The 51275-nt window shown below is 62.6% G+C and carries 45 protein-coding genes and 1 pseudogene (1 of these 46 running past the window's edge); 18 read left to right on the forward strand and 28 right to left on the reverse strand.

Features of this window, described 5'->3' with window-relative positions:
• Positions 1 to 1631, forward strand: partial view of an NADP-dependent malic enzyme gene (locus NKI59_RS18240; RefSeq protein WP_352705794.1) — the 3' portion only. Its footprint begins 694 nt before the window's first position; 1631 of the gene's 2325 nt are visible here — the last part of the coding sequence; the start codon falls outside the window, past its left edge; it ends in the stop codon at positions 1629 to 1631.
• A gap of 12 nt (positions 1632 to 1643) precedes the next feature.
• On the opposite strand, the gene NKI59_RS18245 is transcribed toward NKI59_RS18240, so the two are convergent.
• Positions 1644 to 2264 (reverse strand): DUF1287 domain-containing protein, encoded by a 621-nt coding sequence (locus tag NKI59_RS18245; RefSeq protein ID WP_352705796.1) that lies wholly within the window; start codon positions 2262 to 2264, stop codon positions 1644 to 1646.
• Between the two features lie 267 nt (positions 2265 to 2531).
• Between NKI59_RS18245 and NKI59_RS18250 the strand changes: the two genes are divergently transcribed.
• On the forward strand, positions 2532 to 3740 hold the full coding sequence (locus tag NKI59_RS18250; protein WP_352705798.1) for a DUF2865 domain-containing protein: 1209 nt from the start codon (positions 2532 to 2534) through the stop codon (positions 3738 to 3740).
• On the opposite strand, the gene NKI59_RS18255 is transcribed toward NKI59_RS18250, so the two are convergent.
• The 5 genes and pseudogenes from NKI59_RS18255 to NKI59_RS18275 all read right to left on the reverse strand — a co-directional run bounded on the left by NKI59_RS18255 (position 3658) and on the right by NKI59_RS18275 (position 10254).
• A complete protein-coding gene (locus tag NKI59_RS18255) occupies positions 3658 to 5031 on the reverse strand; it encodes a glutamate--tRNA ligase (protein WP_352705803.1) in 1374 nt (457 codons plus the stop codon). The two genes, NKI59_RS18250 and NKI59_RS18255, sit on opposite strands and share 83 nt — an antisense overlap.
• Before the next feature lie 133 nt (positions 5032 to 5164).
• A pseudogene (locus tag NKI59_RS18260) lies at positions 5165 to 6969 on the reverse strand (ABC transporter ATP-binding protein).
• Positions 6970 to 7351: 382 nt separating this feature from the next.
• Positions 7352 to 7765 (reverse strand): GNAT family N-acetyltransferase, encoded by a 414-nt coding sequence (locus tag NKI59_RS18265; RefSeq protein WP_352705805.1) that lies wholly within the window; start codon positions 7763 to 7765, stop codon positions 7352 to 7354.
• Between the two features lie 27 nt (positions 7766 to 7792).
• Positions 7793 to 9475 carry an NAD+ synthase gene (locus NKI59_RS18270; protein ID WP_352705807.1) on the reverse strand — a complete coding sequence of 561 codons (1683 nt, stop codon included), beginning with the start codon at positions 9473 to 9475 and terminating at the stop codon, positions 7793 to 7795.
• A 65-nt stretch (positions 9476 to 9540) separates the two neighbouring features.
• Positions 9541 to 10254: a DNA-3-methyladenine glycosylase I gene (locus tag NKI59_RS18275; RefSeq protein WP_352705809.1), complete on the reverse strand. Its 714-nt coding sequence runs from the start codon at positions 10252 to 10254 to the stop codon at positions 9541 to 9543.
• Between the two features lie 84 nt (positions 10255 to 10338).
• Here NKI59_RS18275 and NKI59_RS18280 point away from each other — a divergent pair, with 84 nt between their 5' ends.
• Together NKI59_RS18280 and NKI59_RS18285 are read left to right on the forward strand one after the other, a co-directional pair.
• Positions 10339 to 10902 (forward strand): DUF1003 domain-containing protein, encoded by a 564-nt coding sequence (locus NKI59_RS18280; protein WP_023680015.1) that lies wholly within the window; start codon positions 10339 to 10341, stop codon positions 10900 to 10902.
• On the forward strand, positions 10899 to 11486 hold the full coding sequence (locus tag NKI59_RS18285; protein WP_352448714.1) for a DedA family protein: 588 nt from the start codon (positions 10899 to 10901) through the stop codon (positions 11484 to 11486). The genes NKI59_RS18280 and NKI59_RS18285 overlap by 4 nt, the downstream gene beginning before the upstream one ends.
• Before the next feature lie 3 nt (positions 11487 to 11489).
• Here the strand turns inward: NKI59_RS18285 and NKI59_RS18290 are convergent, their stop codons facing one another.
• The 6 genes from NKI59_RS18290 to NKI59_RS18315 form a co-directional block, all read right to left on the reverse strand.
• Positions 11490 to 12077: a hemerythrin domain-containing protein gene (locus tag NKI59_RS18290; RefSeq protein WP_352705811.1), complete on the reverse strand. Its 588-nt coding sequence runs from the start codon at positions 12075 to 12077 to the stop codon at positions 11490 to 11492.
• Between the two features lie 100 nt (positions 12078 to 12177).
• On the reverse strand, positions 12178 to 12537 hold the full coding sequence (locus NKI59_RS18295) for a diacylglycerol kinase (protein ID WP_352705814.1): 360 nt from the start codon (positions 12535 to 12537) through the stop codon (positions 12178 to 12180).
• 77 nt (positions 12538 to 12614) lie between these two features.
• Positions 12615 to 13034, reverse strand: coding sequence for a GFA family protein (locus NKI59_RS18300; RefSeq protein WP_352705816.1), 420 nt, complete (start codon positions 13032 to 13034; stop codon positions 12615 to 12617).
• A gap of 149 nt (positions 13035 to 13183) precedes the next feature.
• Positions 13184 to 14557, reverse strand: coding sequence for a class II 3-deoxy-7-phosphoheptulonate synthase (locus NKI59_RS18305; RefSeq protein WP_352705818.1), 1374 nt, complete (start codon positions 14555 to 14557; stop codon positions 13184 to 13186).
• A gap of 179 nt (positions 14558 to 14736) precedes the next feature.
• Positions 14737 to 18234 (reverse strand): transcription-repair coupling factor, encoded by a 3498-nt coding sequence (mfd, locus tag NKI59_RS18310; RefSeq protein WP_352705820.1) that lies wholly within the window; start codon positions 18232 to 18234, stop codon positions 14737 to 14739.
• Positions 18235 to 18247: 13 nt separating this feature from the next.
• Entirely contained in the window at positions 18248 to 18535 is a 288-nt protein-coding gene (locus NKI59_RS18315; RefSeq protein WP_023680023.1) for an FAD assembly factor SdhE, read from the reverse strand.
• A 91-nt stretch (positions 18536 to 18626) separates the two neighbouring features.
• Between NKI59_RS18315 and recG the strand changes: the two genes are divergently transcribed.
• Complete coding sequence (gene recG / locus NKI59_RS18320; RefSeq protein ID WP_352705823.1) at positions 18627 to 20735, forward strand: ATP-dependent DNA helicase RecG; 2109 nt, start codon at positions 18627 to 18629, stop codon at positions 20733 to 20735.
• Here the strand turns inward: recG and NKI59_RS18325 are convergent.
• Both NKI59_RS18325 and glmS read right to left on the reverse strand, forming a co-directional pair.
• Positions 20687 to 21439 carry a DUF502 domain-containing protein gene (locus NKI59_RS18325; RefSeq protein ID WP_023680026.1) on the reverse strand — a complete coding sequence of 251 codons (753 nt, stop codon included), beginning with the start codon at positions 21437 to 21439 and terminating at the stop codon, positions 20687 to 20689. The two genes, recG and NKI59_RS18325, sit on opposite strands and share 49 nt — an antisense overlap.
• Positions 21440 to 21519: 80 nt before the next feature.
• On the reverse strand, positions 21520 to 23343 hold the full coding sequence (gene glmS / locus NKI59_RS18330; RefSeq protein ID WP_352705826.1) for a glutamine--fructose-6-phosphate transaminase (isomerizing): 1824 nt from the start codon (positions 23341 to 23343) through the stop codon (positions 21520 to 21522).
• 226 nt (positions 23344 to 23569) lie between these two features.
• Between glmS and NKI59_RS18335 the strand changes: the two genes are divergently transcribed.
• On the forward strand, positions 23570 to 23923 hold the full coding sequence (locus tag NKI59_RS18335) for an ADP-ribosylation/crystallin J1 (protein WP_352705828.1): 354 nt from the start codon (positions 23570 to 23572) through the stop codon (positions 23921 to 23923).
• A 1-nt stretch (position 23924) separates the two neighbouring features.
• Here the strand turns inward: NKI59_RS18335 and glmU are convergent, their stop codons facing one another.
• The 3 genes from glmU to NKI59_RS18350 all read right to left on the reverse strand — a co-directional run bounded on the left by glmU (position 23925) and on the right by NKI59_RS18350 (position 26567).
• Entirely contained in the window at positions 23925 to 25286 is a 1362-nt protein-coding gene (gene glmU / locus NKI59_RS18340; protein WP_352705829.1) for a bifunctional UDP-N-acetylglucosamine diphosphorylase/glucosamine-1-phosphate N-acetyltransferase GlmU, read from the reverse strand.
• 129 nt (positions 25287 to 25415) lie between these two features.
• Positions 25416 to 26363, reverse strand: coding sequence for an AraC family transcriptional regulator (locus NKI59_RS18345; protein WP_352705831.1), 948 nt, complete (start codon positions 26361 to 26363; stop codon positions 25416 to 25418).
• Positions 26364 to 26432: 69 nt separating this feature from the next.
• Positions 26433 to 26567, reverse strand: a complete 135-nt coding sequence (locus NKI59_RS18350) for a hypothetical protein (protein ID WP_352705876.1) — start codon at positions 26565 to 26567, stop codon at positions 26433 to 26435.
• Here NKI59_RS18350 and NKI59_RS18355 point away from each other — a divergent pair.
• Positions 26553 to 27398, forward strand: coding sequence for an SDR family oxidoreductase (locus NKI59_RS18355; RefSeq protein ID WP_352705872.1), 846 nt, complete (start codon positions 26553 to 26555; stop codon positions 27396 to 27398). The two genes, NKI59_RS18350 and NKI59_RS18355, sit on opposite strands and share 15 nt — an antisense overlap.
• Before the next feature lie 53 nt (positions 27399 to 27451).
• On the opposite strand, the gene NKI59_RS18360 is transcribed toward NKI59_RS18355, so the two are convergent.
• Positions 27452 to 28198 carry a cytochrome c biogenesis CcdA family protein gene (locus NKI59_RS18360; RefSeq protein WP_031212847.1) on the reverse strand — a complete coding sequence of 249 codons (747 nt, stop codon included), beginning with the start codon at positions 28196 to 28198 and terminating at the stop codon, positions 27452 to 27454.
• Positions 28199 to 28385: 187 nt separating this feature from the next.
• Between NKI59_RS18360 and NKI59_RS18365 the strand changes: the two genes are divergently transcribed.
• The 8 genes from NKI59_RS18365 (at position 28386) to rpmG (ending at position 37399) form a co-directional block, all read left to right on the forward strand.
• Positions 28386 to 28763 carry a COG4315 family predicted lipoprotein gene (locus NKI59_RS18365; RefSeq protein ID WP_352705834.1) on the forward strand — a complete coding sequence of 126 codons (378 nt, stop codon included), beginning with the start codon at positions 28386 to 28388 and terminating at the stop codon, positions 28761 to 28763.
• Positions 28764 to 29147: 384 nt separating this feature from the next.
• Positions 29148 to 31763, forward strand: a complete 2616-nt coding sequence (gene topA, locus NKI59_RS18370; protein ID WP_352705836.1) for a type I DNA topoisomerase — start codon at positions 29148 to 29150, stop codon at positions 31761 to 31763.
• Between the two features lie 6 nt (positions 31764 to 31769).
• Entirely contained in the window at positions 31770 to 34076 is a 2307-nt protein-coding gene (gene rnr, locus NKI59_RS18375; RefSeq protein ID WP_502901077.1) for a ribonuclease R, read from the forward strand.
• Complete coding sequence (locus NKI59_RS18380; protein ID WP_023679976.1) at positions 34076 to 34528, forward strand: DUF983 domain-containing protein; 453 nt, start codon at positions 34076 to 34078, stop codon at positions 34526 to 34528. The genes rnr and NKI59_RS18380 overlap by 1 nt, the downstream gene beginning before the upstream one ends.
• 72 nt (positions 34529 to 34600) lie before the next feature.
• On the forward strand, positions 34601 to 35335 hold the full coding sequence (locus NKI59_RS18385) for an NUDIX hydrolase (RefSeq protein ID WP_352705839.1): 735 nt from the start codon (positions 34601 to 34603) through the stop codon (positions 35333 to 35335).
• Positions 35336 to 35351: 16 nt separating this feature from the next.
• Entirely contained in the window at positions 35352 to 36527 is a 1176-nt protein-coding gene (locus tag NKI59_RS18390) for an MFS transporter (protein ID WP_023679978.1), read from the forward strand.
• Positions 36528 to 36638: 111 nt separating this feature from the next.
• A complete protein-coding gene (locus tag NKI59_RS18395) occupies positions 36639 to 37094 on the forward strand; it encodes a YqfO family protein (protein ID WP_352705841.1) in 456 nt (151 codons plus the stop codon).
• A 137-nt stretch (positions 37095 to 37231) separates the two neighbouring features.
• A complete protein-coding gene (gene rpmG, locus NKI59_RS18400) occupies positions 37232 to 37399 on the forward strand; it encodes a 50S ribosomal protein L33 (RefSeq protein ID WP_006201775.1) in 168 nt (55 codons plus the stop codon).
• A 67-nt stretch (positions 37400 to 37466) separates the two neighbouring features.
• On the opposite strand, the gene NKI59_RS18405 is transcribed toward rpmG, so the two are convergent.
• The 8 genes from NKI59_RS18405 to NKI59_RS18440 form a co-directional block, all read right to left on the reverse strand.
• Positions 37467 to 38534 (reverse strand): ABC transporter ATP-binding protein, encoded by a 1068-nt coding sequence (locus NKI59_RS18405; protein WP_352705843.1) that lies wholly within the window; start codon positions 38532 to 38534, stop codon positions 37467 to 37469.
• Between the two features lie 4 nt (positions 38535 to 38538).
• Positions 38539 to 39387, reverse strand: coding sequence for a carbohydrate ABC transporter permease (locus NKI59_RS18410; RefSeq protein ID WP_352705845.1), 849 nt, complete (start codon positions 39385 to 39387; stop codon positions 38539 to 38541).
• The gene (locus NKI59_RS18415) at positions 39387 to 40310 is read right to left on the reverse strand and encodes a carbohydrate ABC transporter permease (RefSeq protein WP_352705847.1); all 924 of its coding nucleotides are present in this window, start codon (positions 40308 to 40310) and stop codon (positions 39387 to 39389) included. The genes NKI59_RS18410 and NKI59_RS18415 overlap by 1 nt, the downstream gene beginning before the upstream one ends.
• A gap of 203 nt (positions 40311 to 40513) precedes the next feature.
• Positions 40514 to 41791, reverse strand: coding sequence for an ABC transporter substrate-binding protein (locus NKI59_RS18420; protein WP_031212851.1), 1278 nt, complete (start codon positions 41789 to 41791; stop codon positions 40514 to 40516).
• 29 nt (positions 41792 to 41820) lie between these two features.
• Positions 41821 to 43008 (reverse strand): PLP-dependent transferase, encoded by a 1188-nt coding sequence (locus NKI59_RS18425; RefSeq protein ID WP_352705849.1) that lies wholly within the window; start codon positions 43006 to 43008, stop codon positions 41821 to 41823.
• Positions 43005 to 43739, reverse strand: a complete 735-nt coding sequence (locus NKI59_RS18430) for a FadR/GntR family transcriptional regulator (RefSeq protein WP_352705852.1) — start codon at positions 43737 to 43739, stop codon at positions 43005 to 43007. Before NKI59_RS18430 ends, NKI59_RS18425 begins: the two co-directional genes overlap by 4 nt.
• Positions 43740 to 44200: 461 nt before the next feature.
• The gene (locus tag NKI59_RS18435; protein WP_352692320.1) at positions 44201 to 45574 is read right to left on the reverse strand and encodes a PleD family two-component system response regulator; all 1374 of its coding nucleotides are present in this window, start codon (positions 45572 to 45574) and stop codon (positions 44201 to 44203) included.
• 33 nt (positions 45575 to 45607) lie between these two features.
• Positions 45608 to 46024, reverse strand: a complete 417-nt coding sequence (locus tag NKI59_RS18440; RefSeq protein ID WP_348625950.1) for a response regulator — start codon at positions 46022 to 46024, stop codon at positions 45608 to 45610.
• 172 nt (positions 46025 to 46196) lie between these two features.
• On the opposite strand from NKI59_RS18440, the gene NKI59_RS18445 reads away from it, so the two are divergent.
• Positions 46197 to 46496, forward strand: coding sequence for a DUF3572 domain-containing protein (locus NKI59_RS18445; RefSeq protein ID WP_352705854.1), 300 nt, complete (start codon positions 46197 to 46199; stop codon positions 46494 to 46496).
• A gap of 183 nt (positions 46497 to 46679) precedes the next feature.
• On the opposite strand, the gene NKI59_RS18450 is transcribed toward NKI59_RS18445, so the two are convergent.
• Positions 46680 to 48227 carry a hypothetical protein gene (locus tag NKI59_RS18450; protein ID WP_352705857.1) on the reverse strand — a complete coding sequence of 516 codons (1548 nt, stop codon included), beginning with the start codon at positions 48225 to 48227 and terminating at the stop codon, positions 46680 to 46682.
• A 97-nt stretch (positions 48228 to 48324) separates the two neighbouring features.
• The gene (locus NKI59_RS18455; protein ID WP_352705859.1) at positions 48325 to 48900 is read right to left on the reverse strand and encodes a GNAT family N-acetyltransferase; all 576 of its coding nucleotides are present in this window, start codon (positions 48898 to 48900) and stop codon (positions 48325 to 48327) included.
• A gap of 68 nt (positions 48901 to 48968) precedes the next feature.
• On the opposite strand from NKI59_RS18455, the gene NKI59_RS18460 reads away from it, so the two are divergent.
• Together NKI59_RS18460 and NKI59_RS18465 are read left to right on the forward strand one after the other, a co-directional pair.
• Positions 48969 to 50297: a DNA polymerase IV gene (locus tag NKI59_RS18460; RefSeq protein ID WP_352705861.1), complete on the forward strand. Its 1329-nt coding sequence runs from the start codon at positions 48969 to 48971 to the stop codon at positions 50295 to 50297.
• Between the two features lie 248 nt (positions 50298 to 50545).
• Positions 50546 to 50833 carry a GIY-YIG nuclease family protein gene (locus tag NKI59_RS18465; RefSeq protein WP_352705863.1) on the forward strand — a complete coding sequence of 96 codons (288 nt, stop codon included), beginning with the start codon at positions 50546 to 50548 and terminating at the stop codon, positions 50831 to 50833.
• The last annotated feature ends 442 nt before the right edge of the window (positions 50834 to 51275 follow it).

Here is a 51275-nt window from a genome sequence, read left to right on the forward strand (position 1 = left end):
TCGCCCATAAGGGCCGCGTCGAGGAGATGGACCGCTGGAAAGACCCCTATGTGAAGGATACCGAGGCGCGCGCGCTGGCTGACGTTCTGCCCGGCGCCGACGTGTTTCTCGGCCTGTCTGCCGCCGGCGTACTGAAACCGGAACTGCTCCACCACATGGCGCCCAAGCCGTTGATCCTGGCGCTGGCCAACCCCAATCCCGAGATCATGCCGGAAGTGGCGCGGGCAGCACGGCCCGACGCGATGATCTGCACGGGCCGCTCCGATTTCCCCAATCAAGTCAATAACGTACTCTGTTTTCCTTATATCTTCCGTGGCGCGCTGGATTGCGGCGCAAGCGCCATCAACGAAGAGATGAAAATGGCCGCGGTGCGGGCGATTGCAGCGCTTGCCCGCGAAGAGCCGTCCGACGTTGCCGCCCGCGCCTATTCCGGCGAGACGCCGATCTTCGGCCCGGAGTTCCTGATCCCCTCGCCTTTCGATCCGCGGCTGATCCTGCGCATTGCCCCTGCCGTTGCCAAGGCAGCCTGCGAGACCGGCGTCGCGACCCGGCCGATCACCGATTTCGCCGCCTATATCGACAAGCTGAACCGCTTCGTCTTCCGCTCCGGCCTGGTCATGAAGCCGGTATTCTCGATGGCCAAGACGTCGAGCGCCAAGCGCGTCATTTATGCCGACGGCGAGGACGAGCGTGTGCTTCGCGCCGCGCAGGTCGTGCTCGAGGAAGGCATTGCCGAACCGATCCTGATCGGCCGCCCGCATGTCATCGAGGTGCGGCTGAAGCGCTACGGGCTGCGCATCAAGCCGGGCGTCGATTTCGGTTTGATTAACCCGGAAGACGATCCGCGTTACCGCCACTATGTCGACCTTTTGATCGAGCTTGCCGGCCGGCGTGGGGTGACGACGGAAGCCGCGCGCACCATGGTGCGCACCGACAATACGGTGATCGCGGCCCTTGCCCTGAAGCGCGGCGACGCCGACGCCATGGTCTGCGGCCTTGAAGGCCGTTTCGAGCGCCATTTGCGCAACGTGACGCTGATCATCGGGCCACGCGCCGGCATTAGGGATCGCGACCTGTCGACGCTTTCCATGCTGATTTCGCAGCGCGGCATCATCTTCCTCACCGATACCCATGTCTCGGTCGACCCGACCGCCGAGGAGATTGCGGAAATGACCGTTCTGGCGGCCGAGGAGATTCAGCGTTTCGGCATCGAGCCCAAGGCAGCGCTACTGTCGCATTCTGATTTCGGCTCCCGCGATTCGCCAAGCGCCATGAAGATGCGGCAGGCGGCGGCGATCCTGGCGCGCATCGCGCCAGACCTGCAATGCGACGGCGAGATGCATGCCGACTCGGCATTGTCGGAGCAGCTGCGCCAACGCGTCTATCCGCATTCGCGACTGAAAGGCGAAGCCAATCTGCTGGTGTTCCCCAATCTCGATTCGGCGAACATCACACTGACGGCGCTGCGCACAATGATGGACGCGCTGCATGTCGGCCCGATCCTGCTCGGCACCGACAGCCCGGCGCACATATTGACGCCGTCGGTCACCTCGCGCGGCGTCGTCAACATGACGGCGCTGGCCGTGGTGGAAGCCGCGCACAAGGCGCAAGCCATCGTCGATCTGGGGTAGCCGCGGGCTTTCTCAGATTGGCCTGAACCGAAAATGCCCTGTCTGCCTGAAGGCAAACAAAGTGTCCTCTTCCCTGGCGCCGCCGCCGATATTGTGGATGACCAGTCTTCTTGTCGGTACCAAAGTGGAGCGATTGGACGACACGATGGCAATATGCGACAGATTGCCGGGCAGCATCTGGGCGATGAGATCCCCTGGCCGATAGTCGGCCGGGTCTTGGCTGACGGGCAAGGCAGCACCGCGCCGCTCGAAATAGACCGCAAGGTTGGGCACACGGCGGTGGTCGATGTTGTGGTCGGGCGCTTTCAGGCCCCAAGCCTTCGGATAGGCGGCAAAATTGGCCCGCATATCCTCGTGCACCAGCTCTTGCAGATCGAGATCGAAGGCGCGGCGATAGGCGCGGATCACGACATCCGTGCACACACCCCGCTCGGGCTCAACGTCCCCGCCCGGATAGGCCAAGCGTGTATAGGTCGGATCGTAGAGTGTGGTGACGCCGATCTGCTCACGGGCGGCTTCGACCAATTTGGTGCCCCAATCCGGCGTGATGGGCTTTTGCTGCGCCCTGGCAACCGGCATCGCCAGGCACAAAAGACCAAACTGCACTGCGGCTCGACGGGTAATCGCGGTCATGCCAAGCCTCCGGGCATTGCTGGATCCGGGCATTCTTCTGGGCGAATACGCCTTTTTTCGTGCAACGCCAGGATGTCGCGGTTCTGGCTCTGTCCGAATATGCCGTGTGGCGTAGTCGATATGACAGCACCGGTCGTGATCGAAGCCGCGCACAGGCGCAAGCCATCGCGCATTTGGGCTGAAGCCGGAATCGGCGGTATGCTAAACAAACGGTTAACCGCAAGCGTGGTAGCTTTCAGAACGACAGACAGGCGGAGTTTCGGAGGGATGACGGGCGCATGTTGGAAGCTGACGCGGGCCGCCGCGCTGCTCGGTGCCCTGCTACTGTGCGACATTGCCGTCACTCAGGCGCAGGCCGCTTCCCGCCTCTGCCGCCAGCTTGAAGCCGATCTTGCCGCCGCTTCTCGTGGTGACGGCGGCAAACCGGCCTTGCTCAGGAAATATGACGACGCAATCGTCCGGCAGCGCCAGCAGATTTCAAAGGCCGTCAGCCAGGCCAGCAGCGCCGGCTGCGGCTTTTCGCTGTCTCGCCGCAACGCCAACGCATGCGCGGCGCTCGACGCCACCATCGATCGCATGGCAGCCAATCTCGACGCCCTGCAGGCCAAGCGCGCCGACCTTGCCGGCGGTGGTTCGCGACGCGATCGCGCGCGCATATTGACGTTGCTTGACGCCAATGGCTGCCGCGATGATGCGGCGCGGACGCCCGCGCCGGTCCGCGAAGCCAGCCGTGAAAACGGCAAGCGAAACCTGCTCGACCAGCTTTTGGGCAGTGACACAACTGAACCCGGTGCGCCCGATCAGCCTGAAGGGCCCGACCAGGCTGAAGAACTAAGTCAGCCGCGCAACATCCGCACCATGCTCAACAACGCCGACATGGGCCAGCCCCAAGGCGAATTCCGCACCATGTGCGTGCGCACCTGCGACGGTTATTTCTTCCCGATGTCGAATGCCGCCTCGCTGGGCGATTTCGAGCGCGACCAGACGAATTGCGAATCGAGCTGCCCCGGCACCGAAATGCAGGTTTTCTACACGCGCGGCATGAATGGCGATTCGGCGTCCATGACGTCTTCGGTGACGGGCAGGCCTTATATCGAACTGCCGACGGCCTACCTCTACAAGCAGTCCGACATGCCGCGGCCGCCGGCCTGCGGCTGCAATGCCGCGCAGAATTTCGTGATCATCGCCGGCAACCCGCCAACCCGGAAACAATCTGAGGCGAATGTAGAGAGTACCCCGTTCATTCCGCTGCCGGTTGCCAGGCCTGATCCGGGCGCCGACCCGGAGTCCTTGGCCAATGCGCAAGACGGCCTCGACCGTGAGGCGATCAGACGCCTTGCCGTCAAGCCCGTGCCCTCGCCGACGTCGCTGCCGCCGCCGGAGCAGCGCAAGGTCAGGGTCGTCGGGCCAACGTTCCTTCCCGACCCAGCAGCGGCAACAGATCTGCAAGCTCCGGACCCGAAGGCTGTCCCGTAAGCGCCAGCCTGAGCGGCATGAACAGCGCCTTGCCCTTACGGCCGCTCGCCGCTCGGATCTTGCCGGTCCAGTCTTTCCAGACGGTGCCGTTCCAAGGCTCTTCCGGCAGCAGTTCGAACGCCTGGCGAAGAAAGTCGCGGTCCTCGTCGGAAAACTCCGCCGGCTCCTCTGGACCGTCTCGAAGCGTACGCCACCAGATCGCCGCATCGGCCAGCCTGTCGAGATTGCCGCGCACCGCCAGCCAGAAAGGCTCGGCCTGTTCGCCAGAGATGCCGAGCACGATCAGCCGGTCGCGCGCCTCGGAAAAGGGCATGTGGTGCAGCAACGTGCGGTTGAGCACGAAGAGCTCGTCCGGATCGAATTTGGCGGCGGATTTCGATGTTGCCGCCGGATCGAAGCGCTCGGCAAGTTCAGCCATCGTCGGCACCGCCACGACGTTTTCCGAGGTACCGACGAGCACCGCCAGCGAGGCGACCGCCATCGGCTCGATGCCGCTCTCACGCAGGCTCTGGATGGACAGCGCGCCGGTGCGCTTGGAAAGCCCCTCGCCTGATGCTGTTGTCAGAAGATTGTGGTGGCCGAACACCGGCGGCTCGGCGCTGAGCGCCCGGAACAGGGCTATCTGGACGCCGGTATTGGTGACGTGGTCGTCGCCGCGAATGACATGGCTGACGCCCATTTCGATGTCGTCGATCACCGAAGGCAGCGTGTAGAGATAGGTGCCGTCCTCGCGCCGCAAAACCGGGTCTGAAATCGAGGCGAGGTCGACGGTCTCTTCGCCGCGCACCAGGTCGTTCCAGTGGATTTCGGTGCGCTCCGGCTGCAGCGGATCGCTGCTGAAGTTGGGCAGCAGAAAGCGCCAGTGCGGCCGCCGGCCATCGGCCTCATATTCCGCCACCTGCTCGGGTGCCAGCGTCAGCGCCTCGCGGCCATAGACTGGCGGCAGGCCACGCGTGCGGCGCACCTTGCGCCTCAGGTCGAGCTCTTCAGGCGTCTCATAGCACGCATAGACGAGGCGGGCCTCCTTCAGCCTCTCCAGTGCGGCATCGTAGATTTCGACCCGCCCCGACTGATACTCCGTGGCATCGGGGAAGATGCCCAGCCAATGCAGGTCGTAAAGGATGGCGTCGGAAAATTCCTGCGTCGAACGGGCGACGTCGGTATCGTCGAAGCGCTGGATGAAGCGGCCCTTGTTCTTGATGGCAAACAGCCAATTGAACAAAGCAGTGCGCGCATTGCCGATATGGATGCGGCCGGTCGGTGACGGGGCGAAACGGACGGTAACTGTCATGAGCGGGGCGTACCGGATGGTTTTGCTGTTGACAAGACGCGCCCCCGCGCTCGGCGGCAGACATAGAACATGACGAAGGCGAAGAAAAGACTGCAGCACCACGCGCCCATCAGGACGCGCGGCGCCGTACTCGTCAGATCACCAGGCCTTTGGTCAGCTCAAGCGCCTGGCGTTCGAACAGCCTACGGTAGATGCCGCCTTGCAGCCGGATCAGCTGGTCATGCGAGCCCTCCTCGACGATGCGGCCGCGATCGAACACCAGAAGCCTGTCCAGCGCGCGCACCGTCGACAGCCGGTGGGCAATAACCAGCGTCGTGCGGCCGACCATCAACCGCTCCATCGCCTGCTGGATCAGCACCTCCGATTCCGAATCGAGGCTCGACGTTGCCTCATCCAGGATGAGAATGCGCGCATCGGCGAGGAAGGCGCGTGCGATTGCAACGCGCTGACGCTCACCACCCGATAGCTTTACGCCACGCTCGCCGACCAGCGTGCCATAGCCTTTCGGCAAATTGGCGATGAAGTCATGCGCGCTGGCCAATCGCGCCGCGTGCTCGATCTCGGCCTGCGTGGCGGCCGGCCGGGCATAGGCGATGTTTTCGGCCAGCGACCGGTGAAACAGGATCGGCTCCTGCTGGACAATCGCGATCTGTGCGCGCAGCGACGCCTGCGCGACACCGGCAATGTCCTGGCCGTCGATCAGGATATTTCCCGCGGTCACGTCATAGAGGCGCTGGATCAGTTTGACGAATGTCGTTTTGCCGGAGCCCGAATGGCCAACCAGCCCGACCCGCTCGCCCGGCGCGATGTCCACCGAAAAGTCGCGATAGAGCGGCAGGCGTGGCTGCCATAATGGAACGTGACATTGTCGAAGGTGATACGGCCATCGGTGATCCGGATCGGTTTGGCGCCGGGCCGATCCTCAATGCCGAGTGGTTCGGACTGGAAGTCGACCAGTTCCTCCATGTCGTTGATCGAGCGCTGCAGATTGCGGATATGCGTGCCGATGTCGCGCAAATAGCCTTGCAGCACGAAGAATGAGGTCAGCACGAAGGCGACGTCGCCGGCGCTCGCCTGCCCCCACGACCACAACAGCAGGGAGAACCCGATGACCGCTGCCCTCAAAAGCAGCAGCATCGTCCCTTGCGTGGTGCCGTTGACAGTGCCGCGCATCCAGGTGCGGCGCGTGCGGCCGCGCCATTTAGCGACGACCTCGGCAAGCCGTGTCTCCTCGCGTTCCTCGGCGCCAAAACCCTTGACCACGCCGTTGCAGCTCACCGCGTCGGCCAGCGAGCCGCCGAGCCGTGTATCCCACGCATTGGCAAGCCTTGCCGCGGGCGCGACATAGCCAAGCGACAGCATCGTCGTCACCGCGATGAACAGAACCGAACCGGTGGCGACGACAGCACCCATCAGCGGCCAGAACCAGCCAAGCAGCAGCGTCGAGCCGACGAGTATGACGACCGATGGCAGCAGCGCGATCAGGATCGTGTCGTTGAGCAGGTCGAGCGCCCACATGCCGCGCGTTATCTTGCGCACCGTCGATCCGGCGAAGCTGTTGGCATGCCAGTCGGTGGAGAAGCGCTGGACGCGGTGGAAGGCGTCGGCGGCGATATCCGCCATCATCTTCAACGTCAGCTCGACAATGGCCATGAAGGCGAGATTGCGCAGCACGACACCGGTGAGCGCCAGGGCCACCAGCATCGAAAAGGCCGCTGTCGCCGCGTTCCACGCAACATCGTCGGCCGCAGCACTGCTGGCGACGGCATCCACCAGCCGGCCGGAATAGAGCGGCGTCAGCACGTCGGCCAAGGTCGACAGCAGGAACGTGCCCATAATGCCGGCAAGCCGCCACGGCTGACGCCGCCAATGGCTGAGCGTGAAGCCAAGAACGCTGCGAAAGGCGCCCGCGCGCAAATCTATTCGAAAACGAGTCATGATGTCATTCGGGCGCAAACGAGCCCGATCCCACGAAAGTAGAAATTGAAAAACCGCGTCGGCGCCGTTTGGCGCCCGGAGATGCGGAGGTTTGGCGTATTTGGCGGCCCTGTAGAGGGGCGGCGACCGGCAGCGGCGAAATACCTGCCTCGGTTCAGCCTTGCCGCGAGGCTATCTCGCGGCGCACTGACCAAGACCTAGGCTTCGCGGCCTCGCATAACGATGTCAAATCCTGGCATTCGGTTCCTCCTGAAGGGGAATCGCGGAGAGGTGTTTATAGAGACGCCTCAACGCCGCGCCAAGTCAGTAGATAGCCAAAAGCGCATCTGGTCCAAGCAGTGAGACGATTTTGCAACAATCGCGGGTTGTGCGCTGCCTCTGTTCAGGTTGCCGGGATACGGTCGAAGCGCATATAGCGGCCGTCGGTGGAAGGCCTGAAGCCGAGCTTTTCGTAAACCGCATGGGCGTCGTTGGTCGACAGGCTCCAATGCGTGACCGTCTTGACGTCCGAGTGGTCGATAAGCGCCTGGACAAGCCGGGTTCCGATGCCTTGTCCGCGATACCCGGGCCAGACAATTATGTCTGCGAGATAGGCAAATACCGTACGGTCGGTGATCGCCCGGCCGAAGCCGACCTGATTGCCGCCGACATAGGCGCCGACGCACAGTGAGTTGGCGAAGGCGCAGCGGTGCAGTTCATCGCTGCGGCCGCTGCCCCAATAGCTCTCCTTCAAAATGTCGGACGTCGCCCGGAAGTCGATCCGCGACGGGTCGAAGCTGATTTCAAGGTTGGCCATGGCTAAACTGTTAAACAGGCCAATCGCCTACCCGCCATCCCTGAACCGGTTGGTGATGGGATAACGGCGGTCGCGGCCGAAATTCTTCCTGGTGATCTTCACACCGGGCGCCGCCTGCCGGCGCTTGTATTCTGCGACGTAAAGCAGGTGCTCGACGCGCGTCACCGTCCCCCGGTCATGGCCGCGCGCGACGATGTCGTCGACACCCATCTCGTTTTCGATCAGGCACTCCAATATGTCGTCGAGCACCGGATAGGGCGGCAGCGAATCCTGGTCCGTCTGGTTCTCTCGCAGTTCCGCCGAGGGCGCCTTGTCGATGATGTTGGTCGGGATCACCTCGCCGGACGGACCGAGCGCACCCGGCGGCACATGCGCGTTGCGCCAGCGCGACAGCGCATAGACCTGCATCTTGTAGAGGTCCTTGATCGGATTGAAGCCGCCATTCATGTCGCCATAGAGCGTCGCGTAGCCGACCGACATCTCGCTTTTGTTGCCGGTGGTGACCACCATCGAGCCGAACTTGTTGGAAATCGCCATCAGGATGGTGCCGCGGGCCCGGCTCTGCAGGTTTTCCTCGGTGATGCCTTCCTTGGTGCCCTCGAAAAGCTGTGTCAACGTGTGCAGGAAACCCTCGACCGGCTCGAAGATCGGCACGATGTCGTAGCGGCAGCCGAGCGCGCGGGCGCAGTCCTCGGCATCCTTGAGCGAGTCCTTCGAAGTGTAGCGGTAAGGCATCATCACGGCGCGCAGCCGTTCCTCGCCCAGCGCATCGACGGCAAGTGCCGCGCAGATCGCCGAATCGATGCCGCCGGAGAGGCCGAGCACGACATTCTTGAAGCCGTTCTTGTTGACGTAATCGCGCAGGCCCAACATGCAGGCGCGGTAGTCGGCCTCCTCCTTCTCCGGGATTTTCGACATCGGTCCGTCAGAGCAGACCCAGATGTCATTCTTTCGCTTCCAGGTGGTGACGTTGACCGTCTCCTCGAACTGGCTCATCTGGAAGGCCAGCGTCTTGTCAGAACCTATGGCAAACGATGCGCCATCGAAAACCAGCTCGTCCTGGCCGCCAAGCTGGTTGGCATAGATAATCGGCAGTCCGCATTCGATGACCTGGCGGATGACGATCTGGTGGCGGACGTCGACCTTGCCGCGGTAATAGGGCGAGCCGTTCGGGACCAGCAGGATTTCCGCGCCGCTTTCGGCCAGCGTCTCGCAGACGGCAACCTCGCCCCAGATATCTTCGCAGATCGGCACTCCCACGCGCACGCCGCGGAAATTGACCGGCCCCTGGATCTCGGGGCCGGCCTGGAAGACGCGCTTCTCGTCGAACTCACCGTAATTCGGCAGATCGAGCTTGTAGCGTTCGGCAAGGATCTTGCCGCCATCGGCAAAGATGATTGAATTGTGCGTGCCGGTCTTGCGCTTCAACGGCGTGCCGATGACGAAACCCGGGCCGCCGTCGGCGGTATCGCCGGCGAAATCCTCCGCCGCCCGCTCGCAGGCCTTCAGGAAGGCGGGCTTCAGCACCAGATCCTCAGGCGGATAGCCGGCAAGGAAAAGCTCGGTAAACAGCACGAGGTCGGCGCCTTGGCGGGCGGCATCCGCCCTCGCCTCGCGTGCCTTGGCAAGATTCCCGGCGACGTCGCCGACCGTCGGATTGAGCTGGGCGACGGCGATGCGCAATATGTCTGGAGCGGTCTTGTCTGTCATGCCCGTGGGTTTAGCGCGGCAAAATTCGTCGGGCAATGGCGTTCGTTTGGACCAAACAGTCGATCCTATTCGCCCATATATTCGCGCAAGGCTTCCGGCGGATGGTTCTCGCCGATCGACATTGCCAGAATGCGCGAAATGTGCAGGCGCGGCAGCCCGGTTTCCGCCGCCCAGGCGTTTATCTGCACTTGGATCTTGCCCAGGTCCTTCTTCGATGTCGGGCTCTGCGCGAGGTCGAGCCCGGCGTCGCGCAGCGCTGCCGCCATGTCGGCCGAGACGATGAAGGCGTCCCACTCCAGCCAGCGCAGAAAATACTGGCCGGTATTGCCGCCGAGCCGGCTGCCGTGCTTGCCGAGATAGGCCATCAATCCGACCTGGTCATCCGCCGGCCAGTTGGCCAGGAACTTGCCGAAGCTGCCATGCTCCTTCGACACGCGCTCGACGAAGGCTGCGTTGTCGCGTACGGATTTGATCTTCTGCGGATTGCGGACGATGCGCTTGTCGGCTGTGAGATCGTGCCAGAAATCGTCAGGCTGGAACAGCAGCCGCTTCGGCTCGAAGCCAAGAAATGCTTCCTCGAAACCCGGCCATTTCTGCTCGATGACCTGCCAGACAAAGCCGGCGGCAAAAACCCGCTCGGCCATGGTCGACAGGATCCGGTCGTCCGCAATCTTTGCCACCGCGGCATTGTCGGGCATAGGACCCAGCAGCGACGTCAGCGCTGCCTCACCGCCTTTGCGCTTCGCTGCACGGGCGCGAATTTTCTGAAAATCCACCATTTGTTTCCTGACCCCATCGCGTCAATCTACCACTTCCCGTATGAACCGGCAGCTTCTACCTCATCGCTGACGACGGAGGCGACGATGAACAAAACGATCGAGGACCTGGCAAGCCGCTGGCTGAAGCGAAAGCCGGACGGCCTCAGCGCGCTCGAAAGCCGGGTACTGCAATCTACGCTCGAGCGCACCACGATCTCCAAGGACACCAACAAGGCCGTCGCCTTTCACCAGACGTTTGGAGATCGCCTGGCCGACACCATCGCCCGGATCGGCGGCTCGTGGTCCTTCATCCTGGCATTCATTGGCTTCCTGATCCTGTGGACGGCAGGCAATGTCTGGCTCTTGTCGCGCGCCGCCTTCGATCCCTATCCCTTCATCTTCCTCAATCTCGTGCTTTCCATGGTTGCCGCCCTGCAGGCGCCAGTGATCATGATGGCGCAGAACCGCCAGACTGAGCGCGATCGTATCGACGCCGCCCACGACTATGAGGTCAATCTCAAGGCCGAGATCGAGATCATGGCGTTACACGAAAAGCTCGACGAACTGCGCCACAGCCAGATCATCGGCATGCGAGACGAGATCGCCCGGCTGGCCGAGCAGGTGAAGCGCATCGACGACATTCTGTCGAAGCAGCGAACGTCTTCATGACGGAAGTCATCCATCGTCTCATTGAGCAATATGGGCTGGTCGCGGTTTTTCTGGGCTGCGTCGCCGAGGGCGAAAGCGCCGCCATTCTCGGCGGTTTTTTCGCGCATCAGCATGTCTTCGTCCCGTGGCAGGCCTTCCTCGCGGCGGCGCTCGGCGCCTTCGGTGGCGACACGTTCTTCTTCATCTTGGGACGGAGCTTCGCCGACCATAAATTCGTGATCAGGCTCCGAGCCCGGCCGGGCTTCAGCCACGCCTACCGCCTTGTCACCTCTCATCCCAACATTTTCGTGCTGTCGAACCGTTACATCTATGGCCTGCGACTGGTCGGCGGAATCGCGGCCGGGCTGTCGGGCATCGCCGCGGCGCATTTCATCATCCTCAACGCCATCTCGTCGGTAGTCTGGGCGGCACTGTTCTGCACTGTCGGTTATGTCTTCGGGCTGGGCGCGGAGCACATCGTCGGCCAGGCGCTGGCCCGCCACGAGCGGTTGCTGATCGCTCTGGCAATCGGCCTCGTTGTGGCCATCCTCGGCTGGCTCGCGGCCCATATCGTCGCCAAGAAGGAACTCCACAAGGGAAGCTGATCGTCAATCAATGCCGAGCGCACGATCACCCTTCTCGAGGATCAGCGGAATGATCAGGTCTTCCTCGTCGGCAAGATGCCGGGTCAACATGGCGATCAGCCGGCTGTTCTCGTCAGCATAGGCATCGGCGGCGAAACGCTGTTTGTCTTCGCTCTCCTGAAGCGTGCGGATGAAGGCATTTGCCGCCTGGGCATTGCGCTCCAGTCCCTCATGGATTGTGTGGTGATCGGCATCCAGGATTTCGAAGCCGCGCTTCAGACGGGTCTCGGCCCTGGCGAAGACCGGGAAATAATGATGGTCCTCGACATTGTGGTGGCCGTCGAGATTGCCGAGGAAATGGTTGAGGCGCGGCGCGAACCAGCGCGCGAATTCCTGCGCGTTCAGCCTGCCATCCCGATAATCGCCAATACCACTGGCGAGCATGCCGCCAAGCTCGCGGAACATGTCGTGCCGCTGCAGCCACATATTGGCCATGCCGTGGATGTTGGCATGCGCCTGCCAGACCTCGCGCGGAAATTTTTCAACCAGCCAGCGAAGATCGTCCGGCAGGCCCTCACGTTCGAGCAGCAGAAATCCGGCGGTATCGGCCATATCGGTTTCCTCAGACCATGATCCCGAAAGTGGTACCGGTCTTCGGAAAAGATCATGGTCAAAACGAGAGATGCAGTGGCGGCATGTAGTGTCTGAAACCTCAGATCGGTACCCCGAGGATCCGCTCGATGACGGCGACGCCCCAGACGCCGGCAGCGATCACCACCGAAATCAGCACCGCCAGCGAACCGCAATCCTTGGCCAGTTGGATATCGATGTTGAATTCGCGGCTGAACGCGTCGCATGCCGCCTCGATGCCGGTATTCAACACCTCGATCATGATCATGAGCAGCACCGCGCCGATCAGCAACGCATAGCCGCGCCACGATTCCGAAAGGAACCAGCCGAGCGGCAAGGCAAGCACGAGCAGTGTCAGCTCCAACTGGAAAGCCTCCTCGCTGGCCGCCAGTTTGCGAAACGCCCGCACCGAATTGTAAAAAGCGTCGATCAGCCGCTGCATGCCAAAACCCTTCGGAATCACCGGCAGGGGATTAGCGCAATGGCTGGACCAAGGGAATAAGGCGACCCCTTCAAAAATCAGTCGCCTGCCACCTTGATCGACGGTGTCGACTTCTCGAACTGCGGCAGCCCGTCATCGATGGCGTAATAATCGCCCTTGTCGCCGACGAAGATATGGCATTCTCCTTGAAGCCCGGTTGGCGCGTCGAACAGGCCTGCCATGACCGAAACATAGCCATCATCGCTCGGCTTCCAGAACAGCAGAGAGCCGCATGTCTTGCAGAAGCCGCGTCTGGCGAACGGAGAAGCCTCGTACCAGGTGATGCTCTCCGCGCCGGTGATTGTGATGTCGCGGTCGGCAACATTGGTCGCCGCATAAAAATGCCCGCTCTGCTTCCGGCACTGCGAGCAATGGCAGTAGACGACACCGCGTAGCGGTCCTCGTGTCTGGAACCGCACTGCTCCGCACAAGCATGATCCGGTGTGACTGTCAGCCATGTCGGCCTCCCGATGCAATTGCCATCGCCTGGCAGAATTCCAGTTTTGCGCCCGTTAAGCACGAGCAAATGCGACACCGGCGGGATTGAATAGAAAAAGCGCCGGTTTTCGCCCGGCGCTTCTTCAATGACATCACAGTTCAGATCGTATCAGCCATTGACGGCCTGCTTGTGCTGCACCGGATGGGTCTTCTTGAGCAGATCGGAGACCAGGAACGCCAACTCGATCGCCTGGTCAGCGTTGAGGCGCGGATCGCAATGGGTGTGGTAGCGATCCTGCAGCTCTTCGGCGGTGATGGCGCGGGCGCCACCGGTGCATTCCGTGACGTTCTTGCCGGTCATCTCGACATGGATGCCGCCCGGATGCGTGCCTTCGGCGCGATGCACCTCGAAGAAGGTCTGCACCTCCTTCAGGATGCGGTCGAACGGCCGTGTCTTGTAGCCGGCGGCCTCGATGGTGTTGCCATGCATCGGGTCGGACGACCACACCACGCTGCGGCCTTCCTTCTGCACCGCGCGCACCAGCTTCGGCAGGTGGTCAGCAACCTTGTCGGAACCGAAACGCGCGATCAGCGTCAGCCGGCCGGGCTCGTTCTCCCGATTGAGCAGGTCGATGAGCTGCAACAGGCCATCCGGCGTCAGCGACGGGCCACATTTCAGGCCGAGCGGGTTCTTGATGCCACGGCAGTATTCGACATGGGCATGGTCGGGCTGGCGCGTGCGATCGCCGATCCAGATCATGTGGCCGGAGGTGGCGTACCAGTCGCCGGAGGTCGAATCGACGCGGGTCAGCGCCTCCTCATAGCCGAGCAGCAACGCTTCGTGGCTGGTGTAAAAATCGGTCTCGCGCAGCGCGTAATTGGTCTCCGAGGTGATGCCGACGGCCTTCATGAAGTCCATCGTCTCGGTGATGCGGTTGGCGAGCGACTCGTACTTCTCCCCCTGCGGGCTGTCGGACACGAAGCCGAGCATCCATTGATGCACGTTCTCCAGACTGGCGTAGCCGCCCTGGGCGAAGGCGCGCAACAGGTTGAGCGTTGCCGCCGACTGGCGGTACGCCATCTCCTGTCTTGCAGGATCGGGAATGCGCGACTTGGCATCGAACTCGATGCCATTGATGATGTCGCCGCGATAGCTGGGCAGCGTCACACCGCCCTTGGTCTCATTGTCGGACGAGCGCGGCTTGGCAAACTGGCCGGCGACACGGCCGACCTTCACCACCGGCTGCGCGCCGGCGAAGGTCAGCACCACCGACATCTGCAAGAAGACGCGGAAGAAGTCGCGGATATTGTCGGCGCCATGCTCGGCGAAGCTCTCGGCGCAATCGCCGCCCTGCAGAAGGAATGCGTCACCGGCAGCGACGGCTGCAAGCTGCTTCTTCAGCTTGCGTGCCTCACCTGCAAAAACCAACGGCGGAAACGTGGCAAGCTGGGCTTCCGTGTTCCTCAGCGCGGCAAGATCCGGATAGGCAGGAACCTGCTGGATCGGCTTAGCTCTCCACGAATTCGGCGACCATTTCGTCATCGAAGCACCTAACGCTCTTTCACACGGACGCCATCGCCCGCCAATCCGCCCCATATGGGGTCGCGGCTCCATACACGAAGCCGATTTCCTATTCTAGACCGGAAGTGGTCGCGTGGCGAATGAGCACGGCACGGCGAAAGTGCCGGTGCGGCTGTGCCCAGAGCACCAGCGACGCGCTGCTACACCGCTTTCTCCACCAGCCGCGCCAGCTGCGTCATGACAACCGCTGAGCCAGCCAGCCGCTTCTCGGGCGTCGCCCAGTCACGGCTGAAGACGACGCTCTGGTCGGGCCGGATCTTGGCCAGCGAGCCCTGTTCGCCGATGAGCTTGACCAGCCCGACCGGATTGGCGAATTCCCGCTTGCGGAAATGGATGACGACGCCCTTCGGCCCGGCGTCGAGTTTTTCGACATTGGCCTTGCGGCAAAGCGCCTTGATGAAGACGATCTTCAAAAGATGTTCAACCTCTTCCGGCAACGGCCCGAACCGGTCGATCAGCTCGGCGCCGAAAGCATCGATCTCTTCCGTATTTTCGAGATCGCCAAGACGGCGATAGAGCGCCAGCCTGAGCTGCAGATCCGGGACGTAGCTTTCCGGGATCATCACCGCCGTGCCGACGGCGATCTGCGGCGACCAGCCGCCGTCCTGCACCTCGCCGGAATCCTTCACTTCGGCCACCGCCTCCTCCAGCATCTGCTGGTAGAGCTCGAAGCCGACCTCCTTGATGTGGCCCGACTGCTCTTCGCCAAGCAGATTGCCTGCGCCGCGGATATCGAGGTCGTGGCTGGCCAGCTGGAAACCGGCGCCTAGCGTATCGAGCGACTGCAGCACTTTCAGCCGACGCTCGGCTGTATCGGTTAGCTTGCGGTTGGCGGGCAGAGTGAACAGCGCATAGGCGCGTACCTTCGAACGGCCGACGCGGCCACGCAACTGATAGAGCTGCGACAGGCCGAACATGTCGGCGCGATGCACAATCAGCGTGTTGGCAGTCGGAATATCGAGGCCAGATTCGACGATGGTGGTCGACAGCAGCACGTCGTACTGGCCGTCATAAAAGGCATTCATGATATCGTCGAGCTCGCCCGGCGGCATCTGGCCATGGGCCACCGCCACTTTCAGCTCAGGTACAGATTCGCGCATAAAATCATGGATTTCCGCGAGATCGCTGATGCGCGGTACGACGTAGAAGGAATGGCCGCCGCGGTAGCGTTCTCTGAGCAGCGTCTCGCGGATGACCAGCGGATCGAAGGGCGAGATGAAGGTGCGCACCGCCAGGCGGTCGACCGGCGGCGTAGCGATCAGCGACAACTCGCGCACGCCGGTCAAGGCAAGCTGCAGCGTGCGTGGGATCGGCGTCGCCGACAAAGTCAGAACGTGGACGTCGGTCTTGAGATCCTTCAGCCGCTCCTTGTGCTTGACGCCGAAATGCTGCTCCTCATCGATGATCAGCAGACCAAGATTCTTGAACGAGATCGAGGAGCCGAGCAGTGCATGCGTGCCGACGACGATGTCGATCTGGCCTTCGGCGACGCCCCTCTTGGTCTCGGCCAGTTCCTTGGCGCCGACCAGCCGCGAGGCCTGGGCGACGCGGATCGGCAGGCCGGAGAAGCGCTGCGAGAAAGTCTTGAAATGCTGGCGCGACAACAATGTCGTCGGCACCACTATGGCCACCTGAAAGCCTTCCATCGCCCCAATGAAGGCGGCGCGAAGTGCAACTTCGGTCTTGCCGAAGCCGACGTCACCGCAGATCAGCCGGTCCATCGGCTTTCCGGCGCCTAGATCATCCATGACTGAATCGATCGCGGTCTGCTGGTCATCGGTCTCCTCATAGGGAAAACGCGCTGCAAACTCGCCATAGAGGCCTTCCGCCGGCACCAGCGCCGGTGCTGCCCGCATTTGCCGCTCGGCGGCAATGCGGATCAGCTGCCCGGCCATGTCGAGCAGGCGCTTCTTCAGCCGCGCCTTGCGCGATTGCCAGGCGCCACCGCCAAGCTTGTCGAGCGTCGCCTCGGCCGAATCCGAGCCATAGCGCGACAGCAGCTCGATGTTTTCCACCGGCAAGAATAGCCGATCGTCGCCGGCATAGTGGATCTCGAGGCAATCGTGCGGCGCACCAACCGCCTCGATGGTACGCAACCCGATGAAACGGCCAATGCCATGGTCGGCATGGACGACGATATCGCCTGAAGACAATGCCGAAGCCTCGGCGATGAAGTCGGACGCGCGCTTCTTGCGCTTCGAGCGCCGGATCAGCCGGTCGCCGAGAATGTCCTGCTCGGCGACGACGACCAGTTTCTCGGTCTCGAAGCCGGATTCGAGCGGCAGCACGGCCAGCGCCGCCTGCCCTGGCTCAAGCCTTTCGGCTTCGGCAAGGGTCGCCACCGGTTTCAGGTTGCCAAGGTGATGCTCGACCAGGATCTGGCCGAGCCGGTCGAGCGAACCTTCAGTCCAGCCGGCGACGATGACGCGGCGGCGTCCAGCGCGCTCGTCGGAAATGTGTTTTACGACGACGTCGAAAACGTTGGCGTTAGGATCGGCGCGTTCCTCGACGAAGCTGCGGCCGTGGCGCGAGCCGGCATGGAACACCTTTTTCGCGCCGGCATCGGGCGCGTCGAAGGCCGTGAAATCTATCGCCTCGCGCGGGCCAAGCGAGGCAATCAGGTTCTCGGGCGACAGATAGAGCAGATCCGGCGGCACCGGCTTGTAGGGCACCGCGTCCTTCAAGGCGCCGTCGGCCTGCTTCTTGCGCGCTTCGTAGTGGTCGAGGATCAGAGTGTGGCGCTCGGCCAGTGCCTCATGCGCCAGATGGTCGAAAACCACAGGCGCATCGGGCAGGTAGTCGAAGACGGTTTCCAGCCGCTCATAGAAGAACGGCAGCCAGTGCTCCATGCCGGCAAACCGCCTGCCCTCGCTGACCGCCGCATAGAGCCCATCGTCGCGGGAGGGCGCGCCAAAGGCTTCGATGTAGGCGCGGCGGAAGCGGCTGATGGTTTCCGGCGTCAGCGCCACCTCGCTCATCGCCTGCAGCGCCATCGATTTGCGTTGGCCGATGGTGCGCTGGGTTGCGGTGTCGAAGACGCGGATCGATTCCAGCGTATCGCCGAAGAAATCGAGGCGCAGTGCCTCCGTCCAGCCGGGCGCGAAGAGATCGAGAATGCCGCCGCGCACCGCAAATTCGCCGATGCCGCGCACCGTCGGCACTCGCTCGAAGCCGGAATTCTCCAGCCGCGACACCAGCACGTTCATGTCTATCTGGTTGCCGGGTTTGGCGTGGAAGGTCTGCGCCTCGACGAGTTCAGCCGGCGGAATGCGTTGCAACAGCGCGTTCGCAGTGGTGAGGACGACGGCGCGGTGCGGCTTCTTCGCCAGCGCAATCATTGCGGCCAGTGCATCGAGCCGCCTTGCGGCGGCGTCGGCGCCGGGCGAGACGCGGTCGTAAGGCAGGCAGTCCCAGGCCGGCAGTTCCAGCACCGGCAGGCCCGGCGCGGCAAAGGCAAGCGCCTCGACGATCGCCGGCAGGCGCTGGCCGTCGCGCGCCACGAACAACACCGGCTTGTCAGGGGCGATCTCGTGCGCAGCCTGCACCAGCGCAAAAGCTTCGTAGCCGTCGGCGACGCCATCGACGATGAACTGGCCGGCGCGGCCTTTCGGCAGACCGATCGTAGGGATAAGGCTCATGGCTACACGTTGTTCAGAAGGTCATCTCCCGGCGCGAAGCCAGGATTTTTTGCAGGACGGCACAGTCGATATCCGCCGGAACCGGGCGTTCGCCAGTGACGAGAGGCAGGAATTCGGTGTCGGGAATGTCGAGGAGCCTCTCATATTGGTCGATTTCGTCGCCGGTCAAGGCGCCGATCTCGGCATCGGCGAAGCTGCCGAGTATAAGGTCCATCTCGCGCATGCCGCGGTGCCACGAACGAAACAGAAGCTTGCGGCGGCGGGCATCGAGCCCCTCGCTTGATCGTTTCGTTCCGGTCATCTTGCAACATCCTTGCCCAGGCGGCGCATATAGCGTGGATAGAAGGCGGTGTCAGCCTTGCGCTACAGTCGCCGCAACATAAGCTGACATCATGCGTCCCTCCCTCCTCGATCCGCTGTTTGTCCCGATCACCTCGCTTGCCGGGGTCGGGCCAAAAGTTGGCGCCCTGATCGAAAAAGTCGTAGCAGCCGACCTCGGCGACCGGGCCGCGCGCGCCGGGGATCTCTTGTTCGTGCTGCCGCATACTGTCATCGACCGCCGCAACCGGCCTGGCATCGCCGGCTCGGCGGAAGGCGCCATCGTTACGCTCGACGTCCGCATCGATCGCCACCAGCCGCCGCCACGCGGCAACAGGTCGGTCCCGTACCGGGTCTACGCCCATGACGACACCGGCGAGATCGCGCTGACCTTCTTCCATGCCCATGCCGCCTATCTCGAAAAAGCAATGCCCGCAGGCGAGCATGTCGTCGTCTCCGGCCGCATGGAATGGTTCAACGGCCGCCCGACCATGGTTCATCCCGACCATATCGCACTTGCCGGCGACACGGAAAACCTGCCGCTGGTCGAGCCGGTCTATCCGCTGACCGCCGGGCTCTCTGGCAAGGTGCTGCGCCGGGCGATTGGCCAGGCGCTGGCCCGCCTGCCGGTGCTACCCGAATGGCAGGACGGCGAGTTCCTGCGCCGCCACACCTTTCCTGCTTTCGGCGATGCGCTCAACCGCATCCACAATCCTGCCGACCCGGTCGACGTCTCCGTCGACAGCGCAGCGTGGCGGCGCCTTGCCTATGACGAGTTCTTGGCCGGCCAAGTATCGCTGGCGCTGGTGCGGGCCAAGGTCCGCCGATTATCTGGCCGGCCACTCGTCGGCGACGGCCGCATAGTCGAACAACTGCGCGTGGCACTCCCCTATTCGCTGACCATGTCGCAGGAAATGGCGCTTGCCGAAATCAACGCCGATCTCGGTGACCCCGAACGCATGCTGCGCCTTTTGCAGGGCGATGTCGGCTCCGGCAAGACGGTGGTCGCGCTGCTTGCCATGGCGCGTGCCGTCGAGGCCGGCAGCCAGGCGGCATTGATGGCGCCGACCGAAATCCTGGCGCGCCAGCATCTGGCAACGATTGCGCCGTTGGCGGAACGGGCCGGCCTGCGTGTCGCCGTCCTCACAGGTCGCGAAAAGGGCCGCGAGCGTGCCGACACGCTGACCGGGCTGGCCAATGGTGACATCGACATCGTCGTCGGCACCCATGCGCTGTTCCAGGAAACGGTGACGTTCCGTGACCTCGTGTTCGCCGTCGTCGACGAGCAGCACCGTTTCGGCGTCCATCAGCGCCTTGCCATTACCGCCAAGGGCGATGCGCCCGACATGCTGGTGATGACAGCAACGCCGATACCGCGGACGCTGGTGCTGACTGCATTCGGCGACATGGATGTGTCGAAGCTGACGGAAAAGCCGGCCGGCCGCCAGCCGATCCGCACCGTCACCTTGCCGCTTGAACGGCTCGACGAACTGATCGGACGCATGCTCGACGCCGTCGCCGATGGCCAGAAAATCTACTGGATCTGTCCGCTGGTCGAGGAATCCGAGGAGATCAAGCTGATGTCGGCCGAGGACCGTTTTGCCTCGCTGAAGCCGCTGTTCGGCGACCGCGTCGGCCTGGTGCACGGCCGTATGAAAGGCGCCGACAAGGACGAGGCGATGCGCGCCTTCAAGCAGGGTGACACCCGTATCCTGATCGCCACCACCGTCATCGAGGTCGGCGTCGATGTGCCTGATGCGACAATCATGGTTATCGAGCATGCCGAGCGTTTTGGCCTCGCCCAACTGCACCAATTGCGCGGCCGGGTCGGGCGTGGCGACAAGCCTTCATCGTGCGTGCTGCTCTACAAGGATCCGCTCGGCGAGACGGCAAAACGCCGTTTGTCGGTAATGCGCGAGACCGAGGACGGCTTCCGTATCGCCGAAGAGGATCTGAAGCTGCGCGGCGAAGGCGAGTTGCTCGGCACCCGCCAGTCCGGCACGCCGGGCTTCCAGGTGGCACGCATCGAGGCGCATGCCGACCTGCTCGAGGCCGCTCGCGACGATGCGCGGCTGATCCTGTCGCGCGATCCGGAACTGCAGTCCGAACGCGGCACGGCGCTGCGCCTGCTGCTCTATCTGTTCGGCCGCGACGAGGCCGTGCGGCTCCTGCGTGCCGGCTGAGGCATCGTGTCGAGCGGAGGATTGGCAAGCGCGCCGTGGATCTGCTCGCCGTTCACCGTCACCATTTTGACCGCCGGCGCCACCAAGCCGGCCGACACGATCAGCTTGGCTCCGTCCTCGATTGTCATGTCGAGCAGCACAATGTCGGATTTCGGCACATACATCAAAAAGCCCGTCGTCGGGTTGGGCGTACATGGCATGAATACGGCAATCAGCGGATCGCCTTCCCGGTCGAGCTTCTGGTTGATCTCGGTTTCCTTCTCGCTGGCGACGAAGACCAGCGACCAGACCCCTTTGCGCGGATATTCGACCAACCCGACCTGGCGGAACATGTCGCCCTTGTTCGACAGCACGGTCTCGAAAATCTGCTTCAGCGAACGGTAGATGCCGCGCACCAGCGGCATGCGGCCAAGCAGGCGCTCGCCGAAATTGACGATGGCGCGGCCAACGATATTGGCGGTCATAAAGCCGATGAAGGTGATGAGGATCAAGGCAACGATCAGCCCAAAACCCGGCACTGGAAACGGCAGGTAGGTGTCCGGATTGTAGCGTACCGGAATGTAGGGTTTCACCCAGGAATCGACCCAGCCGATCAGCGACCAGGCAATGTAGGCGGTAATCGCCAGCGGCGCGCAAACGACGAAGCCGGTCAGGAAATAGTTTCTCAGCCGGGTCATGCCTGAGGTCTTGAGAGCATCCGACATGTTTCACCGCAGCGTGTGTTTGCAGCGCGACACTACTGAACCCCAAGGCGCTTTGGAATGGCGAAGTTTTTAAACGAGACCTATTCCACCGTTACCGATTTCGCCAGATTGCGCGGCTGGTCGACATCCGTGCCCATGAACACGGCGGTGAAATAGGCGAGCATCTGGATCGGCAGTGCGTAGATGATCGGCGAGATGATTTCCGGCACGTCCGGCAAAACGATCGTCTCCATCGTCTTCACCGTGGCGTGCGCGGCGCCCTTGCTGTCGGTGATCAGGATGATCTTGCCGCCGCGCGCCGCCACCTCCTGCATGTTCGAAACGGTCTTTTCGAAGATACGGTCATGCGGCGCGATGACGATGACGGGCATGTTCTCGTCGATCAGCGCGATCGGGCCGTGTTTCAACTCGCCGGCGGCATAGCCTTCGGCGTGGATATAGGAAATTTCCTTGAGCTTCAGCGCGCCTTCCAGGGCCAGCGGAAAATTGGTGTCGCGGCCGAGATAAAGCACGTTCTTGTAGTGCGAGAGGTCGCGCGCGACCTTTTCGATCTGCCCGTCGAGCTTTAGCACCTGGTTCGCATAACGCGGCGCTTCCGACAGCTCGCGTATCAGCGTTTTCTCCTGCTCCTGCAAAATCGTTCCGCGCGCCACGCCCGCCCGCACCGCCAGCGAGGCCAGCACGGAAAGCTGGCAGGTGAACGCCTTGGTCGAAGCGACGCCGATCTCCGGGCCGGCCAACGTCGGCAGGATGACGTCGGATTCGCGCGCCATGGTCGATTCGCGCACATTGACGACCGCGCCGATCTTCATGCCGGCCTTGCGGCAGTAGCGCAGCGACGCCAGCGTGTCGGCGGTCTCACCCGATTGCGAGATGAAGAAAGCGGCATCGTTCTTCGACAGCGGCATCTCGCGGTAGCGGAACTCCGAAGCGACATCGATGTCGACCGGCAGCCGCGCATAGCGCTCGAACCAGTATTTGCTGATCAGCCCGGCGAGATAGGCGGTGCCGCAGGCCGAGATCGCCAGCCGGTCGATCTTGGCGAAATCGAACGGCAGGTCCAGCGGCTTCGAGACGCCGCTGACGAAATCAACATAATGCGCCAGCGTGTGCGAGATCACTTCCGGCTGCTCATGGATTTCCTTTTCCATGAAATGGCGGCGGTTGCCTTTGTCGACCATGAAGCTCGTGCTGAGCGACTGTTGGCGTTTGCGGTCGACCTTGTTGCCGCCCATGTCGAAGATATCGACCTCGTTGCGGCGCACAACCGCCCAGTCGCCGTCTTCCAGATAGGTGATCGAATTGGTGAAAGGGGCAAGCGCAATGGCGTCGGAGCCAAGGAACATCTGGCCGTCGCCATGACCGACCGCGAGCGGCGGGCCATTGCGCGCGCCGACGATCAGATCCTCGTCGCCCTTGAACATGATGGCGAGCGCAAAGGCGCCTTCCAGCCGCTTCAGCGCCTTGTGCGCCGCCTCAACCGGCTTCAGCCCCTTGGCCAGTTCGCGCGCCACCAGATGAGCGACGACTTCGGTATCGGTCTGCGAGGCGAAGCTGTAGCCGTCGCGCATCAGCTCGTCGCGCAATTCGGCGAAATTCTCGATGATGCCGTTATGGACGATGGCGACGCCGTCGGAAAAATGCGGATGCGCATTGCTCTCGTTTGGAACGCCATGTGTGGCCCAGCGCGTGTGGCCGATGCCGATCATGCCGTCGAGCGGTTCGTCCTTCAGCCGGCGCTCGAGATTGACCAGCTTGCCCTCGGCGCGGCGGCGGTCAAGCCTGCCGTGCTCGATCGTGGCGACGCCGGCCGAGTCATAGCCGCGATATTCGAGCCTTTTCAGCGCATCGACGATAAGCGGCGCAACCGGCGAGTTACCGACAATTCCAACGATACCGCACATGGCGCTTGCCCCCGATTCCGACCTCAAACCCGGCGCTATTTAGAGACTGCCGGGCTGTCGCGAAAAATCACATTCCATTCGTCCGGTATCAGCCGGACTATCCTGCACAGATGCACCATGACAGGGCGCACTTGCAATCCGGTTACTGCAATTGCTCAGTTTCTCCGCTTATGTATCCTATCTCGGCTCAACGGCTTCAGAAATCAGTTAAAGACATGATGCGGCTATGAACGAACGAATTGACACGGTGACGCTTTGGCGTCCGGTTGGGCCCCGCGAACTGGAGTTGATCCAGAGGGCAGGGATGCGCGCCTTTCCTCCTGGACTTGCCGATCAGCCGATCTTCTATCCGGTCACCAGCGAGGCCTATGCCACCCAGATCGCCCGAGACTGGAATGTGCCCGCGAGCGGATCAGGTTTCGTGACGCGTTTCGAGGTGCGTCGCAGCTTTCTGGACCGCTACAGCGTCCAGCATGCCGGCAGCCGGGCGCATCTGGAATACTGGATCCCGGCCGAAGACCTGTCGGCCTTCAACGATGCAATCGTTGGCGAAATCCAGCTTGTCGCCGAGTTCCGCTAGTCTACCCTTTTTTGTGGGCCGCCGCGGCCTGAGAAAAACGCTCTCGCAACTCCTTGCCCTTGCCTGGTAGAGTCCGCTGGCGGGCGCGGCCGAAGGCCAGCGCATCGTCGGGTACGCTTTCGGTGATGACGCTGCCCGAGGCGATGTAGCCGCCCTTGCCGATCGACACCGGTGCCACCAGCGAGGAGTTCGAGCCGACGAAGGCACCCTCGCCGATATCGGTGAAGAATTTCGAATAACCGTCATAATTGCAGGTGATGGTGCCGGCGCCGATATTGGCACCGGCGCCGATGCGAGCATCGCCGATATAGGTCAGATGGTTGACCTTCGCGCCCTCCTCGACGATCGCCTGCTTTACCTCGCAGAAATTGCCAACCTTGGCCTTGTTTCTCAGATCGGCCCCGGGCCGCAGCCGCGCGAACGGCCCGACATCGCAATTCGACGCGATGGTGGCGCCTTCGATATGGCTGAAGGCATGGATCTTGGCCCCCGTGGCGATTTTCACGCCCGGCCCGAACCAGACATTGGATTCGACGATCGTATCGGCGCCGATCTCGGTGTCGTGCGAGAAGAACACAGTTTCGGGCGCAATCAGCGTAACGCCAGAAAGCATCGCCTCGCGCCGCCGGCGCGCCTGCCAGATACCTTCCGCCTGGGCAAGCTCGGCACGGTTGTTGATGCCGAGCGCGTTCTCGAAACTGGCTTCGGAGGCGACCACATCAAATCCCTGCGCAGCGGCGATCTCGACGATGTCGGTGAGATAATACTCGCCCTTGGCGTTCTTGCTGCCGACTTGATCGAGCAGCTTCAGCGCGTGCCTGCCGGCGACCGCCATCAGCCCGCCATTGCAGAAGGTGATTTTCTTCTCCTCGTCCGAGCAGTCCTTCTCCTCGCGGATGGCCACGAGCTTGCCGGCCTTTTCGATAAGCCGGCCGTAGCCCGAAGGATTTTCCGTACGGAAGCCGACTACGACGACGGCCGCACCTTCCGCCAGCTTCAGCCGCGCCGTCGCGAGCGCTTCCGGATCGATCAACGGCGTGTCGCCAAACATCACCAAGATGTCGTCATAACCTTTTGATATTGCTGCGCGTGCGGCAAGCACGGCGTGCGCGGTGCCGAGACGTTTTTCCTGAACGAAAGCCTCGGCCTTCGGCGCAAACTTGAGTGCGGCCTTGCGCATCTCATCGGCGCCATGGCCGATCACCAGCGCCAACTCGCCGCTGCCGGCGGCTTCGGCCGCCTTGACGACATGGGCAACCATCGGCAGGCCGGCGATTGTGTGCAGCACTTTCGGCACCGCACTTTTCATGCGCGTGCCTTCGCCGGCAGCGAGGATAACGGACAGGCAGGTTCTCTGGCTCATGGGATGGCAACCGTTGAAAGGGGTCTGGAATCGAAGCGTTAGTAGCACTGGCGCCATGCTGCACCAATGCGGTTAAATTCCGGTGAGACGGTGGAATCTCCAACCCGCGACACGCCCAAGCCGATCGGCTCAGGCAGCTTCCGCCTCGTCACGTGACGCGAAGGCCGGAGCCCGGCCACGGCCATATTGCCGTGGTGAACAGTTCATGACCCGCTTGAAGGCTGTGCTGAAGGCGCTTTCGGATTCGTAGCCGAGCGACAGCGCGACGACGGCGACGGGATCGCTGGAATTCGTTAGCCGCTCGCCGGCCAGCAGCATTCGCCAGCGCGTCAAATAGTCCATGGGCGACGCGCCGACCGTCTCCTTGAATCTGAGCGCAAAGGTCGATCGCGACATGCCGGCCCGTCCCGCCAGCTCCTGTAACGTCCAGCCATGCGCCGGATCGTTATGCATGGCGCTGATCGCTGCGCCCATCTGTTTGTCAGCGAGGGCAAAGAGCCAGCCGATGCCACCTTTCAATCCTTCCGAAAGATGCAGCCGCAGCGCCTGAACCAGCATCATGTGGGCGAGGTGCTGGATCACCAGAAAGCCGCCCGGTTGTGGCTCGCGCAGCTCCTGCATCATCCGCTCCACAGACCAGCGCAGCGCCGACTGGTCCGACTCTTTGCGGATATGCACAATGGCTGGCAGCATCCGCAACAGGATGCCGGCATGATTGCCGCCAAGCGCGAAGCGGCTGCTGACCAGAAAGAAATCACCGCCGCCATTGTGAGTCACGACACCGCCGGCCCGCGCTGGCGGAAAAATCTTGACGGCTTCAGCAGGCGTCAAGCTCATGTCGCTTGCAAGACGGAAGGGCCGTCCACTCGGCAGCAGGAAGCAGTCGCCCGTCTCAAGGCGCACTGCATCGGCAACGCCCTCCACTGATAGCCAGCACCGGCCGGAGATCACTGCTCCGGTCTTGATGCTTTGCTGCTGGTCGGGGAACTGGATCGACCATTCACCACCAGCATCGAAACCGGCCGACATATAGTTTCGCGGCTTCAGCAGCGAGAGCACATCTGAAAGGGGATCCACAGGTCATTCCGGACGATTGCGAAGATAATACGGACTTTACCGCATAGATCGTATTTTCTCAAGCGCCTATCACGACACAACTGAGCCGCGAAAATGGTCGTGGTCAGAAACGAACAAGGAGAAGTCGTGATGCGTGTTTTCGTTACCGGAGCGACCGGATTCGTCGGTTCTGCCGTCGTTCAAGAACTCATCGGCGCCGGCCATCAGGTGCTCGGCCTCGCCCGCTCGGCGGCGTCGGCCAAGTCGCTTGCAGCCAACGGAGCCGAGGTGCATCGAGGTGACCTCGACGACCTCGAAAGCCTCAGCAGGGGCGCAGCGGCAGCTGATGGAGTGATCCATACCGGCTTCAACCACGACTTCTCGAAATTCGCGCAAAATTGCGAGATGGACCGGCGCGCCATCGAGTCCTTGGGCGGTGCACTCGAAGGCTCCGAGCGGCCCCTGCTCGTCACCTCCGGAATCGCGCTCCAGGCGCGGGGCCGTATCGCGACCGAGAAAGATGCGCCTGTCCCCTCTTCCGCTTCGTATCCCCGCGCCTCCGAAGCGACAGCCGCCGCGCTGGCGGCACGCGGGGTGCGAGCGTCGGTTGTGCGCCTTCCTCCGTCGGTCCATGGCAAGGGCGACCACGCCTTCGTTCCTATTCTCATCGACCTCGCTCGCAACAAGGGCGTGTCGGCCTATATCGGCGAAGGGCTCAATCGCTGGCCTGCCGTGCATCGGTTCGATGCCGCTCGCGTTTACCGGCTTGCGCTCGAGCATGGAGCCGATGGCGGGCGATATCACGCGATCGCCGAAGAAGGCGTGCCGTTCAAGGACATCGCCGGCGTGATCGGCCGGCGCCTGAACGTGCCGGTCGTCGCCAAGTCCGCGGAAGAGGCCGCCGATCATTTTGGCTGGTTCGCGATGTTCGCGGCGATGGATGTCCCGACCTCGAGCGAGCGGACTCGCGCGCTGCTGGGGTGGGCGCCGAGCGGACCCGGGCTCATCGCCGATATCGACCAGCCGGGCTATTTCGAAGGTGAATGGACCGCGTAGCTGCGGTGCCTTTCGCCGCAGCTACGGCCTCGCGCTTCGGCCGGGCGGCAAACCTATCCCAATTGGCCCAGCACCGGAAAATTCTCGAGCAACCAATAGGACACCGCCTGCACGCCGCCGGTCAGGAAAAACACGCCGGCGACCACCAGCAACGCGCCGATGGCCTTTTCGACGCGGCCGAGATGGACGCGGAATTTCCCGAGAAAGCGCATGAAGGCGCCTGAAAACAGCGCCGCAACGAGGAAGGGAATACCGAGGCCGAGCGAATAGGCGGCAAGCAGCAGCGCGCCCTCGCCCACCGTCTCGCGGCCGCCGGCAAGCGTCAGGATCGGCCCCAGCACCGGGCCGATACAGGGCGTCCAGCCAAAGGCGAAGGCCAGGCCCATGACGTAAGCGGCGATCAGGCTGGCCGGCTTGCCTTGTGACTGGAAGCGCGCCTCGCGTGAAAGCAAAGGGATGCGCAGTACGCCGAGGAAATTCAGCCCCATCAGGATGATCAGCACGCCGGCCGCCATTGCCAGCGGCTCCTGCCAGACTCGCAGCAGATGGCCGATGGTCGAGGCGCCGGCGCCGAGCGCGACGAAGACGGTCGAGAAGCCGAGCACGAAGGCGATGGAGGAATTAACCAGCGCGCCTCGCGCACCGGCCTTTGCCGTAATGCCGGCCTCGCCGCGGAAATCGTCGACCGACACGCCGGCCATATAGCACAGGTAAGGCGGCACCAGCGGCAGCACGCAGGGTGACAGGAACGAAATCGCTCCCGCCCCGATCGCACTGACATAGCCGACGTCCAATGCCATTTCCGTCTCCCGATGACTGCGCAGCCATATAGCCGCGACAACGGCCGTCCGCCAATCACCATCGCGTGGCCCCATCACATTGGGTAGCAAGTCGACGCCCGCCCGGGAAGAAAGGGCAGCCAGGCAGCGTTGATCAAACGAAGCTGCGTTGTTCCGCGCGCTCTTCGAATGATCCAGGGAGAAGTCCATGAAAACGATCGCAATTGGCATGGCCGCGCTTTTGCTCGGCACCACGGCGTCCTTGGCCGCCGAGGCGTGGAAGGAAGCGGAAGTCGGCGGCACCAAGATCTACACCGACGCCAGCGGCATGACGCTCTACACCTACGACAAGGACGAGACGGGCAAGTCGAACTGCTACGACAAATGCGCCGCCAATTGGCCGCCGCTGAAGGCTGACGCCAACGCCAAGGCCGAGGGCGAGTGGACGATCGTCGACCGCACCGACGGCACCAGGATGTGGGCCTACGAAGGTAAGCCGCTCTACACGTTCATCAAGGACAAGAAGGCCGGCGACGCGACCGGCGAGGGTGTCGGCGGCGTCTGGCATATCGCCAAGGCCGACTAGGCCTTGAGCTTCTGATCGGCTTTCAGCACGGTACTTCCTTGCGACTGTCCGAGCAAAATGCCGGGCTATCGATTGCGCGCTTCACAGCATCTGTTCAAGCAGGGCTGGCGCGTGCTCGATGTTTCTCTTATATCCGCGGGAGAGTTTGTCCCGTTCTCCAGGATCAATTGCCGGGCTTGTCCAGCGATAGGCTGTCCATTTCCCTTATCCAGGATTGCGGAAAATCGCATGGCGCCGTTGGGTTGCGCATTCGGTACAGGGCCGCATTTTGACTGCTTGGCCTTGACCGGATGCAAAAGCGCGGCCATGTGAGCGACACATTGAACGAGATTTCGTCGCGCGCAGCGGAATTCTTCTGCCGCATCACAACTGATATGAGACCGTATGGACGTCGTCGTCGTCGAATCGCCGGCCAAGGCGAAGACAATCAACAAATACCTCGGCAAGAACTACAAGGTTCTGGCCTCGTTCGGCCATGTCCGCGATCTGCCGGCCAAGGATGGCTCGGTGCGTCCGGATGAGGACTTTGCCATGTCCTGGGCCGTCGACACCGCGTCTGGAAAGCGTCTCGCCGATATTGCCAAGGCGGTCAAGGACGCCGACGGGCTGATCCTCGCCACCGATCCGGACCGCGAGGGCGAAGCGATCTCCTGGCATGTCCTGGAAGTGCTGAAGCAAAAGCGCGCGTTGAAGGACAAGCCGGTCAGCCGCGTCGTCTTCAACGCCATCACCAAGGCGTCCGTGCTGGAGGCGATGGCCAATCCGCGCCAGATCGACGCGCCGCTGGTCGATGCCTATCTCGCCCGCCGCGCGCTCGACTATCTGGTCGGCTTCACGCTGTCGCCCGTGCTGTGGCGCAAGCTGCCCGGCGCCCGCTCCGCCGGCCGCGTCCAGTCGGTGGCGCTGCGTCTGGTCTGCGACCGCGAATCCGAGATCGAGCGCTTCATCCGCGAGGAATACTGGCAGGTCGCCGCCATTCTCGGTACGCCGCGCAAGGAAAATTTCGAGGCGCGGCTGACCGCCTTCGAGCGCAAGAAGCTGCAAAAGCTCGACATTTCCAACAAGGCGCAGGCCGACGACATCAAAGCGATGCTCGAAGGCGCCAGCTTCAAGGCGGCGTCTGTCGAAGCGAAGCCGACCAAGCGCAATCCCGGGCCGCCCTTCACCACCTCGACGCTGCAGCAGGCAGCCTCATCGGGTCTCGGCTTTTCGGCCAACCGCACCATGCAGGTGGCGCAGCGGCTGTATGAGGGCATGGAGATCGGCGGTGAGACCACCGGCCTGATCACCTATATGCGGACCGACGGCGTGCAGATGGCACCGGAGGCGATCTCTGCCGCACGCGATGCGATTGCCAAGGAATTCGGCCCTAAATACCTGCCTGAAAAGCAGCGCTACTATTCCGCCAAGGCCAAGAATGCCCAGGAGGCGCACGAAGCGATCCGTCCGACCGATTTCATGCGCACGCCGGCTTCCGTCAAGCAGTATCTCGACGCTGACCAGGCGCGGCTTTACGAGATGATCTGGAAACGCGCCATCGCCAGCCAGATGCAGCCGGCCGAGATAGAGCGCACCACGGTCGAGATAGAGGCAGTCAACGGCCCGCGCACCGCCGAGCTTCGCGCTGTAGGCTCCGTTGTTCGCTTCGACGGCTTCCTTGCCGCTTACATCGAGCAGAAGGAAGAAGATTCGGAAGACGAGGAAAGCCGCCGCCTGCCCGAGATCCGTGCCGGCGAGCAGCTCACCCGCGAGGCGATCAACGCCACCCAGCACACCACCGAGCCGCCGCCGCGATATTCGGAAGCTTCGCTGATCAAGAAGCTGGAAGAGTTGGGCATCGGCCGGCCGTCGACTTATACGGCGATCCTGAAGACGCTCGAGGATCGTGACTATGTCACCATCGACAAGCGCAAGCTGGTGCCGCAGGCAAAGGGCCGGCTATTGTCGGCCTTCCTCGAAAGCTTCTTCGAGCGTTATGTCGAGTACGACTTCACCGCTTCGCTGGAGGAAAAGCTCGACGAGATTTCCGACGGCAAGCTCGCATGGAAGGACGTGCTGCGCGATTTCTGGAAGGATTTTTCCGGCGCCGTCGCCGACATCAAGGAGTTGCGCGTCACCGACGTCCTCGATGCATTGAACGAGGAACTCGCGCCGCTGGTCTTTCCCGCGCGGGAAGACGGTTCGAACCCGCGCATCTGTCCGAAATGCGGCACCGGCAACCTGTCGCTGAAGCTCGGCAAGTTCGGCGCCTTCGTTGGCTGTTCGAACTATCCCGAATGCTCCTTCACCCGCCAGCTCGGCGACGCCGCCAATCCCAATAGCGAGAACGGCGGTGGCGAAGACGGCACCAAAGTGCTCGGCAAGGACCCCTATACCGCCGAGGAGATCACGCTGCGCAATGGCCGGTTCGGCCCCTATATCCAGCGCGGCGATGGCAAGGATGCCAAGCGCTCCAGCCTGCCCAAGGGCTGGACTGTCGATTCGATCGATCACGAAAAGGCACTCGCCCTTTTGTCGCTGCCGCGCGACGTCGGCAAGCATCCGGAATCCGGCAAGATGATTTCGGCCGGGCTGGGGCGCTACGGGCCGTTCGTGCTGCATGACGGCACCTACGCCAATCTCGACAGCATCGAGGACGTGTTCTCGATCGGCCTCAATCGCGCCGTCTCCGTGATCGCCGAGAAGCAATTGAAGGGCAAAGGCGGCCGCAATGGCGGCACAGCCGCTGCGCTCAAGGAACTTGGCGAGCATCCTGCCGGCGGCGGCAAGATCGTCGTGCGCGACGGCAAATACGGGCCTTATGTGAATTTCGGCAAGGTCAATGCGACGCTGCCGAAGGGCAAGGATCCGCAATCGGTGACGATCGAGGATGCGGTGGTGCTCATTGCGGAAAAGGAAGCCAAGGGCGGCAATGGCGCCAGGAAGCCCTTCCGCAAAGCGGCCGCGCCTGCGAAGAAATCGGCTGCGGCCAAAAAACCGGCGGCCAGGAAAAAGGGATAGGACGGGTTGGCGCGCAAAGTCTCCGGAAGAAGCCACGGCGATCTGCGCACCGCCGATACCCGTGCCAAGGTCAGGGACAATTACCGGCCTTCACGCGAAGAGATACTGCGTTACATCGCCGAAAATCCGGACCGCGCCGGAAAACGCGACATCGCCAAGGCGTTTGCGCTGCGCGGCGAAGACCGCATCTGGCTGAAGGACGTCTTGCGCGACCTGCAGGATGAAGGCCTGCTGACCAAGGAGCGCAAGCGGCTTGCCCGTGTCGGCGCCCTGCCCCACGTCGCGGTGCTCGACATCTTCGGCCGTGACGCCGACGGTGTGCTGCTGGCGCACCCGACCGAAGCGATTGGCAATGGCGAACCTCCGGTCATAGCGATCCGCGTGTCGCGCGGCGGCAATGGGCCGACGCCTGGTATCGGCGACCGCGTGCTGGCCAAGACCTTTCCGACCGACGATCCGGCAGGCCCCGCCTATACCGGCCGGGTTATGAAGATATTCGAGAAGCGCACCGATGCGGTTCTCGGCGTTTTCCGTGTGCTGAAGGACGGCACGTTCCGCATCGAGCCGGTGGAAAGGCGTCAGCCGGAGCTGGTCGTCGACAAGGAATTCCAGAACGGCGCCAAGAACGGCGACCTGGTCGAGGTCGAGCCGGCGCGGGCCTCGCGCTACGGGCTGCCGCGAGCCAAGGTTCTGGCGGTGTTGGGGTCGCTGACCAGCGAAAAGGCGGTCTCGATGATCGCCGTCCACGCACACGACATTCCACATATTTTTCCCACCGACGTCATCGCCGAGGCGGAGGCGGTCAAGCCGGCGACGCTTGCCGGCCGCGAGGATTGGCGTGAGCTGCCGCTGCTCACCATCGATCCGGCCGACGCCAAGGATCATGACGACGCGGTGTTCGCTATGCCCGACACCGACGAGAAGAACGCCGGCGGCGTGGTTGTCACCGTCGCCATTGCGGATGTCGCTGCATACGTGCGCTATGCCACGGCGCTCGATCGCGAAGCGCTGAAGCGCGGCAATTCGGTCTATTTTCCCGACCGAGTCGTACCGATGCTGCCGGAGCGCATCTCGAACGACCTCTGTTCACTGCGCGAGGGCCAGGATCGTCCGGCGATAGCGGTGCGTATGACTTTCTCGGCCGATGGCCACAAACTCAGACACTCCTTCCATCGCGTCATGATGAAGTCGGCGGCGAAACTCGCCTATCAGCAGGCGCAAGCGGCGATCGACGGCGCACCGGATGACACGACTGGCCCGATCGTCGATACGGTGCTGAAGCCGCTATGGGACGCCTACGCGATCCTGAAGCGCGGCCGCGACACGCGCCAGCCGCTTGAGCTCGATCTGCCCGAGCGCAAGATCCTGCTCAAGCAGGACGGCACCGTCGACAAGGTCGTCGTGCCGGAGCGGCTCGACGCGCACAAGCTGATCGAAGAGTTCATGATCCAGGCCAATGTCGCCGCCGCCGAGACACTCGAGGCGAAGCGGCAGGCGCTAGTCTACCGCATCCACGATGCGCCCTCGCTCGCCAAGCAGGAATCGTTGCGTGAATTCCTGCAGACGCTCGGCCTGTCGCTGGCGCGCGGCGCGCAAATGCGGCCGAACCAGTTCAACGGCATCCTCGCTCGCGTGCGCGGCGCCGACAATGAGGGGCTGGTCAACGAAGTGGTGCTGCGCTCGCAGAGCCAGGCCGAATATTCGCCCGCCAATATCGGCCATTTCGGCCTCAACCTGAAGCGCTACGCGCATTTCACCTCGCCGATCCGCAGATATGCCGACCTCATCGTGCATCGCGGGCTGATTGCCGCACTCGGCCTTGGTCCGGGGGGCCTGACGCAGGACGAGGCGGAGCGGCTGGAAGAGGTCTCGGCGCTGATTTCGGCGACCGAGCGGCGCGCGATGGCCGCCGAGCGCGACACGGTCGACCGGCTGATCGCCGCCTATCTCGCCGAGCGCATCGACGACCGTTTCGACGCCCGCATCTCGGGCGTCACCAAATCGGGCCTGTTTGTCCAATTGCCGCAGTATGGCGCGGATGGCTTCATTCCGGTTTCAACCCTGGGCGGCGACTACTATATATACGACGAAACTGCTCGATCGCTTTTCGGAGAACGCACCGGCAAGGGCTATCAGCTTGCTGATCGCGTCGAGGTTCGCCTGATCGAGGTGGCGCCGATGGCCGGCGCGATGCGTTTCGAGATGCTGACCGAGCCAAAGCCGCTGCCCGGCTCCAAACGGTCGTTCCACAAGGCCAAAGGCCGCGCCCGGGCGTCGCAATCGCGTCCAGGCTCGCGCGGCAGGAGACGGTAATGCCAACAGAACTGCAGGTGGAAGAACGGATTTTCGGTGGTGAACATCACTCGGGCCGGACCGCCCGGCCGCTATGGACGGCAATGAAGCGCGGCATGCTCGGCCGCTGCCCGCATTGCGGCGAGGGCAAGCTGTTTCGCGCCTTCGTCAAGACTGTCGACAAATGCGATCATTGCGGCGAGGAGCTCCACCACCATCGCGCCGACGACCTGCCGGCCTATCTCGTGGTGGTCATTGTCGGCCACATCGTGCTCGGTGCCTTCATGGGTGTCGAGGCAACCTCGACGCTGTCTACCTGGCAGCACATCGCCATCTGGGTGCCATTGACCATCATTCTGGCCGTCGTCCTGCTGCAGCCAGTCAAGGGCGCTGTCATCGGCCTGCAATGGGCATTTTATATGCACGGCTTTGGCGGTGAAGAAGATCTGATCGAGTCGCATCCCGAGGCTTGAAACCGAGGCTGGCGCAATCGGCATGGCTGGACGCCACTTCCGCATTGGAGAAGATTCCGCTAGGTCGAGCGCATGGACGTTATGACCAAGGCGGAAATCCACAAGGGTGAGCGGATCGCGCTCGATGCCAAGCCTATACGCCCGCGCGACGCCGCGACGCTGATCCTGCTCGACCGCAAGGGCGACGAGTTCCTGGTGCTGATGGGCCGGCGCCACGCCGGTCATGCCTTCATGCCGGGAAAATTCGTGTTTCCTGGCGGCCGCACAGATCCGGCCGACAGCCGCATCCCGACAGCCACCGCCCTTCATCCCGAGGAAGAAGCGAGATTGACCGCTGGCATCGGCCGCACCAGCCCGGCCCGCGCCCGCGCCATTGCCCTGTCGGCAATCCGCGAAACCTATGAGGAGGCCGGCTTGCTGATCGGCCAAAAAGGCACCTTCGCGACCGCCAGGCGCGACTGGCAGGGCTTTGTCGAGCACGGCGTCATCCCATCACTGCAAGCGCTGCGCTTCGTCGCACGCGCCATCACCCCGCCCAACCGGGTGCGCCGCTTCGATACGCGCTTTCTCGCCGCATGGCGCGACGATGTCGCCGTTGAACTGCCGGATGGCGGTCCGACCGACGAGTTGGAGGACGTCGTTTGGCTGCCGCTGGCCAAGGCCCGGCAAGCCGATATTCCAGACATCACGCGCACGGTCCTGGAGGAGCTGGAAACCCGGCTCGCCCGGGATCCGCTGCTGAGCCCCGGCGGTCCGGTGCCGTTCTACCGGCTTGTCCGCAATCGCTTCGTCCGCGAAATTCTCTAGAGCAGCCAGGCAATCCATGACAGTCGATATCCAGCCGCAGGGCAAGGAACGCGTACACTGGCTGCCGATGGTCGCGGCGATCTCGTCGATCAGCGTCGTCGGCATTGCCATCGGCCTTGGCATGCCGCTGCTCAGCGTGATCCTGGAAACGCGTGGCCATTCCGCGTCGATGATCGGTCTCAACACCGCGGTCGCCGGCCTCGCTTCGATCGCCGGCGCGCCGCTCGCCACTCCGCTTGCCATGCGGTTCGGGGTCGCCTGGACGATGCTTGCCATGATCGCCGCCGGGGCGCTGGCCTTTGTCGGTTTCCATTTCGCGCCAGCTTTCTGGATGTGGTTTCCGCTGCGCGTGCTGCTGCATATCGCGCTGACGGTGCTGTTCATCCTGTCGGAATTCTGGATCAGCACCTCGGCGCCGCCACACCGGCGCGGACTGGTCCTCGGCATCTATGCCACCGTGCTGTCTCTCGGCTTTGCCGCCGGGCCTTGGCTGTTCGCCCATCTCGGCAGCAGTGGCTTCCTGCCCTTCGGCGTTACCATCGCCTTGGTTACGCTCGCTGCCATACCGGTCCTGGCGGCACGCAACGAGAGCCCGACGATCGTCTCGGACGGCGAAACCAGCAATTTCCTGCGTTACATCTGGCTGGTGCCGACGGCGACCGCCGCCGTGCTGGTGTTCGGCGCGGTCGAGACCGGCGGCTTTGCACTGTTCCCGGTCTACGGTAGCCGCATCGGCTACTCAGAGGCGGACGCCGCCCTTTTGCTCACCATGATCGGGCTTGGCAATGTGCTGTTGCAGATCCCGATCGGCATGATCAGCGACCGCGTCAGCGACCGCCGCTATCTGCTGATGGCCTGTGCCACTGTCGGGCTTGCCGGCACGGTCTTCATGCCGTTCTTCGCGCATAACTGGCATTTGATGGCAGCGCTTCTGTTCATCTGGGGCGGTGTGGTCGCCGCTATGTATACAATCGGTCTTGCTCACCTCGGCTCCCAGCTTTCCGGCCACGAACTGGCCTCCGCCAACGCCGCCTTCGTGCTTTGCTACGGCGTCGGCATGGTGCTTGGCCCGCAGGCAATCGGCATCGGCATGGACGCTTTCGGGCCGTCGGGCTTCGGTTGGGCGCTCGGCCTGTTCTTCGCCTGCTATATCGTGCTGGTCGGCACCAGGCTGCTCCGCAAAATCCTCTGAGTCGGCCCAGCTGCCGACATCGCTCCCACTGCTGACCAACTACTGACACAACCATGTCAGGAGGGCTCGAGTATATGCTCCCCCCAAAGTGCATTAGCAGGGAGACCTCGGATGATCGACAGTGGCTTTGAAACGAAATCGCTGCGGATGGAATTGCTGCTGCTGGTGACCTTTCAGGCACCGGCAGCCGATGTCGACCGCATCATGGAGGCGGTGGTCGCGATCGTACCGCTCGGAATGGGCAAATATGACAGCAATGCTTTCCAGTCGGCGGACGGCATCGAACGCTACCGGCCGCTTGAAGGTGCCGCCGCCGGCGCCGAGACGGAATTGCGCAGGCGGTCGGGCACTGTCGAGGTGTCGTTCGAACTGCCCGACGACCAGAAGCTCGCCGCACGCGTCGTCGAAGCGATTTATCAGGTTCACAGCTATCAGGAACCGGTGATCCGCATTCAGCCACTGCTTGCCAGCCGCTCCAAGGGTCTCGACGACCGCGCCAACCCGAACCGCTGGTGGAACACGACGGGAGACCGGAAGAAGGCGTTGCCAGTCAGGGAAGACGCATAAATCTGGACAAGGGTGAATGTGGACAAGGGTTGACTTTCCGGGCGCGTTCTTTATGTGTCGCGGCAAGTTTCCCGCGTCCGGGTGTTTCCCCGTGCTCCAGCGGCCAAAACTCCACGAACATTTAACGGACGAATATCATGGCCAAAGCCGCAAACATCAAGATCAAGCTTCTGTCGACCGCCGACACCGGTTTCTTCTACGTGACCAGCAAAAACAGCCGCACCAAGACGGACAAGCTGTCGTTCCGCAAATACGACCCGGTCGCCAAGAAGCACGTCGAATTCAAGGAAACCAAGATCAAGTAATCGGGTTTTCTCTCGCAGTACCGAAACGCCGCCTTCCGGGCGGCGTTTTTCATTTCGGGATGCAGGGTTAGCCGATGCGATCGCCGCTTGCCGGATTGAACAGATGGAGCGATGCCGGATCAGCCGACAGGCGCACGGCCTCACCCGGCTTCACGCTGGCCCGGCCCATGGCAAACACGCAGACCTGCTGGCCGGCAAGCCTGGCATAGAACTGGGTGGACAGGCCGAGCGGCTCCACCACGCCCACCTCGCCCTTCAGTGCGCCATTGTCGGCGAGCCGGATATGCTCGGGCCGCAAGCCGACGGTGATCGTATCGCCATCCCTGAGCGGCAGGCCGTCTGGCAGCCTCAGCTTCTGGCCGTCGGCCAGGATGGCATCCGGCTTGGCGCCCTTTTCAACCACGGCAGGCAGAAAATTCATGCCAGGCGAGCCGATGAACCCGGCGACGAACATGTTGACCGGCCGGTCGTACAGATCGAGCGGCATACCGACCTGCTGGACGAGGCCGTCATGCATGACGACGATGCGGTCGGCCATTGTCATCGCTTCGGTCTGGTCGTGGGTGACATAGACCGAAGTGGTCTTCAATTGCTGGTGCAGCGCCTTGATCTCGGCACGCATGTGAACGCGCAGCTTGGCATCGAGGTTCGAAAGCGGCTCGTCGAAGAGAAAGACCTTCGGGTCGCGCACGATGGCACGGCCCATGGCGACGCGCTGACGCTGGCCGCCAGACAATTGCCGCGGCAGGCGCTGCAGAAACGCATCGAGCCCGAGCCGCTTGGCGGCACCGTCCACCCTTGCATCGATCGCCGGCTTGCCGACCTTTCTCAGCATCAGGCTGAAACCCATGTTCTTCGACACGTCCATGTGCGGATAGAGCGCGTAGGACTGGAACACCATGGCAATGTCGCGGTCCTTTGGCGCAATGTCGTTGACCAGGCGCTCACCAATATGGATTTCGCCGTCGGAGACCTCCTCCAGCCCGGCGATCATACGCAGCAGTGTCGATTTCCCGCAGCCGGACGGGCCGACCAGAACGACGAACTCGCCGTCGGCGATTTCGAGATCGACCGAGTGCAGAACGCGCACGACTCCATAGTCTTTGCGGACTTTGTCGAGTGTAACGGAGGCCATCGATCTATCCCTTGACGGCGCCGGCGGTAAGGCCGGTGACGAGGTAGCGTTGCAGGAAGGCAAAGAAGACGCAGACCGGGATCAGCGCCAGGATGGAAGCAGCCATCATCTGTCCCCAGTCGACCGCGAATTTGCCGATATAGGTGAGCAGGCCGACCGCGAAGGTCTTCTGGTCGTCGCTGGAAATCAGCATCAGCGCAAACAGCAACTCGCTCCAGGCGGCGGTAAAGACGAAGCCGAGCGTCGCGCCCATGCCGGGTAGCGTCAGCGGCACGATCACCTTGCGCATCGCCTGCAGGCGCGTGCAGCCGTCGATCATGGCTGCCTCTTCCAGGTCTCTCGGGATGCCGTCGAAGAAAGATTGCATCAGGAAGGTCGCAAAGGCCGTATTGAACGCGGTGTAGATGATGACGAGGCCAGTCAGGCTGTTGATGAGGCCGATCTGCCCCATGATGCGGTAGATGGGCGGAATGACCATCACCAGCGGAAAAGTCTGGGTGAGCAAAAGCAGGATGGCCAGGGTCGCCTTGCCGCGGAAGGAAAATCGCGACATGGCGTAGCCGGCCAGCGTGGCAATGACCGTTACGAAGGCTGCCGTCGACACCGAAACGATAACGCTGTTCAGGAAATAGCGTGGAAAATCGGTGGCTTCGAGCACGGTGACGAAGTTCTGCAGCGTCGCTTGCGACGGCCAGAAAGTGATGCCTTCGGAATAGAGCAGCCGCTCCGGCGTAACGGAGATCTTCAACGTCCAGAAGATCGGGAACAGCGCGAAGGCCATATAGGCACCGATGGCGCCGTAAAGGCCGATGCCGCCGAGAATGCGCGAGGAAGCGGAGCGTCCGGCAATCATCAGACGTGCCTCACCAGCGAACGGCGGATGCCGATAAGCGCAACCGCGTAGACGATGAGCAGCACAAGCAGCAGGACCGCCACTGCCGAGGCATAGCCTTTGTCCAGCGACTTGAATGCGCTGACATAGATATAGACCGGCACTGTGGCGGTCGAACCGGCAGGCCCGCCTTCGGTCATGACGAAGATCAGGTCGGCGAATGTGGCGATCCATATCGTGCGCAGCATGACGGTAATGACGATGGTCGGCGCCAGGAACGGCAGCGTCACCTTGGTGAAGCGCTGCCACGGCGAGGCGCCGTCGATCGCCGCCGCCTCATGCAGTTCTGACGGGATCGACTTCAACGCCGCCAAAAGCGTGATGGCAAAAAAGGGAATGCCAAACCAGACATTGGCGACGATCGGCCCCCACATGGCTGTCGAGGGATCGGAGAGCACGTTGGTTGGCTCGGCTTTCAGCCCCAAGGCGTAGAGCCAATGCGGCAGCGGCCCGATGATCGGGTTGAACAGCCAGGCCCAGGTCAGGCCCGAGAGGAAGGACGGTACCGCCCAAGGCAGGAACACCACCGCCTGCACGATCTTTCTGCCCCGGAACGGCGTATCGAGCAGCAGCGCCAGGCCAAGTCCAAGGAAAAATTGGAAGAACAGGCTGGCTGCCGTCCACCATAGCGTGTTGACGAGCGCCTGCCCGAGCACGGGATCCGACAGCATCGCCTGATACTGCCCAAGCCCGACATATTCGGATTTGAAAGCGGAGAATTTGCGGAACGAGTAGCCGACACCGATAACCAGCGGCACCAGCAGCACGACGACCAGCAGCGCGATCGCCGGGCTGAGATAGAGCCAGGGCTCGATCGCGGCATGGGATAGCCGCTTCTTTCGCGGCCTGCCGGCGGATCGGATTTCGGACACGGCATAGGTCATTGGTACTGGATCGTCTCCTGGGTAAGCACGGGCTGGCGACAGCGCCTTCCCCGTTTACGGGGAGATGCCGGTCCACCCTCCGCAGCTGCTGCGGAGGACGGGCAGGCAGATGAGAGGCAACACGAGCCACGACGGGTTGGCGCCGCCCCTCATCCGTCACGTCGTGACACCCCCTCCCCGTGAACGGGGAGAAGGAACAAAAGCTATTTCTTGTTCTTGGCCAGCCAGTCCTGCTGTTCCTTGGTCAGGAACTTGGCCCATTCGTCGGCCACGTCCTTGGCCGCTTTCTGGCCAAGCAGCACTTCCTGAAAATTCTTAATCGCCACCTGGTCGACGAAATTGCCGAGATTTTCCAGATGCGTCGGAGGCGTCACCATCTCGTATTTGTCGCCGTTGTTCAGTTCCTCGAACCAGCCTTTGAACTGCTCGGTCCTGAAGTGAGCGTCCTGGTCGGCGCCGTTGTGGATTGGAATGACGCCGACTTCCTTTGCCCATTCCAGATTGTCCTTGGGCGACAACAGCGTTGCCATCAGCTTCCAGGCATCGTCCTTGTGTTGGGAATTGGCGAACATCGCCCAGCCGGCATAACCGAGCGTCGGATAGGATTTGCCGCTCGGCCCGACCGGCATCGGCGCCACGGCGAAATCGTCGGCGCTCATCTTGTCGGCGATGCCGAGCAGCGCGTCGGGATCCTGGTTCAGCATGGCGCAGGTACCGCTGTAGAAGCCGGTGACGGTCTCGTTAAAACCCCAGCTCACCGCATCTTTCGGCGCCAGGCCGTTTTTGTACATGTCGGCGAGCATCTGCAGGCCCTTGACCGAGCCTTCCTCATTGATGGTCGAGGTGCCGTCCTCGTTGAAATAGCCGCCCTTGCCGGCTGCGATGTTCATGAACATATGCATGCCGTTGAACGCGCCCGGGCCGCCGCGCAGGCAATAGCCGTATTTGCCCGGTATCGCCGAGATTTTTTTGGAGTCTTCGACGAATTCATCGAGCGTCGCCGGCGGACCGTCCAGACCGGCCTCCTTGAACAGCTTCTTGTTCCAGAACAGCGCGTTCAGGTAATAGCCGTAAGGGATCATGTACTGCTTGTTATCGACCGTCGAGCCGAACTGCTTGGCACGCTCGCCCAGCGTTTTGGCATCGTCCCATTTGGCCATGTATGGCCCGAGATCCTCGAGCTGGCCGTTGGTCGCATAGAGGCCCATCCAGCGCTCCGGCATCTCGACGATGTCGGGCGTGTCGCCGGCCTGCACCATGGTGAGGAACTTCTCGAACGCCTGGCCCCAGGGCAGCGATACCAGCTCGACCTTGACACCCGGATTGGCCGCCTCGAATTCGGCGATCTGCTTCTTGAGGAATTCGGTACGCGGCGGGCTGGTGATGACCTCGACCATCTTGACCGTGGAATCGGCCAGCACGCTGCCGGCGGAAATCGCCAGACCCGCGACGGCACCAAGAAGGATGCTCAGTTTTTTCATGTTCAGCACTCCCATTTTGAACGGCTCCTTTATCTTTTTGCTCTGTCGAAGGCCTGGGCAACATCCGCCCACAGGTCTTCGACACTTTCCAATCCGACACTGAAGCGGATGGTTCGTGGGCTGACGCCGAAGCGCGCCATCGAATTCAGGCCCGGCGTCTGCTCGAGCGAGGCCTTTGCCGGAACGACCAGGCTCTCATGGCCGCCCCAGCTGACGCCGATGCGAAAGAGTTTCAGCGCATCGACGAAAGCCGGGATGTCGACGTCTTCCGTCACTTCGAACGAGAACAGCCCGGCATAGCCGGCAAGCGTCGCCTTGCCTGGATGGTTGGAATAGGCCGGGTGGTTGACCCGCTCGACATGGTCATGCGCTTTCAGCCGTTCGGCGATGGTCAGCCCGCTCTTCATGTGATGCGGCAACCGCAGCGGCAATGTGCGCAGGCCACGCAGCAACAGCCAGGCCTCGAAAGGCGAAAGTTTGCCGCCGAGATAGGAATAGGTCTGCTCGTTGATATGTCGGATATGGGCGGCCGAACCGGCCACCACACCGGCGACGGTGTCGCTGTGGCCGCCGAGATATTTCGAGGCCGAATGCAGCACCAGGTCGACACCGTTCGAAATCGGCTTCTGGAACACCGGCGTCGCCCAGGAATTGTCGATCGAGGTGATGATGCCCTGCTCTTTGGCCAGCCGCGCCAGCTGGGTTATGTCCTGGAGCTCGAACATCATCGACGTCGGGCTTTCCAGGTAGAGCAGCTTGGCGCCGGGAAGTGCTGCCGCGACCGCGTCCGGATCGGAACCGTCGACATAGTCGACCTTGATGTTGAGCCGTGGCAAAAGCCGTTCGAACAGCCGGTAGGCATCGCCGTAGCAATTGCGCACAACAACCATGCGCTCACCGGCACCGACGAAAGCAAGCACCGTGGCGCTGATCGCCGCCATGCCGCTGGAAAAGCCGCGCGCGGCCTCCGCGCCTTCGAGAGCGGCGATACGCGCCTCGAACTCCATGACCGTCGGGTTGTCGCCGCGCGAATAGATCGGCTGACGTCGCCTGCCGGCGAATGTGTCGGCCATCTCGGAATAGTTGGCGAAGGTGAAGAGCGAAGTCTGGTAGATCGGCGGGACCACCGCGCCGCCGGGGAAAGGCTCGTCATGGGCGAGAAGCGTCGCTGCCTCGGCGAGATAGTCGATTTCGAAACCGGCGGGATGATCGCTCATTTCTGGCCTGAAAGTTCGAGTTTGGCCGCGCCGCGCTTCAGATCGTCCTCGACGGTGGCGATCAGCTTGAGCGCCTCGGCCCGGGCCCCCTCCGGATCGTGCGCGGCGATGCGTTTGTAGATGGTGCGGTGGTAAGGAAAGCTGGCGTGGCCGAAATCACGCACGCCGAGCGGATGCTCCCAGAAACGATGGAACAGTTCGTGCATGGCGGCGATGATCTGCTCGAACAGCGGATTGCCGGAACTGCGGTAGATCGACTGGTGGAATTCCCAGTCCTCCTCCGCCGACATCCCGGCGCGGGTGTGGAAGGCCTGCTCCATAATGTCGAGCTTGCGCCCGATCTCGACGAGATCTGCCTGGCCCGCGCGGACGGCGCACAGGGCGGCGGCTTCCGCTTCCAGTGCCCGGCGGATTTCCAGCGTCTGCATCAGGCTGGTGAAATCATTGCCGCCGGCCAGCGTCAGCGGCATGTGCAGCATGTCCAGCGAGACCACTCCCTTGAGATAGGTGCCGCTGCCTTGCCGCCGTTCGACCAGGCCGAGCCCTTCCCAGCGCGTCAGCGCCTCGCGCACGGTGTTGCGGCTCACCTTGAGGCGCTCGGCGAGGATGCGTTCGGTCGGCAGTCTCTGGCCGGGCCCGAGAGCTTCCCGCATCACAAAGCCGGCCAGCGCCTTGAGCACCGCGTCGTCGCGAGCAGTTGCCTGTATGGGGGAAAGGCCGAATTCGGTCATGCCAACGGGTCACCAAATGGCTCAATGGTCCAACCAATTTCTGCATAGAAGACTGGCCCTGTCAATCGACTGCGGGCGCATACGCCCTGCCCAGCCGGCTATTTCAAAGGGCGCTGTCGCTGCCGCAACAAAAACCAAGCGTTTCCGGGTCTTGGCGTAGAATCCTGATGTGTTTTGAAAATTGGGGGCCGGCCGGCGTTTGGCAGCGGTACGAGGAGGCCACTATGTGCCAGCGCCGGCCGGCCGACCCCACGGACCCAGGAGATGCGGCGGACCTGAGCATCATGGGGTATTCTTCGGGTCGAACCGGCGATCTAGCCTCGTGCCGGTTACGTCTAAGGGCTGCACATTTGCGCAACAACTTATGGAAATCAACCGTTTCTTAACCAAGCCTCGCAAATCGCTTGGATTAAGGTAAATTCGTAACCTTGTCGCGTTGACCGGGCAATTGGTGTTCGGTGCTAAGCCGCCTTGGCGACGACGCGATTGCGGCCGCCGCTCTTGGCTTCGTAGAGCGCAAGGTCGGCGCGTTTCATCAGCGCCGAGACCGTGTCTACCCCCTTCAGCACTGACGACACGCCGACGCTGACGGTGACTTCGACGGCCTTGCCTTCGGTGCCGACGGCAAACGGCAGCTGGGCGATTTCGGCGCGAATGCGCTCGGCGACCTTTTCGGCTACCGCGCCGTCGGTGTCCGGCATCACCACGACGAACTCCTCACCGCCGAAGCGGCAGGCTAGATCGATGCCGCGCACATTCTTGCGCAGCCGCCGCGCGAATTCGCGCAGCACGTCGTCGCCGCCGTCATGGCCATGCGCGTCGTTGATGCTCTTGAAGCGGTCCAGATCGGTGATCATCACCGACAGCGGCCGGCGCCGTGCCACGGCGCGGTCGAACAGCGTCTGCAAATGGCTGTCGAGATAGCGGCGGTTGTGCAGGCCGGTCAGGGCATCGGTCACCGCCATCTCGATGGTCTGGGTGACGCTGGCGCGAAGCTGGTCGTTGTAGCGCTTGCGGCGCACCTGCGTACGCAGCCGCGCGGTCAGCTCCTGCTGGTCGATCGGCCGCATCAGATAATCGTTGATGCCGAGTTCGAGGCCGCGGATGATACGCCCCTCCTCGCCCTCGTCCGCCAGAAGGATGATCGGCAGGAAACGGGTGCGATCGAGCGAGCGCAATTGCGAGCAGAGCCTCAGCGGGTCGAAATCGGCGAAGGCCGTCGAGATCATCACGCATTCATACGGCTGCTCGGCGGCCTGGAAGAAGCCGGCATGCGGATCGTTGGCGACGTCGAGATCGGCACTGCCGCGCAGCATCTTCTGGATGCGCTCGAACGAGGATTTGCGCTCGTCGACCAGCAGCACCTTCGGCACCGCATCGTCGGTAGCGAAGTTGCGGCTCAAAAGCTCCTCGATGCCGATATTGCGTGTCGTCGAGGCGCGCAGCCGCAGCTCGTCGGTCAGCGATTTCAGCCTGACCAGGCTCTTGACGCGAGTCATCAACTGCAGATCGTTGACCGGCTTGGTCAAAAAATCGTCGGCGCCGGCCTCGAGGCCGCGCACCCGGTCCGAAACCTGGTCGAGCGCGGTGATCATCACGACAGGGATGTGCGATGTCGCCGGGTCGCCCTTCAGCCGCCGGCAGACCTCGAACCCGTCCATGTCGGGCATCATCACGTCGAGCAGCACGACGTCGACCTTGCCGTTCTCGCAGATCTCGATCGCGTCCGGCCCGTTGGTGGCGGTCAGGACCTCGAAATATTCGGCGAGCAGCCGAACCTCCAGCAGCCTGACATTTGCTGGGATGTCGTCGACGACGAGGATCCTCGCGGTCATTTCACAAAGCTCCGGCTCGGCTGGAAAGATACATCAGGCATCGCCCAGGTAGGATTTGATGGTTTCGATGAAACGCGGCACCGAGATCGGCTTGGAGATATATGCCTCGCAGCCGCCCTGGCGAATGCGCTCCTCGTCCCCCTTCATCGCGAAGGCGGTGACGGCGATGACCGGGATGACGTGGAGATCATCGTCCTCCTTCAGCCATTTGGTGACCTCGAGGCCCGACACTTCCGGCAGCTGGATGTCCATCAGGATGAGGTCCGGCCTGTGCTGCCGCGCCAGATCCAGCGCTTCCAGGCCGTTGCGTGTGCGCACCGTCTCGTAGCCGCTCGCTTCGATGAGGTCGCGAAAGAGCTTCATGTTGAGCTCGTTGTCTTCGACGATCATAACCTTCTTTGGCATCGATTTCCCGTCCCGGCTGGCCTTCCACTCGAAGGGTGCCGTCATGCGCCCCTTGTCGGCACGCACCAAACCTGTTCCCACTATACGGCAATATGATTGACGAAACGGAAACCGGCCGCCCTAAAAGCGTTCGGATTCCAGGTCGGCGAGCTTGCTGCCGGCGACACTTGCCACTACTGCGAAAACAGAACGATTCCGCCCTTGAAGGAAGGTAGCGATGGCAAACGCAGCGTCAATGCGCGAGGAAGCGGAAACCATTGCCGTAAAGGCGTTGGGCTTCGTCGCCGCCGATTCGGAACTTCTGCCCCGCTTCCTGGCGATCACCGGCATCGAAGCCCATTCCATCCGCCGGGCGGCCGGCGAGCCGGGATTCCTGGCCGGCGTGCTGCAGTTCATCCTTGCCCACGAGCCGACGCTGATGCGTTTCTCCGAGGAGACCGGAACGCCGCCCGCCGCAGTCGGCAAGGCATTGCGGGCGCTGCCGCTCGGCGACGACAATCATGAGCATTCGATATAAGCGGCGATCCCGAGACAGATCGCGGCGGCGAAAATCGTGAGCGCACTCGGGCGTTAACGCCAGCCGCGTGTAGAGCAATTCCCGGAAAAGGGTGAAACGGTTTCCGTCCGGAATTGCGCAAAAACAAAGACATGGAGCGGATCGGCGTTTTCGTGAAACGATGAACCGCTCCAAGCTCGGCGCTTAGGGTTTCAACTTCGCCCCTGCCCCGCCATTGTCATTCTCGCCCGAGCCATGATCCGGAACGGTAGCCTTGCTTGGGTCCATGATGGGGTTGTCCTGAACGGCATCGGCCGGCTTCAGCATGGCGCCGTTGACCGTGACCGAACCGTCTGCCTTAGCGTTGACGACCCATTCCAGTCGACCATCCGGCAGTGCCTTGCCGAACCCTTTGACGGCGAGTGCGAAGGGGAAATACTGCGCCGCTTCCGGCTCGGTCTTGGCCGCCGTCTGCAGAGCCTCCACAATCTTGTCATAGCCCGCGACATCGATGGTCATGCTCGCCTCGGGCTTCTTGCCGGGGAACGTCATTTCACCTTCCATCGCAATCTCGATGTTGCCGTTCTTGATCGTGCTGTGTCCGAGAATGGCCTTTGGCGCCTTGGCCAGGAAATCGGCGAAGATCTGGTTGCCGAAATCTGCCGGCACTGGTGGATCCTTGCTGAAATCAAGGGTTTCGATGGTTTTCTTCGCCATGCTGTCCAGATCGATGTTGGTGCCGCCGAAGTTGAGGTCGATATCCGTCGGCAGCAACGCAACGCTCCAGCTGGGCAGCACCTGCTGTGGTATTGTCAGGCCGGAAACCTTGAACGCGTAGTTGATCTTGCCGTCCTTGGCGATGCCGTCCATGCCGACGGCGGTATTTAGTTGCGTCGCACCGAACTTGCCCACCGGGCTCTCCACCACAAAGTCCTTGAAGCCGTAGGTGCCGTCGATCCGCTCCCACAATGGCAGTGCTGCCGTCAGAAGCGATTTGAACTCCGCCTCATCCGCCTTGAATTTGGCTGCATCATCAGTCGCCACGATGAAAGCAAGCAGGTCGAGCAGCGGCTTTGTCCGCAAACCCTTGCCGGTCGCATCCACGGAAAGTTCAGGCGCTTTTACAGCAGCCGGAAAACTCAACCCACTTTTGGGATCGTTGACTTTGATCGTTTCGGCGAAGTTCGTTATTTTTTCCGTCACCGTGAAATCGATGCCGCCATTTGCGGATTTGGTCGAAACTATTACGGCGGTGCCAGCACCGACCGTGACATCCGCCTGCTGCTTGGGCTCTCGGGTGGTCATCGTCATGCCAGCCATCGAACCGGTTGCGCTCGCGAAAGCGGCCAGGTCGGGGTCATAAACTCCGGTGAACTTGTTGTCCGACACGGAGAAATCGATGTGCTGCGCCCCCTCAGGGCCAACGAAATCGATAGACCCCTTCGGGGACACGTCCGCCGAAACGTCCCAGTGTCCATCTTTGCGTGGCTTGACCAAGATGAAGTAAGGCGTGACGTCGAACTTGAAGGCTTGCTGCTCTGCCATCAAATCCGTGACTGGCTTGAAGTCGAAAGCGAGCTTGTAGGCATCGCCGTCGACTGAAATTTTCACGAACCCGATATCGAACAGCTTCTTGCCGATGTAGTGCGCCAGATCGTCGGAAAGCTGCTTCGCGCCTTGCCTGTCGACCGCTTGGCCGAAGGCCGGTGCGCTGCAGGCAAGAAGTAAAACAAGTGGCAAAACGCGCTTCATGTCGATCCTCACTTAATCGCGGCCCTCAAGCCGTTCTATCACTGGTAGGCAAATACCATCGCAGCCGCAAGAGAAGGCCTATGTGTTGCGGCGGCTGTTACAGCACCAGCCGCACCAGCGGTCGGCCCGGCTTACGTTCGACCAACCGCTGGAACCCGGCCTTTTCGAAGACCCGCGACGAGCCGACGAACAGCCCGATCGAGCGCGAATCCTTCGATAGATCGATCGGGCAGGCTTCGATCAGCCGCGCGCCGTTCTGGCGGGCGAACTCGATGCCGCCCGCGACCAGACGGTGCGACACGCCCCTGCCCCGCGCCTTGGTCCGGATGAAGAAACAGGAGATCGCCGAGACACCCGGATCGGTCGCATCGGCTGGGTCGACGGGCGCCGACCCCCTGCCCTGGTTGTTCCATTCGGGGACGTCGGCACGCGGGCCGATCTGCATCCAGCCGACCGCCTGGCCACCCTCGAAAGCCAACAGGCCGGGCGGCGGCCCGGCCTCGATCCGCGCCTTGATGTGGTCCTTGTTGCGCTCCCGGTTGCTCGCGCGGCGCGCTGCGGGCGACAGCCGGAAATGTGTGCACCAGCAGCCGTAGCAGGCGCCTTGCCTACCGAAAAGATCTTCGAAATCCGCCCAAAGCTCGGGCACTAGCGGCGCTATGGTCGTATTCATGAGCTCTCTCCCGGCCCACCGCCTTGTCGTGGCCTCCGTCCTGACGTACCATTGCATTTGTTCTCTTTATGTTCGCAGCGATGGCGGCCCCTGTCAACAATCCCGAACACGGTTTTTGCCGCGACTGCCTGAGTTTTCAGCGCAGCGAGGCACGCCGTTGCGAGCGCTGCGGCAGTCCACGGCTCGCCCGCCATCCGGAGCTCTACCGGCTGCGCCTTGCCCATATCGATTGCGACGCGTTCTACGCGGCGGTCGAAAAGCGCGACAACCCGGCGTTGAAAGACCGGCCATTGATCATCGGCGGCGGCAAGCGCGGCGTCGTCTCCACCGCATGCTACATTGCCCGCATCCACGGCGTGCGCTCGGCAATGCCGATGTTCAAGGCGCTCGAAGCCTGCCCGGAAGCGGTGGTCCTGCCGCCGGACATGGAAAAATACGTGCGGGTCGGCCGCGAGGTGCGCGCCATGATGCAGGCGCTGACGCCGCTGGTCGAGCCACTCTCGATCGACGAGGCCTTTCTCGACCTCGCCGGCACCGAGCGCCTGCATGGCCTGCCGCCTGCGGTGGTGCTGGCGCGCTTCGCACTCAGCGTGGAAAAGGAGATCGGCATCACCGTTTCGGCCGGCCTTTCCTACTGCAAGTTCCTGGCCAAGGTGGCGTCGGACTTCCGCAAGCCGCGCGGCTTTTCGGTGATCGGCGAGGCCGAGGCTATCGGCTTCCTGGCCGAGCAGCCGGTGACGCTGATCTGGGGGGTCGGCAAGGCCTTTGCCGTCACGCTCGAGCGCGACGGCATCCGCACCATCGGCCAGTTGCAGCGCATGGAACGTGGCGATCTGATGCGCCGCTACGGCGTCATGGGCGACCGGCTCTACCGGCTTTCGCGCGGCGAGGACGACCGTCGCGTCGTTCCCGACCAGGACGCGAAAAGCGTCTCGGCGGAAACCACTTTCGATACCGACATCGCCTCCGTCGACGAACTGGTTTCGGTGCTGAGGGCGCTGTCGGAAAAAGTCTCGGCCCGGCTGAAGAAATCCGGCATTGCCGGACGCACCGTCGTCCTCAAGCTGAAGACCCAGGATTTCAAGATCCGCACGCGCAATCGCCAGCTCGGCGATCCGACCCGGCTGGCCGACCGCATCTTTCAGACCGGGCTCGAGCTGCTGCGCAAGGAAGCGGATGGCACGAAATACCGTCTGCTCGGCATTGGCGTCAGCGATCTCTCCGACGATGACCGGGCGGACCCGCCCGACCTGGTCGACGTCCAGTCACGCAAGCGCGCCATGGCCGAAGGCGCCATCGACACGCTGCGCGGCAAGTTCGGTCGCAGGGCGGTGGAAACCGGCTACACCTTCGGCAAGGGCCGCGATGCCCATCCGCCCGAACCGGTCGAGGACTAGTTCCTCTGCACAGAGGTTTTGGTTCTTTGACAGAGCCTGAAAGGGCTGTGGATCGGAGCCTGCCGATCGGGCTGCCAATCTCCAAGGTTGCGATTAGCGATAAGCCACCACGTCTTCGTCATCCCAGGGCGGAGCAGGAGCGAAGCGACGTCGCGGAGACCCTGGGATCCATGCCGTGACGTCAGCCGAAGAATACAGCGGCTCAGAACGGCGCTTGTATCCGCAACTGTGCCAGCTACCCTTCAGCCATGACCGGCTATACCTACATGACCGCGAGCCAGAAGCGCGGCACGATCTACATCGGCGTCACCAACGATCTCGGCCGCCGCATGCCGGAGCACAAATCCGCCCAAGGTTCGCGCTTCACCGGCCGCTACGGCGTGCAGCGCCTGGTCTGGTACGAGGAACATTTCGACATTCGTGACGCCATTCAGCGCGAGAAGTCGCTGAAGCGCTGGCCGCGGCAGTGGAAGATCGAGCTGATCGAGAAGACCAACCCTGAGTTGTTCGAGCTTTTTCGCGCAACGGGGTGGTAGTTCGGTTCTGGTCCGCAGGCGCACTGCCGCGTGGTAACGGCATGGATCCCAGGGTCTGCGCCGCGTCGCTTTGCTCCTTGCTCCGCCCCGGGATGATGGAGGGATGTTTCAGCCAATCTCCGAAGTTAGCGGTTTGCCACTGAAATTGGCCGCTGACAGAACTATCGACGGTTGCTGCCGATCGGCTTTGCGATTAGCGCAAACGCCCATCGCTTCGTCATCCTGGGGCGGAGCAAGGAGCGAAGCGACGCGGCGCAGACCCCTGGATCCATGCCGCGACATCAGAGCGCTGCCGCGGTGCGGAATTGTGCTCCGCTGCACTCTTCGGCTAAGGTTACCGCATGGATCCCAGGGTCTCCGCGACGGCGCTTCGCTACTGCTTCGCCCAAGGATGACGAAGTTGGGGAAGTTTCGGCCGATCCCGAATGTTTATGATGGTCCA

It is taken from the genome of Mesorhizobium sp. M0598, from assembly GCF_040320865.1.
Lineage (GTDB): Bacteria > Pseudomonadota > Alphaproteobacteria > Rhizobiales > Rhizobiaceae > Mesorhizobium.

Excerpts from the sequence above, each read along its gene's own strand:
- NKI59_RS18445 (WP_352705854.1), top strand. The coding sequence starts at position 46,197 with ATGGCAAACGCAGCGTCAATGCGCGAGGAAGCGGAAACCATTGCCGTA.
- NKI59_RS18420 (WP_031212851.1), bottom strand. The coding sequence starts at position 41,791 with ATGAAAAAACTGAGCATCCTTCTTGGTGCCGTCGCGGGTCTGGCGATT.
- NKI59_RS18405 (WP_352705843.1), bottom strand. The coding sequence starts at position 38,534 with ATGGCCTCCGTTACACTCGACAAAGTCCGCAAAGACTATGGAGTCGTG.
- NKI59_RS18385 (WP_352705839.1), top strand. The coding sequence starts at position 34,601 with ATGGACGTTATGACCAAGGCGGAAATCCACAAGGGTGAGCGGATCGCG.
- NKI59_RS18365 (WP_352705834.1), top strand. The coding sequence starts at position 28,386 with ATGAAAACGATCGCAATTGGCATGGCCGCGCTTTTGCTCGGCACCACG.
- NKI59_RS18280 (WP_023680015.1), top strand. The coding sequence starts at position 10,339 with ATGAACAAAACGATCGAGGACCTGGCAAGCCGCTGGCTGAAGCGAAAG.
- NKI59_RS18410 (WP_352705845.1), bottom strand. The coding sequence starts at position 39,387 with ATGATTGCCGGACGCTCCGCTTCCTCGCGCATTCTCGGCGGCATCGGC.
- NKI59_RS18380 (WP_023679976.1), top strand. The coding sequence starts at position 34,076 with ATGCCAACAGAACTGCAGGTGGAAGAACGGATTTTCGGTGGTGAACAT.
- NKI59_RS18360 (WP_031212847.1), bottom strand. The coding sequence starts at position 28,198 with ATGGCATTGGACGTCGGCTATGTCAGTGCGATCGGGGCGGGAGCGATT.
- rpmG (WP_006201775.1), top strand. The coding sequence starts at position 37,232 with ATGGCCAAAGCCGCAAACATCAAGATCAAGCTTCTGTCGACCGCCGAC.
- mfd (WP_352705820.1), bottom strand. The coding sequence starts at position 18,234 with ATGAGCCTTATCCCTACGATCGGTCTGCCGAAAGGCCGCGCCGGCCAG.
- NKI59_RS18325 (WP_023680026.1), bottom strand. The coding sequence starts at position 21,439 with ATGTCGGATGCTCTCAAGACCTCAGGCATGACCCGGCTGAGAAACTAT.
- glmS (WP_352705826.1), bottom strand. The coding sequence starts at position 23,343 with ATGTGCGGTATCGTTGGAATTGTCGGTAACTCGCCGGTTGCGCCGCTT.
- NKI59_RS18245 (WP_352705796.1), bottom strand. The coding sequence starts at position 2,264 with ATGACCGCGATTACCCGTCGAGCCGCAGTGCAGTTTGGTCTTTTGTGC.
- NKI59_RS18295 (WP_352705814.1), bottom strand. The coding sequence starts at position 12,537 with ATGCAGCGGCTGATCGACGCTTTTTACAATTCGGTGCGGGCGTTTCGC.
- NKI59_RS18435 (WP_352692320.1), bottom strand. The coding sequence starts at position 45,574 with ATGACCGCGAGGATCCTCGTCGTCGACGACATCCCAGCAAATGTCAGG.
- NKI59_RS18440 (WP_348625950.1), bottom strand. The coding sequence starts at position 46,024 with ATGACGGCACCCTTCGAGTGGAAGGCCAGCCGGGACGGGAAATCGATG.
- recG (WP_352705823.1), top strand. The coding sequence starts at position 18,627 with ATGCGTCCCTCCCTCCTCGATCCGCTGTTTGTCCCGATCACCTCGCTT.
- NKI59_RS18430 (WP_352705852.1), bottom strand. The coding sequence starts at position 43,739 with ATGACCGAATTCGGCCTTTCCCCCATACAGGCAACTGCTCGCGACGAC.
- NKI59_RS18465 (WP_352705863.1), top strand. The coding sequence starts at position 50,546 with ATGACCGGCTATACCTACATGACCGCGAGCCAGAAGCGCGGCACGATC.
- NKI59_RS18285 (WP_352448714.1), top strand. The coding sequence starts at position 10,899 with ATGACGGAAGTCATCCATCGTCTCATTGAGCAATATGGGCTGGTCGCG.
- NKI59_RS18350 (WP_352705876.1), bottom strand. The coding sequence starts at position 26,567 with ATGGCCGGCGCCGATGAGTTCTTGAACGACGGCAGAACCGACGAATCC.
- NKI59_RS18460 (WP_352705861.1), top strand. The coding sequence starts at position 48,969 with ATGTTCGCAGCGATGGCGGCCCCTGTCAACAATCCCGAACACGGTTTT.
- NKI59_RS18290 (WP_352705811.1), bottom strand. The coding sequence starts at position 12,077 with ATGGCCGATACCGCCGGATTTCTGCTGCTCGAACGTGAGGGCCTGCCG.
- NKI59_RS18265 (WP_352705805.1), bottom strand. The coding sequence starts at position 7,765 with ATGGCCAACCTTGAAATCAGCTTCGACCCGTCGCGGATCGACTTCCGG.
- NKI59_RS18455 (WP_352705859.1), bottom strand. The coding sequence starts at position 48,900 with ATGAATACGACCATAGCGCCGCTAGTGCCCGAGCTTTGGGCGGATTTC.
- NKI59_RS18415 (WP_352705847.1), bottom strand. The coding sequence starts at position 40,310 with ATGACCTATGCCGTGTCCGAAATCCGATCCGCCGGCAGGCCGCGAAAG.
- NKI59_RS18250 (WP_352705798.1), top strand. The coding sequence starts at position 2,532 with ATGACGGGCGCATGTTGGAAGCTGACGCGGGCCGCCGCGCTGCTCGGT.
- NKI59_RS18390 (WP_023679978.1), top strand. The coding sequence starts at position 35,352 with ATGACAGTCGATATCCAGCCGCAGGGCAAGGAACGCGTACACTGGCTG.
- NKI59_RS18450 (WP_352705857.1), bottom strand. The coding sequence starts at position 48,227 with ATGAAGCGCGTTTTGCCACTTGTTTTACTTCTTGCCTGCAGCGCACCG.
- NKI59_RS18270 (WP_352705807.1), bottom strand. The coding sequence starts at position 9,475 with ATGACAGACAAGACCGCTCCAGACATATTGCGCATCGCCGTCGCCCAG.
- NKI59_RS18275 (WP_352705809.1), bottom strand. The coding sequence starts at position 10,254 with ATGGTGGATTTTCAGAAAATTCGCGCCCGTGCAGCGAAGCGCAAAGGC.
- NKI59_RS18255 (WP_352705803.1), bottom strand. The coding sequence starts at position 5,031 with ATGACAGTTACCGTCCGTTTCGCCCCGTCACCGACCGGCCGCATCCAT.
- NKI59_RS18300 (WP_352705816.1), bottom strand. The coding sequence starts at position 13,034 with ATGGCTGACAGTCACACCGGATCATGCTTGTGCGGAGCAGTGCGGTTC.
- NKI59_RS18315 (WP_023680023.1), bottom strand. The coding sequence starts at position 18,535 with ATGACCGGAACGAAACGATCAAGCGAGGGGCTCGATGCCCGCCGCCGC.
- NKI59_RS18335 (WP_352705828.1), top strand. The coding sequence starts at position 23,570 with ATGAACGAACGAATTGACACGGTGACGCTTTGGCGTCCGGTTGGGCCC.
- NKI59_RS18425 (WP_352705849.1), bottom strand. The coding sequence starts at position 43,008 with ATGAGCGATCATCCCGCCGGTTTCGAAATCGACTATCTCGCCGAGGCA.
- NKI59_RS18395 (WP_352705841.1), top strand. The coding sequence starts at position 36,639 with ATGATCGACAGTGGCTTTGAAACGAAATCGCTGCGGATGGAATTGCTG.
- NKI59_RS18305 (WP_352705818.1), bottom strand. The coding sequence starts at position 14,557 with ATGACGAAATGGTCGCCGAATTCGTGGAGAGCTAAGCCGATCCAGCAG.
- topA (WP_352705836.1), top strand. The coding sequence starts at position 29,148 with ATGGACGTCGTCGTCGTCGAATCGCCGGCCAAGGCGAAGACAATCAAC.
- glmU (WP_352705829.1), bottom strand. The coding sequence starts at position 25,286 with ATGAGCCAGAGAACCTGCCTGTCCGTTATCCTCGCTGCCGGCGAAGGC.